General features: G+C 67.3%; 29 protein-coding genes and 2 pseudogenes. 10 read left to right on the top strand and 21 right to left on the bottom strand.

The features are described from left to right. On the bottom strand, positions 1-783 hold a 783-nt coding region (locus tag ACSYGO_RS46410), incomplete at its 3' end, for a hypothetical protein (protein ID WP_460390508.1). Between the two features lie 66 nt (positions 784-849). Here ACSYGO_RS46410 and ACSYGO_RS46405 point away from each other — a divergent pair. After that, positions 850-978: a hypothetical protein gene (locus ACSYGO_RS46405; RefSeq protein WP_460390507.1), complete on the top strand. Its 129-nt coding sequence runs from the start codon at positions 850-852 to the stop codon at positions 976-978. Positions 979-1,321: 343 nt separating this feature from the next. On the opposite strand, the gene ACSYGO_RS46400 is transcribed toward ACSYGO_RS46405, so the two are convergent. Next, positions 1,322-2,629 (bottom strand): ATP-dependent nuclease, encoded by a 1,308-nt coding sequence (locus tag ACSYGO_RS46400; protein ID WP_460390506.1) that lies wholly within the window; start codon positions 2,627-2,629, stop codon positions 1,322-1,324. Then, positions 2,616-3,299 (bottom strand): AAA family ATPase, encoded by a 684-nt coding sequence (locus tag ACSYGO_RS46395; RefSeq protein WP_460390505.1) that lies wholly within the window; start codon positions 3,297-3,299, stop codon positions 2,616-2,618. Before ACSYGO_RS46395 ends, ACSYGO_RS46400 begins: the two co-directional genes overlap by 14 nt. 444 nt (positions 3,300-3,743) lie before the next feature. On the opposite strand from ACSYGO_RS46395, the gene ACSYGO_RS46390 reads away from it, so the two are divergent. Beyond that, a complete protein-coding gene (locus tag ACSYGO_RS46390) occupies positions 3,744-4,100 on the top strand; it encodes a MarR family transcriptional regulator (RefSeq protein WP_460390504.1) in 357 nt (118 codons plus the stop codon). Positions 4,101-4,236: 136 nt separating this feature from the next. Beyond that, complete coding sequence (locus tag ACSYGO_RS46385; protein WP_460390503.1) at positions 4,237-6,855, top strand: DEAD/DEAH box helicase; 2,619 nt, start codon at positions 4,237-4,239, stop codon at positions 6,853-6,855. Positions 6,856-7,518: 663 nt separating this feature from the next. Here ACSYGO_RS46385 and ACSYGO_RS46380 read toward each other — a convergent pair. The 6 genes and pseudogenes from ACSYGO_RS46380 to ACSYGO_RS46355 all read right to left on the bottom strand — a co-directional run bounded on the left by ACSYGO_RS46380 (position 7,519) and on the right by ACSYGO_RS46355 (position 14,582). Continuing rightward, positions 7,519-7,779 carry a DUF742 domain-containing protein gene (locus ACSYGO_RS46380; RefSeq protein WP_460390513.1) on the bottom strand — a complete coding sequence of 87 codons (261 nt, stop codon included), beginning with the start codon at positions 7,777-7,779 and terminating at the stop codon, positions 7,519-7,521. A gap of 45 nt (positions 7,780-7,824) precedes the next feature. After that, positions 7,825-8,868, bottom strand: a pseudogene (locus tag ACSYGO_RS46375) (PP2C family protein-serine/threonine phosphatase); the annotation flags it as partial. A 474-nt stretch (positions 8,869-9,342) separates the two neighbouring features. Then, positions 9,343-10,599, bottom strand: a pseudogene (locus tag ACSYGO_RS46370) (SAV_2336 N-terminal domain-related protein); the annotation flags it as partial. 61 nt (positions 10,600-10,660) lie between these two features. Continuing rightward, complete coding sequence (locus ACSYGO_RS46365) at positions 10,661-11,590, bottom strand: AAA family ATPase (protein WP_460390502.1); 930 nt, start codon at positions 11,588-11,590, stop codon at positions 10,661-10,663. Next, complete coding sequence (locus ACSYGO_RS46360; RefSeq protein WP_460390501.1) at positions 11,587-13,656, bottom strand: vWA-MoxR associated conflict system protein; 2,070 nt, start codon at positions 13,654-13,656, stop codon at positions 11,587-11,589. The genes ACSYGO_RS46365 and ACSYGO_RS46360 overlap by 4 nt, the downstream gene beginning before the upstream one ends. Then, the gene (locus ACSYGO_RS46355) at positions 13,653-14,582 is read right to left on the bottom strand and encodes an alpha/beta hydrolase (RefSeq protein ID WP_460390500.1); all 930 of its coding nucleotides are present in this window, start codon (positions 14,580-14,582) and stop codon (positions 13,653-13,655) included. Before ACSYGO_RS46355 ends, ACSYGO_RS46360 begins: the two co-directional genes overlap by 4 nt. Before the next feature lie 575 nt (positions 14,583-15,157). On the opposite strand from ACSYGO_RS46355, the gene ACSYGO_RS46350 reads away from it, so the two are divergent. Beyond that, positions 15,158-15,367, top strand: a complete 210-nt coding sequence (locus ACSYGO_RS46350; RefSeq protein WP_460390499.1) for a hypothetical protein — start codon at positions 15,158-15,160, stop codon at positions 15,365-15,367. A 46-nt stretch (positions 15,368-15,413) separates the two neighbouring features. Here the strand turns inward: ACSYGO_RS46350 and ACSYGO_RS46345 are convergent, their stop codons facing one another. From ACSYGO_RS46345 to ACSYGO_RS46320, 6 genes are all read right to left on the bottom strand, one after another. After that, positions 15,414-16,571 (bottom strand): caspase family protein, encoded by a 1,158-nt coding sequence (locus tag ACSYGO_RS46345; RefSeq protein ID WP_460390498.1) that lies wholly within the window; start codon positions 16,569-16,571, stop codon positions 15,414-15,416. Beyond that, on the bottom strand, positions 16,568-16,960 hold the full coding sequence (locus ACSYGO_RS46340) for an effector-associated constant component EACC1 (RefSeq protein WP_460390497.1): 393 nt from the start codon (positions 16,958-16,960) through the stop codon (positions 16,568-16,570). The genes ACSYGO_RS46345 and ACSYGO_RS46340 overlap by 4 nt, the downstream gene beginning before the upstream one ends. A 423-nt stretch (positions 16,961-17,383) precedes the next feature. Next, positions 17,384-18,307, bottom strand: a complete 924-nt coding sequence (locus ACSYGO_RS46335; protein ID WP_460390496.1) for a Crp/Fnr family transcriptional regulator — start codon at positions 18,305-18,307, stop codon at positions 17,384-17,386. Then, positions 18,308-18,589 carry a hypothetical protein gene (locus tag ACSYGO_RS46330; RefSeq protein WP_460390495.1) on the bottom strand — a complete coding sequence of 94 codons (282 nt, stop codon included), beginning with the start codon at positions 18,587-18,589 and terminating at the stop codon, positions 18,308-18,310. 620 nt (positions 18,590-19,209) lie between these two features. Beyond that, on the bottom strand, positions 19,210-20,775 hold the full coding sequence (locus tag ACSYGO_RS46325) for a UvrD-helicase domain-containing protein (protein ID WP_460390494.1): 1,566 nt from the start codon (positions 20,773-20,775) through the stop codon (positions 19,210-19,212). Positions 20,776-21,186: 411 nt separating this feature from the next. Continuing rightward, complete coding sequence (locus tag ACSYGO_RS46320) at positions 21,187-21,450, bottom strand: helix-turn-helix transcriptional regulator (protein WP_460390493.1); 264 nt, start codon at positions 21,448-21,450, stop codon at positions 21,187-21,189. Between the two features lie 431 nt (positions 21,451-21,881). Here ACSYGO_RS46320 and ACSYGO_RS46315 point away from each other — a divergent pair, with 431 nt between their 5' ends. Then, positions 21,882-22,670, top strand: coding sequence for a hypothetical protein (locus ACSYGO_RS46315; RefSeq protein WP_460390492.1), 789 nt, complete (start codon positions 21,882-21,884; stop codon positions 22,668-22,670). A gap of 178 nt (positions 22,671-22,848) precedes the next feature. On the opposite strand, the gene ACSYGO_RS46310 is transcribed toward ACSYGO_RS46315, so the two are convergent. Then, the gene (locus tag ACSYGO_RS46310; RefSeq protein ID WP_460390491.1) at positions 22,849-23,796 is read right to left on the bottom strand and encodes a S1 family peptidase; all 948 of its coding nucleotides are present in this window, start codon (positions 23,794-23,796) and stop codon (positions 22,849-22,851) included. Between the two features lie 670 nt (positions 23,797-24,466). On the opposite strand from ACSYGO_RS46310, the gene ACSYGO_RS46305 reads away from it, so the two are divergent. Together ACSYGO_RS46305 and ACSYGO_RS46300 are read left to right on the top strand one after the other, a co-directional pair. After that, positions 24,467-25,336, top strand: a complete 870-nt coding sequence (locus ACSYGO_RS46305; RefSeq protein ID WP_460390490.1) for a hypothetical protein — start codon at positions 24,467-24,469, stop codon at positions 25,334-25,336. Continuing rightward, on the top strand, positions 25,336-29,634 hold the full coding sequence (locus tag ACSYGO_RS46300) for a caspase family protein (RefSeq protein ID WP_460390512.1): 4,299 nt from the start codon (positions 25,336-25,338) through the stop codon (positions 29,632-29,634). Before ACSYGO_RS46305 ends, ACSYGO_RS46300 begins: the two co-directional genes overlap by 1 nt. A gap of 712 nt (positions 29,635-30,346) precedes the next feature. On the opposite strand, the gene ACSYGO_RS46295 is transcribed toward ACSYGO_RS46300, so the two are convergent. The 5 genes from ACSYGO_RS46295 to ACSYGO_RS46275 form a co-directional block, all read right to left on the bottom strand. Next, positions 30,347-30,979: an HNH endonuclease family protein gene (locus ACSYGO_RS46295; RefSeq protein ID WP_460390489.1), complete on the bottom strand. Its 633-nt coding sequence runs from the start codon at positions 30,977-30,979 to the stop codon at positions 30,347-30,349. A gap of 260 nt (positions 30,980-31,239) precedes the next feature. Then, positions 31,240-31,668 (bottom strand): lamin tail domain-containing protein, encoded by a 429-nt coding sequence (locus ACSYGO_RS46290; RefSeq protein WP_460390511.1) that lies wholly within the window; start codon positions 31,666-31,668, stop codon positions 31,240-31,242. Between the two features lie 643 nt (positions 31,669-32,311). Further along, positions 32,312-32,911, bottom strand: coding sequence for a CHAT domain-containing protein (locus ACSYGO_RS46285; protein ID WP_460390488.1), 600 nt, complete (start codon positions 32,909-32,911; stop codon positions 32,312-32,314). A 12-nt stretch (positions 32,912-32,923) separates the two neighbouring features. Continuing rightward, a complete protein-coding gene (locus ACSYGO_RS46280) occupies positions 32,924-33,892 on the bottom strand; it encodes a hypothetical protein (RefSeq protein ID WP_460390487.1) in 969 nt (322 codons plus the stop codon). Positions 33,893-35,467: 1,575 nt separating this feature from the next. Beyond that, on the bottom strand, positions 35,468-36,229 hold the full coding sequence (locus ACSYGO_RS46275) for a cyanobactin maturation protease PatG family protein (protein ID WP_460390486.1): 762 nt from the start codon (positions 36,227-36,229) through the stop codon (positions 35,468-35,470). Between the two features lie 644 nt (positions 36,230-36,873). On the opposite strand from ACSYGO_RS46275, the gene ACSYGO_RS46270 reads away from it, so the two are divergent. Genes ACSYGO_RS46270 through ACSYGO_RS46260 form a run of 3 tightly spaced genes read left to right on the top strand, consistent with a single transcriptional unit; the run spans position 36,874 to position 41,143 of the window. Then, the gene (locus tag ACSYGO_RS46270; RefSeq protein ID WP_460390485.1) at positions 36,874-38,841 is read left to right on the top strand and encodes a VMAP-C domain-containing protein; all 1,968 of its coding nucleotides are present in this window, start codon (positions 36,874-36,876) and stop codon (positions 38,839-38,841) included. Then, positions 38,838-40,163, top strand: coding sequence for a CHAT domain-containing protein (locus ACSYGO_RS46265; protein ID WP_460390484.1), 1,326 nt, complete (start codon positions 38,838-38,840; stop codon positions 40,161-40,163). Before ACSYGO_RS46270 ends, ACSYGO_RS46265 begins: the two co-directional genes overlap by 4 nt. Further along, positions 40,160-41,143, top strand: a complete 984-nt coding sequence (locus tag ACSYGO_RS46260; protein WP_460390483.1) for a hypothetical protein — start codon at positions 40,160-40,162, stop codon at positions 41,141-41,143. Before ACSYGO_RS46265 ends, ACSYGO_RS46260 begins: the two co-directional genes overlap by 4 nt. Positions 41,144-41,570: the final 427 nt, after the last annotated feature.

The following is a 41,570-nucleotide window of genomic DNA, read 5'->3' as shown; positions in this document are numbered from 1 at the left end:
TGAGACACGTCGCACACTGACCAGGCGCCCGAGGTCCTCGCCTTCGGCAGCCAGTTCGTACTCGATGCCTGCCTCGTGGAGCAGCTGGTTGACCTTCCACCGGTACAGGATGCGTGCCGGGCCGTTGTGGAACTCCGAGTGGTGCCATCCGCAGTTGCTGTAGGAGTGGTAGCGCCGCATGCGGGGGCGGCTCACAAGGTCATGGAACACCTCGATCAGTCCGTAGAAGGTGTCCTCGTCCCACGTCTCCGGTGCAAGAGGCCATAGGTCCGGGATGCCCAGGCGTCTGTCGATCACCTCGGAAGCGTCGGGCCGCTCGCTGTAGTCGTCGACGCATTCCTCGCCGAACACCTCAACCAGGTAGCCGCTGTCGGTGAACTCGCCGATGAGCCGGGCGAAGTCACGCCGGATGTCGCGCGGGGTACTGCCGTCGTGAGTAAGTCCGTTTTTTCCGCGGCGCTGTGGCCAGTATGGCCGGGGCGCGGTCGCGTGCCTGAGGTCGGAGGCTCGGTTGATGAGCTCGGTGAACCAGTCCCGCTGGTCCATGACCGCCTGCTTGGTGCCCCAGCCGGTGGCACTGGTCGCCCAGGGATCAGCTGTCGGCGCGGTGTGGCTGGGCAGGTCCTCAAAGTCGGCGACTGCGGTTGTGCCAGCCAGGGCCTCCGTCATGAGCCATATCGCCCGGCCCTGCCAGGGGCCCGTGGACCGGAGGACGCGTTCGCCTTCGGACGCGAACAGCGATGCAGGCCAGAGGAGTTCGTAGTTGTTCAGGTCCAGACTCACCGCAACATCATCACCTATTGGGGACGGCTCCAGGCCCTCAGTGATGCATTCGCGTCTCAGTCCCGGATGAGTTCCTGGAGCTGCGACGGCGAGTCGCGCTACCTGGAGAACCCGGCCGAGCGGGTCGAAGACGTCCGCAGCCCGGTCGACTACCTGATCACCCTGGCTGTCCCGGCTGGGCGTGCAGCCGCTTGAGGCGCCGTCTCCCGCCCCAGCGGCCAAGCGTTCGACGAAAGGGACCCGGGCAAGGCGGAGCAGGCGTTCCAGCGGGGCCTGGCAGCCCTCGCGCAATGGGTGGAATGGGAAGGCGCCCACCGGCCTATACCGCGCGGCCACAGCGAAGAGACCGCGGTCGACGGCGAGACAGAGCCGGTGAACGTGAAACTGCGCGTATAGGTCTCGAACACCAAGACCCGGCGGGACAAGCTCAACGCGAAGCAGCTGGACGCACTGCGGAAGCTGGGCACGGAGTGGGCGTAAGGCCGACAGCGGGACCCCAGAGCCGCGATGGTCCTGGGGCCCCCGCTGCCGGCAGGGGTTAGGCCGTCAGCTTCTTGAAGACCGTCTCGAAGCGGTTAAGGGTTTCGTCGTCGACCTGCGCGAAGAAGGCGTCCTTGTCCTGGGTGAGCTGGTGCGCGGGCCCGACGTGGTCGAAGTCCCGCGGCTTGTGCTGCCGCTCCCGGGCGATCCCGATGCGCTTGAGGATCGGGAGAGGCGTGTCGGGTGTGATCAGGTCCTCCTCGTTGATGGTGACCTCGGTGGCCCTGTTGTGGAGCCAGAGGTAGTCCTTGGTGGAGAACAGGTCCTCGATGTCGGCCGTCTCGGGGAGCCCTTCGAGTTGACCGATGACGGTGATGTGGGTGGCATCGACGTTGGAGGCCTGGGCTGCGCTGAGGACCTTGGTGGTCACCTTGGTGGTCTCGGCGCCGTCGACGAGTGCGCGGACGGACAATCGGCGTCCCATGACGGCGATGAAGGCTGGCATGTTGCCGATGCCGCCGACCGGGATGATGGCCAGCCGGGGGTCGAGGCCGGTGCGGCCCTGACTGATCAAGTAGTCGGACAATCGCATGAGGAAGATGAAGTCGCTGCTGCCTTCCACGGCCAAGAGCGGGCCAGCTCCAAGGAACAGGTGCTGCGCCACGGAGTATCCGAGCGCCGCCTCTACCGGCAGGATCGTCTTGGGGTCCGCGGAGAGGCTCACCGAGGTGATGACCACGCCCAGATTCGAGTCGTCGCGGGTCGCCTGGTCGTGGATGGCACGCATCGTCTCGTACCGCGTGGGGTCGATCATGTGCTGGGAGTGGGTGGTGTAGAGGACCTGCTGCTGAGGTCCGAGCTCCCCGTAGACGTACCGGAGGAAGTCGCCCTGGGCCTCGCCGTGCAGGCTGGTGCCCGGTTCGTCGAGCAGGACGACGACTCGCTCATCGGTGTCGCGGTAGGCGCTGAACGCTGCGAGGAAGGAGAAGAACCACTGGAAGCCGGTGGAGCGGGTGGAGAAGTTGGTCTCCACGCCGCCGTGCCGGTCGTCGCGCAGCTCGATCTTGAGCAGCCGGTGGTGGGGCTGCGGCTGACCGTTGGCATCCGGGGGCATGGGGATCAGGTCGGTGTCGAAGACGACGGTGAGGTCCTGGTTCTGCTTCCAGTACTCGAATACCTGTGCGCTCAGGTCCAGGCTGGCGGCCTGGAGCTCGGCCTTGCGGCTGGCGTAGTCGTCGTCCAGGAAGTCGTCCGGCCCCTCCCCTGCGAGGCGGAGGAGGGACATCATGGTCTCATCGCCGCGCTCCCACTGCTTGGCCTTCGCGCGTTCGGCGAGCGCGTGGAGGTCGCAGTCACCGGAGAGCATCTCGTAGGTGGAGAAGTAAAAAAAATTTCGGGAGCAGCTCGATCAGCTGCTCATGCTGCCCGTCGTCGAGGTTCCCTTCGACGTACTGCTTGCGCTGGTCCAACTCGGTCGGGACCTTCTCGATCGCCTTGACCCGGGCCGTCTTCTTGCCACCGCCCACTTCCTTCGCCCGGGCCTTCGCCGCTGCGCTCACAGCCTCGATGGTCGTGTGGTCCGCGGCGATGGCCTTCTGATCGTCTTCATCGTCGACGCCGGCTTCTTCGAAAACGTCCGCCAGGACGTCCTCTAGGGCGCAGTACACCTCTACTCGGAGACTGCTGTCGTACAGGCGTGACGCCTTGACGTACGCCCCCGCTGGCGGCCGTACACCGACCACTTCTTCGATCGCGTCGAAATCCGCGTCCTCCAGATCGAAGACAGCCGTCACTGGGGCGAACGTGTCGAGATCCTTCGTGCGCCGGTCCCTGGACAGGTTCCGCCGCGGATAGTCGGTGGTGACATGGAAGTCGTCGGCGTTGTTGGCCGGATTCAGCCGATGCAGAGCCTTGAGGACGGTTGTCTTGCCCGACTCGTTTTTGCCGATCAGGCACGTGACCTGGGGGTCGACCGCCATGGTCTGCTTGTTCGTGATGTTGCGAAACGCCTCGATCTCCACTGACGTCACCAGCATGGCACTCCCCTCCAAGGACCCCGTTGTCCTTGTCTGTTTCGTTGCAGCGCGCAACCCGTGCCAGACGGGACAGGTACCGCGTGTTATGGCTTAATCCGCCAGTATGAATCCCGACACTGACAGCGGTGTCCCAAATTCTGTCGACGGACGTGCTGGCAGCTGCGGCGCCTGCCTCGGAAGGGCGGCCGGCCGCGGCGCCCCAAGCGCACCGACCAACCGGCAGCTGCCTGCCCGGCGTCGCACGCGAGCAACACCAGCGGCGCCTGGCCGACGGCCGCGCCACCGCCCAGAAGCACACCGCATTGGCGTTACCGAAGTGATCACTCCGGCCGACGAAGCCGGGCCAGAGCAGGCGGCTGCGCCTGTGTGTCCGCAAGGCTCCTGGCGCCGTCCGGGTCACCGGCTCCCTTGAGCTCTAGGGGCGCAGCGTTCGGGCGGTCTCCAGTGGCCTGCCGACGCTCGGCCGCCGCCCAGGAGGCCTTCCACTCTCGGGCCACCAGCACAACGCCACCGAGCCCTGATGAAGCTGCGCTCCTCGACCTCGCGCAGCTCGTCAAGAAGACCCGCAACGGTGTCTACCAGCTCAACGCCATGCTCGCCGGCTACCTCACACCTGCCGACTGCGCCGCTGCCATCGCCGACATGGACCCGGCCGAACGTCTCAACGCCCCCGATTTCGTTGAGCGGTATCACGAGGCCGTGCAGATGTACCAGGATGAACTGGCGAAGGAGCGCCGCGCACGCGAGGAACAGAAGAGGGCAGTGGCCTCGCGCCGGGGCGCTCTTCACGCTGTCGGGTAGCGGCACCACCCAGCTGTCTGCGATTGGCACCTGGCCCGGGGGCTCCGCGTGAAGGTGCGGTGGCTGTCGCCTTGGGTGTTGCTAGGGGATTTGCGTCGAGTCTGTCGTTTACTCGACGGAGGGAATGGAGTCAATCTTGGCGTTCAAGCGCAGGCCCGCCGACTTTGCCATGTCGGATGACCCGGTGGATCTGTATCGGATTCTGGCCCTGAATAATCGTGGGCCGGAAGCGGTGTGGGGGCACCAGCAGGACGTCCTCAGAGACTGGCATCGAGGGATGTCGGACGAGCCTGATGTGGCAATCGAGCTGCCCACCGGCGCGGGTAAGACACTCGTCGGTGGTCTCATTGCCGAATTTCAACGCCGGAAATCTGGTGAGCGCGTCGCATACGTCTGCCCCACAAGGCAGTTGGCCCGCCAGACTGCAGCAGCGTTCTACGACTACGGAATCCCGAATGTGCTCCTCATCAACAAGGTGGCCACTTGGAATCAGGCGGATCGTAATAGGTACGTAGGTGGTGAGGCAATTGCCGTCACTGTCTACAGCCACGTCTTCAATTCCAACCCCGCCATCGACGACGCGGCGATGCTGATCCTGGACGATGCCCATGCCGCCGAGGGGTACGTGGCCAGCCCATGGAGCCTGAGCATCTCCCGAAAGACCGAACCTGATGCGTACAAGGACGTCCTCTCCGCCGTTCGGACCGCCGTCGACCCGCTGGTCTACACCCGACTGAGCACTCCGGACGCGGACGGCTCCCAGTCCTCGTACGTGTACCTTGCCTCGCCCATCGGTATCGCCGAACAGGCCGCCCTCCTGGAGCAGGTTGTCGCGACCGCCTCCCGCGCGGACAAGCTGAGCACCAGTGCCACGCACGCCTGGAAACTCCTACAAGGACGTCTGGACCGGTGCCAGGTGTACCTCTCCTACGGCGAGATCCTCATCCGTCCGTTGATCCCACCGACAGGACACCACCAGGCCTTCAGCGGTGCCGCGCGCCGTATCTACATGAGCGCCACCCTCGGGGACGGGGGCGAACTGGAGCGCGCCTTCGGCCGCCGCAAGAAGATCGCACGGATCCCTGTCCCCAAGGGCTGGGAGAAGCAGGGAACCGGGCGCCGGTTCTTCCTTTTCCCTGAACTCACCAGCGACATGGCCTCGGCGCCCGGCCAGCTGCCCGACTTCGTCGCCGGCGTCATCGCCGGTACCAGCCGGGCCGTCGCCCTGACCCCAGACACCCGCACTGCCAAGCAGTTCAAAGCGCGCTACACCCCCGTCGGCCGTACCGTCCTCGAAGCCGCGGACGTCGAAGACGATCTCAAGGTCTTTACGGACCGGGACAAGGCCCTCCTGGTCCTGACCAACCGCTACGACGGCATAGACCTACCCGGAGACCACTGTCGCCTCGTCGTCCTCGACGGCCTGCCCGCGAGGGGGGATCTCCAGGAACGCTTCCTGCACGAATCCCTCGGTGCCACCGAAGTACTCCAAGAACGCATCCGAGCCCGCATCGTGCAGGGCGCTGGCCGCGCCACACGGAACAACCGCGACTGGGCCGCTGTCATGGTGCTCGGCCAGGCGCTGACTTCATACCTCTCCGGGCCAGACCACCAGGCCGCCTTGCACCCAGAAGTCCACGCCGAGGTCGAATTCGGCAGGCGGAACAGCCTGGGCACCTCCTCAGCCGAGATGCTCGACAATCTCCGCGTCTTCCAAGAGCACGGCCAAGAGTGGGCCGACGTCGACGGCGACATCGTCACCGCTCGCGAGGAATACACCCGCACCACCGCACCCAGCGCCGCAGAACTGCAGAACGCTGCCAGGCACGAGGTGGACGCCTGGAACGCGATCTGGAACGGCCAGTGGGAGTGGGCCCTGACCGCCGTCCAAAGAGTCCTCGACAAACTCGCCGGCGCACGCACCCCGCAGCGATATGCCGCCTTGTGGAATTACCTCGGCTACAGCCTGGCCGAACGCCTCACGCAAGAAACCGGTGACCAGGCGTACAAGGACACCGCAGCCCGCTACTACCGGGACCTCCAGCGCCGGGGCCAGACATCCAACTTCCTTGCTCACCTCGTCGCCCCCAGCGACCAGGCACACGCACCCACACTCGGAGTGCTCGACCCGGTGGACGAGGCCGCCATGCGCGGCATCGCCTCCCACACCGACCTCCACCGCGCCGACCACTTCGAAGCCGCTCTCAACAAAACCCGCGCCGGACTCGCAGGCACCGAATACCGCGCCTACGAAGCCGGGCTCGTCAGCCTCGGCACCTTCGCTGGCGCCTCAAGGAGCTACGGAAACGACGACGACGCCGAGCCCGCCGCACCGGACACTGTCTGGATCTTCGACGACACCCGATGGATCACCTGGGAAGCAAAGAGTGAAGCCTCCACCACCGGAGAAGTCGGCCCCGACAACGTCCGCCAGGCACAAGCCCACTTGAGGTACACAGAGACAGAACGGCAAGAGTCCGCCCCCAGCGGGTCGATCGCCCTGCTCATGTCACCGAAACCGAAGGTACTGCCTGCAGCCCGCATGCTCGCCGAGGACTACGTCTACCTCGTCCGGCCGTCCACCGTCCTGGAAATCCTCGACCGTCTCGCTCGAGCGTGGCGGACCGCTCGCGGCCGCACCATCAGCACACTGCCGGTCAGCACGCTTGCTGAGATCTTTCAGGCCGAAGAAGCACTCCCATCGCAGTGGCTCCCCTTGCTCCAGGCCAGTCAGCTGAAGCAACAGGCTTCGTAAACGATCTCGTCAGACCGCTTGACCAGGGAAAGCTCATGAGCAACCAGCCCACTGGCGACGATGTTCCGGCGGTAGAGCACGACCCATCACCGCAGGCCGAAGACGTCGCGAATGCGGACAGTCCGGCGGTCGCAACGGCTAAGGCCTTGGCCGTCTCTCGAATTGACGCAGCAAGGATATCCCGACGGGCTGCTCAAAGAAGGGATATGTGGATCGGCACACCCATCCTGTTTGGCACCCTCGCTGGCGGCGAACTACTCGTCTTGCACTTCTTGCGTAGCCCCGAGAACTACAGGCCGAACCCTGCCTACTTGATATGGGGCGGCGTATGCCTGTTCGTAGCCTTGGTGACCATCGCCATCGGCGGAGTTCGAAGGTCCAGTCGAACTGCCGCGTTTGAGGAAGTAATACGCGTTGAAGAATTCAACCTGCGGACGGCGGAGTTGGACTACCAACCGCAGGCGGACGCACCGCTAGCCGCGAACCGCACTCTCCTGCAGGAGTACCACCGACTGTCGACCAACCAAGCACGGTCGGCCTTCAGGCTCGCCCAATGGGTGATGGGGACAGCAGCAGTTCTCGTCCTCGCTGGCGCCATCGCCGTCGCGATCGCACCTACCCCGAACCCCTCGGCCGCGCTGTATGCCGAGCCCGGGCGGCCGCCTACTGCTTACGAAGTCCGCCGAGCACTCGTTCGAGGAGACTTGTGTCGGGTTGGCCGCCGGCGTTCTCGCTTCCTCCCGGTTGATGAATGGCAACGAATCCTGCTTCCGCCAGATCAGACACCAGAATGCGTGCGACCCCCAGGGGGATGGAGAGCAGCGCCGAGATTTCCGCCACCGACTTGATGTCACGGCACAGGTAGCAGATCCGCTGATGCTCCGGCAGCAACCCCATCAACCGCTGATCGTCGACAGTGGTCACCACGAGTGCCTCGATGGCCAGTTGGTATCGCGGCACGGTGCGCCCCTCGCCGGGCGCGATCCCGTCGAAGCGGGCGGCCAGCAGCGCGATGTCATCGTCGCGGTCGCCAGGGCCGAGTATATCCAGCACCTCGTCGCACAGGGCCTCGAGCGGCGGCGGGTGGTCGGGCCCTGTCATCTGCGCCGTGGCGGCCAGCCGCTCCCGCAGCTGCTCTATGCCGGTCCACACGTCCCGCAGCCGCGACTCCACGAGCCCGTCGGTGTAGAGCAGCAGGGTCGCTCCGGCTGGCGCGTCCAACTCCACTGCCTCGAAGTCGACGCCACCCACGCCGATCGGCGCCCCCGGCAGTACCCGCAGCACCTCGGCGCGGCCGCCGAGGTGCAGCAGAACCGGCGGCGGATGGCCGGCGTTGGCGATGGTGATGCGGTGCGATACGGGGTCGTAGACGGCGTAGAGGCAGGTCGCCATGTGGTCGGTTCCGAGGCGCTGCGCTTGTTCGTCGAGGTGGTGCAGGACCTCCTGCGGGGGCAGGTCGAGTCTGGCCAGGGTCTGCGTCGTCGTGCGCAGCTGGCCCATGATCGCGGCGGAGGTCATGGAGTGCCCCATGACGTCGCCGACGACGAGGGCCACGCGGCTGCCCGGCAGCGGGATCGCGTCGTACCAGTCACCGCCCACCCGCGCCGTCTCGGCGGCCGGCAGATAGCGGGAAGCCAGCCGTACACCCTCGAGCCGTGGGAGCGTCTCGGGCAGCATGCTGCGCTGGAGTTCGTCGACGATGTACGCCTCATGGTTGTACTGCGTCGCATTGTCGATAGCGAGTGCGCTGTGTGTAGCAAGCTGTCCAGCGATCAGAAGGTCGTCTGGCTCGAAGAAGGTGCGTTCCGGGCGGCGCAGGAACAGCGCGGCGCCGATCACACTGCGCCGGCCCCGCAGCGGGGCGAAGATGGCGTGTTTCTCTCCGGGCACTGCCCGCGCCAGGCTCTTACCGAGGAGTTCGGGCAGGGCGGCGAGCGCATCCGTGAAGACCGGGCGCACCCCGCGCAGCACCTCCGCGAGCGCGCTGCCCGGCTGAACCTCGCACACCTCGGTGATCACTTGGAGAGCAGACTGCGGAGACACCGATGACGCCAGGAAGCCCTCGATGCCGTAGTTTTCCCGGATGTGGTGGTCATCCCATCGCCGCAGCGTGATGGGTTCGGTGGGCCGCTCGTCGTCGACCAGTATTGGGTCGCGGAGGTAGAGAATGAGGTCGTCAGCAACGAATGGCACCGCGGAATCAAACAGGGCATGGAGGATCTCGTCCACGTTGAGTCCGTCGGCGATCCGGGCCGTAGCTTCGGCCAAGATCGAGGTCATACCGTCTGGTTGCTGTGCGTCATTGCCGACGCCGAGTGCCTGCAGCACACTATGGGCGGCCTGGCCGAAGGGCCGCACTTCGGCAGGCAGGTGCTGCAGCGCGGCGGGATCGTGCAGTACCGCGGGCACGCTCACCGTGCCGTGAACGCGGGCGCTCACATGCTTCTCCAGCATCCCGCACAACTGCCACGCCTCGTGTTGGGGAAGGAGTCGCTTCAGCTCCTCTTCGGCGCCACCGCGGAAGGCCACCACGAACGTGCCGTTCTGCTGCGGATGAAGCGACACGATGTCGCTCGTGATCAGCTCGGCCATGTCGGCGACCGTGGCCTGAGGCACGAGCTCGTGCCGGATCAGCTGAACCACTGGTAGACCGATGCGCCCGACCAGGGCGCATAGGACAGCAAGTTTGACCGCATGTGGCGAAGCCGTCCGGACAAACGCTTGGACCGGGTCAATCTGTGCGGCGCGGGCGGAGTTGGTGCTGCCGCGCTGGACACGCCCGGTGGGGGGAATGAGTATTGCGTCGCAGCCGCTGGGATCGCCTCGCATCTGAGCACGTGCCCAACGGCCGAGCGAATGTGGGCTCAACGACAGGACGGGGACCGGGAGCCAGGGAGACGGGCCGTCCGCCGGTTCATCCAGGAGCAGTGGCATGCCGAAGTGCAGTGTGGTGCTGCCGTTGCCTGGCACAGCCTGGGTGGCGGAGACGCCGGGGAGGTCAAGTGCACTGCGGCGCCAAAGTTTCGGGGGCAGCGGATTGAGTAGTGCCACTGATGTCGACTGGGCCCAGGCGCGCAGTTGCTTCCAGATCTTCTGGTGGTACCAGCCGGGGGCCGAGCAGTCCGAGACGAGCAGGACGAGACGTCTGCCTTGTGGGGAGAGCACGTGATCGGGGCCGGCCACCGCTCCCTGGTGATCATGGAGAAGAGGCCGTGCTTCATCGAACGTCAGTCCCCAGGTGCGCAAGAGCCGGAAGGCTCCCAGGTGGTCTAGCACGCGTTCCAGCTCGGCGATCGTTTCCTTCCACACCTGCATGGACAGAGACCGGTCAACGATCAGCAGAAGATCGAACCATCGCTCCGGAGCGGCTCGGAAGGCGGGGATGAGTTCACCGCTGCGCGCGTAGCCGTCGATCGTCTGCTCTATGTCCAGCTCTGTGTGCAGGCCGGCTGCCCACGGCCGTTTGTAGGCCCGCAGCGCGCGCAAGAGGTCCAAAGTGTTGGGGAGGGCAGGGCCCCGGGTGACGGCAATCGACTCACCCGGCACACTGCCAAGGCTGTCGGGCAGTTGCTCGTGTATCGCGACACCGGGCTGGGGTAAGTCCATCGCTGCCTGGCCGCTTTGCGAGCGATGGCTCGGTCCACCATCAACCCCCGGCGGTAGCGGCCGCGGCTCGTTGGTGCCTGACTGCCGATGGCCGGTCGGTCCACGGAATGTGGCAGCCAGCCAGACCGCTTCGGCCATCGCCGTAGCGTCCAGGTCCGTCCCTACTGCGTGAAGGCCCTGCAGCACCCGTGACAAGCGGTCAGGCACGGGACAGCTCTCGCATGAGCAGTGCGGCAACCTCCCGCCGGCCAGCGCCGTCTGGAGCGGAGCTACCAGACATCACGTAGACGGCATTGAGTAGTTGGTCGATGGCCAGGCTGTCACCGCCTTCCAGTCGGGCTACGAATTCCTCGACGAGGTCGCGCACCGGTCCCCCGCCATCGATGTCGATCTGCAGATGAGCCATGATCATCTGACGGAGCAGGGGAACTGTCGGCGGTGCCATGGTGTAGCGGATGCACCGGCGCAGGAAGGCGGCCGGAAAGTCACGCTCGCCGTTGCTGGTCATCACGATGAAGGGGAATTGCGCGCATCGCACGCGGCCCCGCCTGATGTCGTGATGTTCGTCTCCGCCCCAGTGCCGGACGGAGACGACGTCTTGTTGGTAGCGGGCGAGTTCGGGGATCTCATATTCGCCGCGTTCCAGGACGTCAAGCAGATCACTGGGCAGATCGAGGTCGCTCTTGTCCACCTCGTCGATCAGCAGCGGGCGCGGATGAGGTGACGGCAGCAGGGCCGTGCCGAGCGGTCCCAGTTGCATGAAGGGTGCGATGTCATCGACGCCGTCGGCCTGGCCGAGCCGCTGGGCGTGGATGCGGCCCAGCGCGTCGTAGCGGTACAGCGCTTCGGTCAGGGTGCTGCGGGAGGTGATGTGCCAGCGCAACACGTCTCCGAGTTTCAGCTCGCTGGCCACCTGCTCGATGACGGTGGACTTGCCCGATCCGGCCGGGCCTGTGACCAGGAGCGGTCGCCGCAGATGCAGCGCTGCGTTCACGGACTCCACTAGTCCCTCGGGCGGCTGGAACTCCGTCGCCATCGCCCGGCGGGGGAACGTCCGCCACGGCGGAGGGGGCGCAAGTTCTACGTCGCGTGGGACGCCGTCCCCGGTGAAGTACGGACTCCAGGTCATGAAACGCTCCCGTGTACGGCGACGTGGCTGTCGAACCAGCTGCAGAAGTCGAGCCATTCAAGGTCGTGCCAGACGGATCTGAGGTCGGCGAGCCGGTCGGACGGTGCGGCGCAGTCGCCCTGCCAGCGCCGCCGGTAGGCCTCGGCCAGTTGGGCCGGCAGGTGGTCCCAGAAAAGGTCCAGCAGCGACTGTTCCGTAGGGGAGAAGTGGTGGTTCGGCTCGGGCCACAACACGACCGGCACATATGCCAGCAGCAGTTCCATCAGCTGCTTGAGGTGGGCAGGGCGCTGCGCGAACGCCACCGCGCGTGTGTACCGGCCGGCCCGCAACCGCTCTCCGAGGTCCTGTGGCTGGCTCGCGTCGTGTTCAGCCAGCCAGTCGACGGGTGCCCCGGCCGCACAGGTGTTCATCTTCTCCAGTCCCGCCCGGGCGTGGTCGTTAATCCACCATAGGTGTGCGGGCGGATTCAGGCGCATGCTCCAGCGCACGACCACGTCGTGGTTCACGCCCAGACGCACGCCGAAGTCGGTTTCCTCGGGCTTCCAGCGCAGTACCAGGGCGGTGGGAACGGCGACGTCCACGTGTTTCAGCGGCGCCTGGCGCAGCCTTGCGTGCCTGCGCCCCCAGGCGACGGCCTCTCCTAGCTTCGCCTCAATCGCTGCCTGCGTCGGGGCACAGGCAACTTCCGCTCGCTCGCACACTGCGCGGCCGTCCAGCAGCCACAGGCTCAGCGACTCGGGCCAGTCGTCCGCGACCGTGGCATGCAGGCTGACGACCAGTCGCAGCCGTTGCGCGGCCATGCCGCGGGCCAGGTCTTCCTGGGCGTCGTTCAGCTCGATGCGGGCCCCGCAGGCATGTGCCCATGCCGTGACCTCGGCAGCGGAGAGGTCGAGTCCGGCGTCGGCGCCCAGCGCGGTAACGAATTTGGTGAGTAGCGCCGTGCGGCTGTCGCCGAACCGTGGTGCGCGCAGGACGAGCAGTTCGAGGAGGTCGGTGAGCAGCGCGGTGCCAGTGGTGTCGGGCATCAAGGCGTACACGTCGGCGGGCAGCGCGGGTAGCGCCTGTCGCAGCCGCTGGGTGGTCAGCTTGCTACCCGCCCAGGAGGTGAGGAAGGAGTGAGTGGCAAGGCAGATGCGCAGGCCGTCCACCACATGGACGGCCCGGTGGAGCAGGGCAACGGGGCCGATTCCCGTGCCGGTCTCCTTGATTGTTTGGATGTCGTGTCGTACCCGATCCAGCTCGGTCAGTGACCAGGGCACCGGCCAGGCCACGGTGGGTCCGACCGTTTCCAGCGCTGCCTTGAGGTCTTCGGCGCCGAGCGCACCCGGGCCGGGGCGATCGGTGCCGGCGTGGCAGGGGTTGTGCGCCAGCCACAAGCCTTGCACCGCCAAGTGATCACCGTCGTGTTCCGTACTGACAACGTCCTGGCCGATGACCGTGTGGCGGAGCTTTTCACGCACCGCGGAAACGCTCGCCTGCTTTCCAGCGCCCGGAATGCCTCGTCTCAGCAGTTCGGCGAGCTGCCGACTGAAGACGAGGTCGAACGCCTCCTGTTCGGCACCCGAGGCCATAAGCAGGGATACACGGGTGCGCCCGCCCCGCACTCCGGCCACGAGAGCCTTGACGTCGGGCACCGCCCCCGCGGCGTGGCATGTGTCGATCAGTCCGATGACGCCGTTGACGCCCGGGTGCTCCGCCGCCTGGACGATGAGCTGTCCGACGTTCACCGCGGTGCTCAGCACCTCCGGCTGCGCGTCGGCTCCCATCAGGTAAAGCTCCGGGCGCCCGGGCGGCGCCATCCCGTGACCGAGGAAGACCAGGACCAAGGTGGCGCCAGCTTCCCCGGCCCGCCGGGCGGCGGCCCGCACCGTGGCCTCGATCCGTGCCTGCGTCACGTCCGCGCCGTACAGCAGGGCGATCCCGTCAGCCAGGGCTGGAGAACAGTGGCCCAGTTCGTCGTGCTGCAACACGTCGCCCAGGGCGCGTGCGGCATCCTCCAACGCATCCAGAGGCCCCTTGGCCTCATTCTGAGGGGCCAGGATGAGAAGTAACCGCGAGGCAGTCATGCCGATGCACTCTCCCCAGCCAGGCGGATGGCCTCCACCACCGGGCCAGCCACACTCGCCTGCGCCAGGTACTTGGTGGCCGTGTGCACCCAGATTCCGTCGGAGTCCACCCGGTCACTCACGGGCAGGCAGCCGACGGTGTTGGGCAGCACGTCCCGCTCCAGCCACGGGCGCGGGGCGATGATGTCGTCCCGGTCCCAGTAGTTGAGCCAGCGCCCCACGCAATCCGGGGTGGCCGGCGGATGGGGTCGCAAGCGGGGATGTACCACCGTGCGCATCCCGATTGGAGATCCGACGGTCACGAGCAGCGGTATCGGACCCCGATGCTGGTGCAGAGCTTCCAGGGCGACGACACTGCCCAGGGAATGGGCGATGACGACGGTCGGTCGGTCCTCGTTCAGGAAGCTGAGGACCCGGTCTCGGATGCGCTCGTCGAGCGTGCGCCCGTCGTCGGGTTCTGCTCTGGCCAGATAGCGGGTCACCTGGGCGAGGTGACCCGCCATAACCCGGCCGCTCGCCCACTGACCTCCGCGCCGGATTCCGGGCAGGGCCAGCAGGGTGGTGCAGACGTTCACCAGTCGCCGTACAAGGTCTCCGCTGCCTTGCGACTGCCGGGTAGCTGTCAGCTCCGCGTGCGCGTGCTGCAGTACACGCCGCTCATATTCGCCCGGACAAGCCGGCAGTTGGGTGTCGATCACTTCTTCCAGCAGTTGCCGGAGCGCTTCGTCTTCGCCTCTCACGTCGCCGGGTGATGCCGTGCCGCCTTGGGCGTGTGGACGGATGAACAGGTCCCCGTAGTAGGCGAAGGCCGTGTCGGTGAAGCTGTTTCGCTCCAGTGCAGAGCCCTGAAACGAATGGCCTGCCTTACGTGCTCCGACGGCTAAGGCCTCGAGCCAGGAGCCACACTCCGTCTCGGGATCCCGCATACCGCCGATCCCATGAATGAATACCAAGGCTGGTTTCACGCGCCCTGGTCCCCCTCCCCCGCCTGCATCCCGCCGCTCCGGTGCACGAAGCCAACGGCGCGGCATCCAAAGCCAGTCGACGCAGTCCGCGTACGCAAAGAAGGTCGAGATTAGCAAGCGAAGCCCGTGCACGGGCCATGCCGTGCATGGTCGGCTACCACATCCCCTCTCGCCAATGCTCGACGGAACTGTCCAGACAGCACTAGTGGCCAGACGAGAGGCCAGCGGGTGCCCTCCGGCTTGTCGGTCAGCAGCGGCCGCCTGCCCGAACCCGACACCCCCACTGGCAACAGCAGCTCGCCGCCTACATCCGCGCGACGGCTTGACGCGAGGACCGGGGTGCGGCGTGGCGTCCCACCGGCCTCACTGTGCCCTGCCGACTCGTACGCGTCGGGCTCGTATCCGTAGAGTCACTTTGTGTCACGTCTTGTATCAGCCAAATTCGGTTCATCCTGTATCTCAACTGGCTGACCGCTGCCACACTCTGTGACTGCGGCGGGCGGCCCGCCGTTGAGAATGGACCTCGGGGGTGTTGCGTGGCGGGTCGTTCTGGCCAGTACTACCGGGCGGGTCACTGGGTGAACCGGTCGGAAGGCAAGAGCACACGGGCGAAGAAGTCCGGAACGGGAGTCGTGGTCGTGGGCCTGCTGGTCGTGGGGGCCTGGATGGGGCTCTTCTCCCCCGACTCCGGCAGCGACAAGCCGGCGCCCGAGCCGTCGTCGGTCTCGTCGCCCTCCGGGCGCTGACCCCTTTGGCATCCTGCCCCGCACTGGGGCGGGATGCCTTGGCGCTTTACGTCTCGCGGTGCCGCGGCCGGCGGTTTTGGCGTCCTGCCAGACGGTCCCGCCAGGAGCGCGCCGACGGCGGCGCGGCGGCCTGCACGAGTGGGTCGGGCCGTGCCCGTTCCTTTTCCTGTTCCTGGGTGCGCAGGCGTTGCCAGGCTGCCTGCCATGCGCCGATCTGGTCGCTGGTGAGTCCGCATACGGCGAGGTAGCGGCCGGTGGTCTTCCAGGTCGCGGGCAGCGTAGTGGTGTTGAGGAGCCGGCTGACCGTGGCCGGCGCCAGGGGTGGGTCGGCTCGCTGTGCGAGGGCCGGGATGGTCAGGCCAGTGAGCGCCCTCATCTCTGCGAGTGCATCGAGGAAGGCGAGGGGGGTGTGGCAGTCGTCCGGGTCGGGCCAGGCACTCTCGTCCGCGGCCGCGCGTGCGGGGGCGGACGCGGGGCGGTAGGCCTGGTTGTAGGCCAGGACGAGCCGTCCGGCGGTGTTGCGGTCGCGTTTTTGCGGTGCGGGCCGCCCCTTCGCGGCGAGTTCGCCGCGAAGGTGGTGGTAGACGGCGTTCAGGTCCAACTCGCGCGGCCCGTCGGGGATCCCGTGCTGCAGGACGTCGAGCAGTTCACCGGTGAAAGCGGTGTGGGTCTCCCCCGGCGGGGCCAGGGCCCGCCCGTTCTCGGGGGCGGCGGCCAGCAGGTAGCTGCCGTCGATCTGAGCCTGGTCGGCCAGCAGGTCCTCGCCGCCCATCAGCCCCAGCGCCCGCCCGCTCATGCAGCAGTCGAGGATGATGACGAAGCGCCGGGCCGTGCAGTCCGTGATGATCTCGCGCAACGCCTGGTAGGTGACGCCGGTGTAGCTGCTGCCCTGGACGGAGCGGGGCAGGCCGAAAAAGAGCTCACCGCGGCCGTCGAGGAGGCCGTGGCCCGCGAAGTACACCAGCAGCGTGTCGCTCGTGGTCTCGGCGGCCTCCTTGACCGGATCCAGCATGTCGCGGGCCGTGTCCGGCTCGGCGACCACGGTGCAGTGCCCGGCCGGCAGATGCCACGACGTGGGGCCGGTCAGCGCCCGGGCAAGCGCCGGCAGGTTGTTCGCCACGGCCGGCAACGGCTCCAGCACCGTGTAACGGCTGACCCCGACCAGCACCGCCCGCGACGCGGCCGGGTCAGGCAGTGCTCTCACGGCCGCGACCCCTGCCCGGCATCCGGTCCGTCCGGCTCCCCCTCACCGCCCACGCTCTCCAGCACCGCAAGGACACGGCGCAGTTCGGCGTCCGTGCCGTTGCTGATGCTGATCTCGGTACTGCCGCGCCGGATCGTGACCTGCGGCGCACGCGGCCTGGTCTGACGCCACGCGGCCACCGAGAGCACGAACGAAGCAGCGCTCCATCCGTTGCCGGTCACCAACTGCAGGACATCGAGCACGCCGCCCATCGATCCGGGCTCGGCCGACTTCTCCCGCAGTGTGAGCGCGGCCGTCCTGCGCACCGCGGGTTCCTGGCCCAGCCAGCCCTGCAGCGAACGCAGTTCGCTCTCCGAGCGCTCCCCGTCGATGTACACGTCAACACGCACCGCATCCCCCTCCAACAGCGCCCACGCCCCCGCGAGAGGGCCCGCACTCGGCCATCCTGCCCCGCCCCCGAACCCGTCACCCCTTCCCAACCAGCCACTCCCACGGACCTCCGGCGGCCTGGCATACGCGCACCAAAGCATCGCCCCACGTCGGTCGCCGGACCGGGTCTGGCGAGCCCCTGACGCTCATGAACACCGGGAACGGCGCTGTCGGCGCCTGCGGCTTCGGGGCGGCACGGGCCGAAGGGCGCGGCAGGCTGCGGCAGTTACAGGGGCCTCGGAGCAAAGGGCCGCCGGCGGGACCGGCATGAGCAGGGCCTGGTTGTGATGCCGAGAACCGGCTGAGGCTCGGCGCATCACGGCGGCCGGGCATAACGGTGCGGGCCCGCACCGAAGGATGCGGGCCCGCGCGCTGGGAAGGGGTCAGCCGCCGCGCGCGATCTGCTGCAGCATGTCGCGGTCGGCGATCTCGTAGACCCGGTTCGTGCGTTCTCCCTTGCGGAAGCGGACCAGGGCGCCTTCCCTGCGCAGTTCCGCCACGGCCCGTTCCACGGTCGCGCGGCCGAGATGGAGCGCTTCGGCGATGTCGTGTTGGGTCGGGCCCTCGACGATCGGGTAGCGCATGGGCTTCACGACGAGCTGCCGGTTCTCGTTCTCCACGGTCTTGGGCCGCATCACGGTGTCCTCGCCGGCGAGGTAGTCCAGCAGTGCGGCCACCCGGGATGCGGGCGACTTCCGCGTCGCCATGTACACCCGTTCGATGACGCTGACCCGGTCCATCCCGATCCTGGCGAGCATCAGCGCGGCCATCGGATCGGACACCGCCATGGCGCGCAGCGCGTTCGAGGGGATGAGCAGGCACCTGCTCTCGGTGAGGAAGTTCAGGTACCTCGTCACGCTCGGCTTGCCGGCGGCGCGTGAGGTGGTGCCCTGAACGGCGTGGTGGTCCCCGAAGACGGCTCCCCTTCGCCAGATGCGGATGGTCTGCCCGTTGGCCGTCTCCTCCAGCACGCACCCGTCGATCAGGAAGAACACGTACCCCGACGTCCTGCGCAGGTGCGTGACATGGCCGCGGGCGTAGGCGCGGTAGCGGGCCTGCGCGGCGAGCTCCAGGAGCGTGGGGATCGGCAGGGCGTAGGAGGCGAGGTCGACCATCGCGGACCTGCCGGCCGCGCTGAGCTCTTCCACCTTCGTCTTGAGGTTGTAGGGGCGCTGCGCGCCGCCCGTGACGACGGGGCCGTAGGACTCGCGGCTGCCCTGGCCCGTGATCCCGTCGGTGTACCCGACGATGTGATCGCTCGTCAGGCGTTCGCCTGCGAGGGAGCTGGGCAGTTCGGTGCTGGTCATCTAGCGGACCCCCGGCTCGGACGAGGCCGGTGCGCCGCCACCGGCGGGCGCGGACGGCTCGGCGCCCGGGTGGGCGGGAGCGGTCGGGGCCACCACGGTCGTGGCGCCCGGGTCCTGGACGAGGACCTTGACGACCGGGACGAGGGCAGCCACCAGGGTCGCGAGTGCCACAATGACGGCGGCGATCCTCACGGGCTTGCTCTTGAGCAGCCAGATGGCCAGACATGCGGCGGTCAGTGTGATCCCGTAGATCAGCACCGCCGCCAGGAATTCCTGCGACAACGGCTCTTCTCCCGACAGGAGATGGGGGCCGAGCTTCGATCAAAAGATCGAAGCCCGACCGTCCGGTGGAATGGTCTCTCTCTGGTGTGCAGGCCGGTGCTGCGTGAGTTCTGGCAAGGAACTCACCACCGGTTAAAACGGCATGCTACGGCATGGCATCCGGGTGACCAATTGTCGACTGTTCCTATCTCCGGAACGGCGTGGCGAGTTGAATGACGGTCAGCTTCCTGAGGCCGAATGCTTTGGCCAATGGGTGACCGATGGTCCTGCTTTCCGGAGTGAAACCCTCGCCTCCCGGGCCCTCGCCACGAGGCCGGATACACGAAAGACCTCGCCCGCAGGCGAGGCCTTCGCGATCTGCTGGCGCCCCTGGGGGAGCCACCCCCCGGGGGACGCCTAGTGCTGAGAGACCATTCCAAAGCCGTTCAGCACGCACTAGATAACCCCGTAGCGTACGCCAAATACCCCTCATCCGAGGGAGAGTGAGCGTGACGCCGTCCAAATTCCCTCATGAGATTGATTGCGCCGCGCCACCGGCATGTACGAGAACCGGTTTCGCCCTATGCGATCAACACTCGCGCAGCCGTCGCAAATTTCGAATAAGATCAACTCCCGATCCATTATGCCTCCTTCGGACCGGAAATTTCTGTGCGGCGCCTGGGGCATGTGGTTCGCTGATCGAAAGCCGCGGACGTGGTCTCGGGGCGCCGGTCCAGCGGGGCCACGTGGGGATTTCCGTCGGGGTGGTCGTCGATCCAGTCCAGGCCTCCGAGATCGAGGCGCTGGCGGGTGCGGGTGACGGCCACGTAGGCCAGGCGTGCCTCAGCTTCGTCGACCGGCCCGGGCAGTGCGTTGCCGCTGTCGTCTTTTTGGTCGCTGTCTCGGGGCGGGGTGAAGTCATCGGCGATTCTTACGCAGGCCCATTCGCGCCCTTTGGCCTTGTGGGCGGTCGACACGGTCACATCGGCCCGGTCTTCTGGGCTGAGGCGGGCGAGGGCGGCCAGGACAGCGTCCGCGCCGTGGGTGTCGACCAGGCCGACCAGTGGCTGCAGGTCACGGCCGGCCGGATCGTGGCTGGCGTATTCCTGCAGATCTGCCCAGCAGGCGAAGAGAAGCAGCTCGGGGTGGATGGTGCGGCGTCCGTCCTTCAGGTCTCGGGCCGCTTGGGCCAGCGCGCGCAGGCCCTCTCCCCCGCCGACGAGTCCCACTTGGCGTCCTTGTGCCAACAGATCCATGACCGCAGTCATCGCTCCGACGTTGGTGCGGCACAGCACGGCGTCGGGACAGGGAACGGGTCCGATGTCGGTGGGTACTGCGGGGGTTCCGGTCAGACGGATCGGGGCGTCGGCGATGTGCAACCACCGGTTGGCTTCGTCGGCGAGGCGGGGGCCGAAGCGGAAGGACTGTGACAGGGCGAGCCGGGTGCCTTCGAAGCTTGTCATGACGTCTTTGGCGCCGCGCCACTGGTAGATGGCCTGGGCGGAGTCGCCCACCATGACGAGTTGGGCATGGTCGCGCTGCTTGAGGAAGATCTGTTCGACGACGGGGTTGGTGTCCTGGGCTTCGTCCAGGAGCAGGAAGTCGGCGTCGATCCTGGGCTGCGTGAGGGCCCACATCTTCAGGTAGTGGTCGTGGTCGAAGCGCACGGCCCCGTCGTCGGGGTGCTGTAGGTCCGCCCAGGCTTTGCGGGCGAAGGGCAGGACGTGGGCTGCGAGTTGGGCGTGGAGATTGTTGTCCTCGAGGCCGCGTAGGCGAGGTACATGATGCCCGGTGATAGCTTCATCGGCCGTGTGGCAGAAGCAGGCCACGGTGCGCAGCAGGGTGTGGCAGAGGGCTTTGTGGGAGATCTCGCGCTCTGCGATGCGGATGGTTTTGGTGAGGCCGAGGGCCTGGCCGGTCTGCCATGCCGGGCGGCGGGGCGCGTTCAGGCGGCGGGTGTAGCGGTGGCCGACGGCTGCGTAGGCCAGGGCGTGCGGGGTCTTGCACTGGACTGTGCTGGGGAAGCGGGTTCGTGCGTCTTGGGCGATGGATCGGTTGAAGGCAAGGTAGCGGCCGCGGCGGGTGGTGGTGCGGGCTAGGAGGGCGAGGGTGGTGGTCTTCCCGGTGCCGGCGCCGGCCTGCAGGGCGAGGTGGTCGCCGGCGTGGAAGGCGTCGGCTGCTGCCGTCTGTTCGTCGGTCGGTGTCATCGGTCGGGGCCTTTCCAGGAGCCGGGTCAGCGTGTGTCCGACGACGGAGGTCAGGCAGACGGGGGTGGCACGGGCCGGGAGTTCGCCTGCGGCCCGCATAAGGCGGGTGCGGCAGCGGCCGGGACGGTCGCCGTGCAGCAGTTGGCCGGGGCTGGTGGCGGTCCCCCGTCTCGGGCGGTTGCGTCGGGTGTCTCGCTGACTGCTGTGCCGGTGTCGGTCAGCGGGGGCGGGAATGGGGCACATGGCGGGGACCGTGTCAGGCGGCACGTGATGATCGGCAACGTCGCTGGGGGCATGTCCCCTGACCGGCCCAGCCGGATCGAACGCACGCGACAGCGCACCCATGTGTGTTCGATGGCTGCTCGCCGGTTCGGGTGATTTGCAGGAGGGCGCCCGGGAGAGGGTGCGGGGTCAGGAACTCTGCGTGCCGGGCGGCGTGTGGTTGCTGCAGAGGGTGCTCAGCAGGTGCTCGATGGGCACGTCGAAGGCGTGGGCGAGGGCGTGCCAGGTGGTGACGCTGCCGGTGGTGCGGCCGTGCTCGAGGTCGATGAGGGTGCGCCGCGCCAGGCCGCTGCGGCTGGCGAGTTCGTCGAAGGTCCAGCCGCGCTCGTTCCTCAGCCGCGCCAGCGTCACGCGCAGCGCGGTGAGGTCGGGATCGGGCGGCAAGATCGTCACCCCACCATCCGACGGTGCAGAACCCTGCCCTGTCAGTGCAGATCTCTGCACTATCGGCGCAGGCGGGGGTGACGTTCACGGTGCAGAGATCTGCACTACCGTGCCTCCTCCCTGCCCCGGCGGCCGGGAACCGATCACCGCGGACGGACAGACGGGAGGACGACCTGCTGATGAGACTTGTCGGCGCGCATGCCGCAGTGCGGCGCATCTGGACAGTGGAGCTGCGGCCGCGAACAGGCGGTCCCACGCTTGTCTGCCCTGCCTGCGCCGCCCACACCTCGCAGCTCCAGGCCGCCTCGGCTCGATCCGCCGCCCTGGCGCATCTGGCCTGCCACGCCCGGGCCGACGCGTTGCCGGCCCATCTGCGCAGCTGTCAGTGCCGGGCGCAGGGCTGTCTGTGGCATCCGCGTCACCGCGGGTGCGCAGGCCCGGTGCTGCTGGCCCTCACCCGCGACCGCAGCGGCCGTACCTGGCGGCTGGCCGACGCCTGCGCGGCCTGTGCGGCAGCCACCAGCCATACGGCCGTGGTACCGGACACGCTGCTCAACTCCCCCGGTCCGCTGCCCTCTTCCGCCCTGCCGCCTTCGCCGCCTTCCGGGTTCCGGGCGCAGCGAGACGAGCAGGTGCGGGTACGGGAGATGCTCACCTACCTGGGTGCCGCGCTGCCCCGGTTCACCTCCCCTGCCGCCCGGCTGCTGGGCCTGCAGTGCGCCCTGCGCGCCGACAGCCGCGGGCACGTCCGGCTGCCGGCAGGGCTGCTGCGCGGCATGCGCCTGCGCGGGCATCGGGAGCTGTGGCAGGAGCTGGCGCACACCGGCTGGCTCGAGCCTCCGGATGTCAGGTCGGTGCCCGTGCAAGTGCGGCTGCTCGACGCCGCGGTCTTGGACCAGGTGCCTGGCCGCCGCGCCCGCTGCCGCGCCGCCCACTGGGCGCTGCATCCCGCTCCTCTGGCGCTGCCGGCTGCACCGTCTGCCCTGCGGCTAACCGCTCTGGTGCTGGCCGCACACAGCGATGTCGGCGCTGAGCACTGCACCGACATGGACGTCCTCGCCCGCCTGAGCGGGCACTCGCAGCAGCAAACCGGAGAGCTCCTCGACCGACTCGTGACCACCCGCACCCTGAGGGCCTGGCATCACAACCGCGAGACCGACGAGATGTTCTGGCGGCTTCCCCAGCTCAGCGCATGCCCCCGCAGCGGCGCTCCGAGACCTCGCGGGTAGAGACAGTCCACCTTGGCAGCGCTCCCGCTGTCACCGTCAGCGCAAGGCCTCAGCCCTCACGCTGTATCAGGTTGGGGCAGCGTTGGATCCGTTAGGAACTCGTCAGTTCATGCCTCTCATGGCGGGCCCGCGAGCACCAGTCGGTCGGCGGGATTCGCCGACCATGGCAGATCCTTCGTCAGCTGCCGAAGTGACGCGGCAACTGTGCGGCCGCGTCCAGGAAGGAGGTGATCCAGACGATCCCGCCTGTATGTGAGCGTGCTGCGACGATACCGACGACGACGTTGTCCGGGTTGAGCACGGCAGCGCCGCTGTAGCCCTCGAAGCCGAGTTCGCTGTCCCCGCGCACCTGTACCTGCCACCAGTTGTTATGCGCCTGCCCGACGAGCACACCTTCTCTCCATACTCCCGCGTCGTACCCCTCGGGATAGCCGAACAGCTTTACTGCTTCGCCGCTGTGGGGCTGACCCACGCTCGCTGTATCCGTGGGAACCAAGGGTGTTGAGAAAGACAGCAGAGCGAGATCGACCTCATCGTCCATGGCAACCCCATGGTGGGGTATGCGCCAGACAACACTGGCCTCGTAGGTGCTGTGTGTGCCGTCGGCGGGCACCACCAGGATCGGTTCGTGTGCAGACTCGTCGCGTCGGTTAAGGCTGTCCACCACATGTGCGCGGGTCAGAACATGTCCATTGCCCAGAAGTACGCCGGCACCCACGGTCCCCGAATCGCCACTGATCCTCACGAACGGCCGGGTCGACACGGTCATGGCCGGGCGGGTCTTCACCACAGTGTCACCAGCGGCTTGCTCGTGCAGTTCGTGAAAGCGGGCGGCCTCTTGTTCAGGGTCACGGACGGTGACGGCACGCTCAGCGAACCACCGTACGAGACTGTCGAGTTGATAGGCCGTAGGCCACTGCCGGCCACTGAGAACCTTTGCCACCAAATCCCTGTTCATGGTCGCGCGGAAGTCACCTGCCGCCAGGCCTTCGCTGACCACCCGAACACCCGGAGTATCAGCGGCCCGGTACAGCACATGGAGCGCTTCCAGCAGGCGCCGCCTCGGCCCGTCGGGGTAGTCCCGCTCAGACGGAAGGTCGATTCCCCTGCTCCCCCTGGTCACCATGGTGGCCTCCTGGTCGCCGCGGCCCGCGAAGTGTCAGCATCCGTCAGCAAGTGTCACGGACGCCGGGCCTCTCAGGAAGCTGTTCGCGCAGGTCGTTACGCATGCGCCGAGGGAGGTGTCATTGACAAGTCACCCACTCCCGCGGCCAGTGCCTAATGGAAGGACAGGGCGGGACGCCACGCAACGGCGCCCCGCCCGAGCACCGGCCGGCTGCCGAGACGTTGGAGCGCAAGGCGGCCTGTCCATCCGAGCAGAAAGATGAATCGATGCCTTCCAACCGTACGCCTGACAGGGGACGCCGTGGCGACATGCTCGTATTCCTCGCAATCCTCGGCGTGGGAACCATCCTGGTGCTGGTAGGACACGTGAGCCCACAGGACCTCGCCGGTTACACCTCGTCCTTGGCGGTTCTCTACGCGGCCTGGCGCCCACTGACCCGGGCCAGGATGGAGAAGAAGCGAGATGCGGACAACGACAATCCGTGAGCGTGTCGCTCGTTGCGACGACGAGCAACAAGCTCTCTTAAGGTCAAACCGTGTCAGAAGCCCACGCCAGCCGGATACGGCCCGAGAGGAGTTCGGGGCTCTTCCTCATTCCTGAGGTTCGGCGCCCGGCGTGGCTCTACAGTGCTGAACACGGCAAGCGGGGGCGAGTTCCGGGGGCGCGGGGCATGGCGCGTGTGGTGGGAGTACACGGCATCGGTAAGCAGACGATGGGTGAGGAGTCGCTGCGCCAGCAGTGGTTACCGGCTCTCAACGACGGTCTCACCCGTGCCGGTTCGGCCGAGCGCCTGGCGGTGCCGGATTTGTCGATGGCCTTCTACGGTGATCTGTTTCGCCCCGAGGGGGAGTTCCTCACGGTCGGGGATCCTCCCTACACCTTCGTGGACGTCGGGGAGGGCTTTGAGCAGGAGTTGCTGATGGCCTGGTGGAGGGCGGCCGCCGACATCGACCTGGCCGTGGTGCCGCCGGGTGCGGACACGCTGGTTTCCACGCCCCGCTCGGTGCAGGCTGCACTCAGGGCGCTGTCCGGGTCGCGGTTCTTTGCCGGTGTCGCCTTGCGGGCGATGGTGTTCGACCTGAAGCAGGTGAATCGCTACCTCACCGACCCGGATCTGCGCGCGCAGGCCCTCGCACGTGTGGTCGCCGCGATTCGGGAGGACACGAGGGTGGTCGTCGCGCACTCGCTGGGCTCAGTCGTCGCCTATGAGGCGCTGTGTGCCCGTCCCGGCCATCAGGTGCGGGCACTGGTCACGATCGGGTCGCCGCTGGGCATCGACAACCTGATCCTTCACCGTCTCCAGCCGGCGCCGCTCGCCCTGGGCGGGAAAGCGCAAGGCGTGTGGCCGGGCGGGGCCGGGCTGGTGTGGACGAACCTGGCGGACGACGGGGATGTCGTCGCTCTGGTGAAGGATCTCCGCCCGGTGTTTGGGGAGCGAGTGGGGTGCGCGGTGGTGCACAACGGCGCGCACGCCCATGACGCGTCCGCGTACCTGACGGACAAGCTGTGCGGGCAGGCGATCGATGACGGCCTGTCGTGATGGTCCATGCTCCTGATGGCCCGCAGGACGGTGAGGGCCCGCGCCGGTATCTGATCGCCACGGCCGTCTCCCGCTATCCCAAGTGCGCGCAGTGGGACCGGCCCGGGCTCGTCCAGGCGCGCGAGCAGGTCATCGAGCTGTTCACCGGGAAGTTGGGGTATCGGCATGTCACTGCTCTCGGTCTCGATCCGAGTCGGGTGCAGCTGACCGACCAGCTGAGGGCCTTCTGCACCTCCCCTGAGCGCCGTGAGGACGACCTGGTTGTCGTCTACCTCTCCGGTCACGGAGAGGTCCTCGAGGACGGTGGCGAGCATGTCCTGCTGATGGCCGACGCCGATCCGGCCGACGTCTCCTACACTTCGCTGCCGACCGCGGACCTGGTCCGCGTGCTGCGCGGTACGAGAGTCCGCCGGCTCCTGCTGATCCTGGACACCTGCTACTCCGGCCAGGGTGGCAACGAACTCGCGGCCGCCGCCTTGGAGGCCCTTGGTGCGCAGTGGGGACAGGGTAAGTCGAGCTCGGGTCTGGTCGTCGTGTCTTCCGCTCAGCCGCACCAGCAGGCGAAGGCGGGCCTGTTCCCACACCTGCTGGCCCAAGCGGTGAACAGTCAGGCCACCGCCGGCCACTCACCGGCCCACCTGTCTGTCTCTGCCGTGGTGCAGCAGATGAACGACCATGAGGACAGGCCCGGCTATCAGCGCATTAGTCTGTCCCTGATCGGCCTAAGCGGTGAACCGCCCGACTTCCTCTCCAACCCGCGGCACGACGTACGCCTCACCGACGTCGACCTCGCCCTGCAGGACGCCGCCGAGTTCGACGCCTACGCCCTGCGCCGGGAGACCGAATTCACGACTCGGCTGCTTGTTCGTGCCATGGGCTACCACGGCGACACCGCCCAGGGCTGGTGGTTCTGCGGCCGCCACCAAGCCCTCGCCGACCTCGCAGGTTGGCTCAACCACACCGGCACCGCCTCCGCCGACCAACGCGATGGGCCTGGCGTCGAAACGAGTCAGGCCGTGCGGGTGGTCACCGCGGGGCCGGGGTCGGGCAAGACAGCGGTGCTCGGCCTCATCTCCGCCCTCGCGCTTCCTGAACGCCGGCGAACCGTCCCGGTCGACCACCTCGGCCTCGCTCCCGACTGGATACCTGCTCAGGGCAGTATCGACGTCATCATGTACGCCCAGAACCTCACCAACACCGAGGTTCTGGGCGGTCTGGCCGCCGCAGCTGGCATCCTCAAAACCGCGACCGTCGGCGAGTTCCTCGAGGCCCTGGAGCAGCGAAACCGCGCCAGACAGAAGCCGTTCACGGTGCTCATCGACGCTCTCGACGAGGCCGCCACCCCCGACACCCTGTGCTCCCAAATCATCCGGCCCCTCATCGAGCACGCCCAGAGCCGCATCCGCCTGCTGCTCGGCACCCGTCCCTACCTGCTCGACCGCCTCGGCATCGACACCAGCATCCCCAACTATCAAGGTCAGGTCATTGACCTCGACAGTTCCGCCTACGCCGACCAGGAGGCCCTGCTCGCATACACGATGCGCAACCTCATCCAGAGCCGTCGCACCTCCCCATACCGAACGTGGCAAGGCCGCGACCGCTTGCGGGCCGTCGCCGACGCAGTCGCGCACGCGGCCGGCACGTCCTTCCTCGTCGCCCGCTTCGCCGCCTACACCCTCGCCTCCGCCGACACCGTCGTCACCGATCCCTACGACCCGGCGTGGCGGGCAAGCCTGCCCCGCCACGCCGGACAGGCCATGCGCGACGACCTCACCAGCCGTCTCGGCTCCGACGCCCGGCGCGCCGCGGACCTGCTGCGCCCCCTGGCCTACGCGGAAGGCCAGGGCCTGCCCTGGGAAGACATCTGGGCCCCCCTCGCCTCCGCCATCTCAGGACACGCCTACACCGACGCCGACCTCCTCTGGCTGCGCCACAACGCCGGCTCCTACGTCGTCGAAGCCACCGAGAACGGCCGCTCCGCCTACCGCCTCTACCACCAGGCCCTCACCGAACACCTCCGCGAAAGCACCGACGCGGCTACCGTGCACGCCGCGTTCGTCGACACCCTCACCAACTGCGTCCCCTACCGCGGCGACGCCACCCGCGACTGGTCCCGCGCCCACCCCTACACCCTCAACCACCTTGCCACCCACGCCGCACAAGCCGGCCACATCGACGACATCCTCGCCGACACCGAATACCTCGTCCACGCCATCCCTCGCAGCCTCACCCCCCACCTCCACCGAGCCACCAGCAGAAAGGCACGACTGACCGCAGCGGTCTACAGGACCGCCTTCGACCTGCACGCCACAGCTGCCCCACCAGTACGGCGCAACGCCCTCGCCCTCAATGCAGCACGCGCCAACGCCAAACAACTGGTTGCCCAGTTCAACCAACGCGCGCGGCCCGGCACGTGGATACCGGCCTGGGCAACCAGCAACGACTTCACCCCTGCCCTACGCGACACAATCACCGGCCACGAGGACTCAGTGGGTGCGGTGGCGTGCACAGTCCTCGACGGCAAGCCCGTCGCCGTCACCTGCGGCAGCGACCACACGGTCCGGGTGTGGGACCTGGCCACCGGCCAACAGATTGGCGACCTCACCGGCCACGAGAGCTGGGTGAATGCGGTGGCATGCACAGTCCTCGACGGCAAGCCCGTCGCCGTCACCGGCGGCATCGAGGGCACCGTCCGAGTGTGGGACCTGGCCACCGGCCAACAGACCGCCAACCTCACCGGCCACGAGATCTGGGTGTACGCGGTGGCATGCACAGTCCTCGACAGCAAGCCCGTCGCCGTCACCTGCGGCTATGACGATGTCCGGGTGTGGGATCTGGGCACCGGCGAGCAGATCGGTAACCCCCTCACTGGCCACGAGGGCACGGCGCACGGAGTGGCGTGCACAGTCCTCGACGACAGGCCCGTCGCCGTCACCATCGGCGATGGCGATGTCCGGGTGTGGGACCTGGCCACCGGCCAACAGACCGCCGACCTCACCGGCCCCTTGGACTTGGTGCGTTCAGTGGCATGCACAGTCCTCAACGGAAGACCCGTCGCCGTCACCGGTTGCATCGATAGCACGGTCCGGGTGTGGGACCTGGCCACCGGCCAACAGACCGCCAACCTCACCGGCCCCTTGGACTTGGTGCGTTCAGTGGCATGCACAGTCCTCAACGGAAGACCCGTCGCCGTCACGGGCGGCGATGGCGATGTCCGGGTGTGGGACCTGGCCACCGGCGAGCAGATCGGTAACCCCCTCACTGGCCACAAGGGCGGGGTGAATGCGGTGGCGTGCACAGTCCTCAACGGCGAGCCCGTCGCCGTCACCTGCGCCGACGACCACACAGTCCGTGTATGGAACCTCTCGGTTGATGGCTTGATGCGCTCAGCAGGCAGCCCCCTTACTTCGGGCACCCGTTTGGCGTGCACGGACTTCGATGGCAGACCCATCGCTGTCTCGTGCGACCGCGATCCAAGGCTCCGGGTGTGGGATCTGACCACCCGCCAATGGACCAGCATCCGCACCGGCCACGAGGTCGGGGTGAATGACCTGGCGTGCACAATCCTCGACGGTAGGCCCGTCGCCGTCACCGGCGGCATCGAGGGCACCGTCCGGGTGTGGGACCTGGGCACCGGCCAGCAGATCGGTAACCCGCTTACCGGCCCTTTGTTGGTGAATGCGGTGGCGTGCACAGTCGTCCACGGCAGACCCATTGCCGTCACCAGCGCCAGCGAGGGCACGGTCCGAGTGTGGGACCTGGCCGACGGTCAACAGATCGGCAACCTCTCCGGCCGCGAGGGCCGGGTGAATGCAGTGGCGTGCGCAGTCCTCGACGGCAAGCCTTTCGCCGTCACGGGCGGCGATGGCGATGTCCGGGTGTGGGACCTGGCCACCGGCCAGCAGATCGGTAACCCCCTCACTGGCCACAAGGGCGGGGTGAATGCGGTGGCGTGCACGGTCCTCGACGGTAGGCCCGTCGCTGTCACCTGCGGCGTGGATAACACGGTTCGGGTGTGGGACCTGGCCACCGGTCAACAGATTGGCGACCTCGCCGACCACGAAGGCCTTGTGAATGCGGTGGCCTGCACAGTCCTCGACGGTAGGCCCGTCGCCGTCACCGGCGGCGCCGCCAACTTGGTGCAGGTTTGGGATCTACGACTGGGAAAGTGTCTACAGGACATAGTGGCGCCTACATTTCAGGATCTGGCGGTCACGCCCGATTGCAGGATCGTCATGGTTCTCGGTGGTGACATCGCAGTCCTTGAACGTGCACAACGTCAGGGCTTGAAGCATTGACTGAAGCGTTTCGTTACCTGAGCTCGGCGGAGTAGGAGCTTCCGCCGAACGTCGGCCCGTCGGTGCCTTCACCGATGTCCTCCACGATGACGCCGTCGACGAAGTGGTCCTCGAAGACGTCGTCGGTGAGCTCGTCTGCGGCCTAGAGACCTTCGATCGCGGCCCAGTTGCCCATGCCACCGTCGATGCGGAGGGGCGCAGCGTCGCGTGTCCCGCACTCGAAGTGGTCGCGGCCGGTGGTGACCAACCCAGCCGCTGATCTCGAGATCGCCGTTCCTTCGTGCAGGAAAGCTCCTGCAGCGGTTCGTAGCCCCCGCATGTCCCTCGGTGGCCAGTTGGTCGTCGTCCTGCGCCGTGACATCGCGGTCTTTGAACGCTCATGAAGTTCAGCTCACCCCGCATTCACTAGCCACGTGTCGGCGGCCCCGACGGCGTACGAGGCACCGTTGAAGTCCCGCCCCGCCGCCTTCTGCGACATTCGCCGTTATGACGCCGTCGGTGACGTGACGCGAAGTCACCGGTGAGCCGCTGGTCAGCCAGAGTTCCCGACCGCGTCCCGGTCGCTCCCGCCCCGTCCATGCCCTCCAGACGAGGCAGAGCCCAGCCAGTGTGCCCGCGCATATCGAGTGCGGGTGGGCATCATGCGGGACCAGGAAGAAGCAGCACTCAGCGTATTAGCCGAAGACAGAGGTGGGGCCAAAGAGTTTCTGGGTCAGTTGGTGCAGGTGTCGAGCATGGAGGTCAGGGCGGTCTTCTCGTCGTCGGTGGTGGTCAGTTTCCAGAGGGATTTGATGTGGGTGTAGTCCTTGGCGTAGGTGCACCAGAACGCGTGGTTGGTGGGTTTCCAGTCGGCGGGGCCGCTGTCGGACTTGGCTGAGTTGGATGACTGCGAGGCGATGAGGAGCTGGGGGTCTTTGAGGTCGTTGCCGAAGGCTTTGCGCTCATCGGCGGTCCAGTCATCGGCGCCGGAACGCCATGCCTCGGCGAGGGGGACCATGTGGTCGATGGTGGCCTGGGCGACGGTCGTGACGGTGGTGTCGTCGTAGGCGGAGTACCAGGAGCCGCTCGAGGGCTGACAGCCGTCGGCCTGGTCCTCGATGTTCTTGCCGTCGCGGGCCAGGACGTCCTGGCGGGTGGTGCAGCCGTCGGGCTGGGTGGACCAGATGTCGAACTTGTCGCGGGCGTAGCCGTCCATCGAGTGCGGGGTGGCGACGGTGAGGGCGGCAAGCTCGCTGCGGGCGGTCGCACTCGACGGCGGCGGAGGCGGGTCGGCGAGCGCGGGTGCGCCGGCGAGCGTGAGCAGGAGCAGAGACGCTGCGGGCAGGCCGTAGGCAGTGCGGTGCATGAACTCTCCAAAAAGTGTGGGGGGTTGGAGATGCGTTCATGAGGAAACCGGATTCCCGGCCGGGTTCGCTACGCGCGTTGAGCGGGCGTGACAACCCCTCCACGCCGCCTTCACCGCACGGTCACCGCCCTGGACGGGCGGGAGCGCGCGCGACGGCGGGGGCGGGCCGGGAGTTCCCTGCCCGCCCCCGCCACGATCTGCTCCCCTACCGCGGCAACGACGTCGGCCCGCCGGCTACCACGATTGCGGAGCGGGCTGGTTCAGCGGCGGTGGTGACGGTGCTGCCCCCAGGAGGTGTCGTCGACGAAACGGTCGCGGTCGTTGCGCAGGGTCGCGGTGTCGGAGCGGTTGTCCCACACGTAGTGGCGGCGGTCCTGGTAGAGGTCGGTGCGAGAGTCGCGGCCGATGCCGGTGTGAACGCGGACGGTCGCCCTACCGTCCAGGCGGTAGTGGTCGAAGGTGTAGGTGTGGCCGTCCTCGTCCGACAGCGTCCAGCCGTCCAGATTCACCGCCCGGCGGGTGTTGTTGGTGATCTCCACCCACTCCTTGTTCAGGGAGCGGTTCGAGCGGTCGTCGCGTCCCGGGGAGTCGTACTGCACCCGGCTGATCTCCACGTTCGGCCGGTGCGGACGGTGGTCGGCGGCGGACGCCGGTACCGCGAGCGCCGCGGTGACGGCCGCGCAGGTCAGCGCAGCGGCGGTCAGGCGGGCGGCGGTCTTCGATACGGTCACAGGTTCCCCCTGCTTCGTGCGGGCCCAACCCGACGTACCAGATGACAGGTTGGGTTGGGCGGTGTGCGGGTGGCGGCCGGACGGCCGCGCATTCACACCCTGCCCACGGATGCGCCCAGATGTGAACGAGACGTGAACCGTGTTACGGATCGTCCATATTGCCGTGACCCTTGGATGCATCATCCATGTATGCGGTGAATGCACCAGGTTGACGACCCCTCACCCCGACACGTGGCCTCACCACTGGCCCCTACACCAATCCCGCCAGCCCACGCCACCCCACCCAGCAATCGGCCGTCACCCGAAAGTGAGTAACAGCCCTCCCAGCCAGGCTCGCATCCGACATGAAAAGAGCCCCGCCCCGCGCAACGCGGGACAGGGCTTTTCACCGAGCGCCGGGCAGGCCTTGCACCTGCATCTCCCCGCAGGAAGCGGGACGTCTTTCCTTGGACCACCAACGCACCACCGGCCAGCGTCACTTCCACCGACCAGTTCAAGATCAACACTAGCAGACACGGAGGGCGTCCAGCCTTTCGCCCTCAGGCGGCCTCGCCCTTGAATGTCACCCCCATCCCTGCGTGAGGAGCTGCCGCGGCCGCGCTCATCCGCTGTGTCGGGCAGCCGGGTTGCCGTATACCGCGTAGGCCAGGCAGGTCCGGTCTCCGCCATCCTCCCGGATCTCTCGACGAGCATGGAGGGAGGCGTCGCCGAGTGTCTGGCCGCCGACGGTGAGCTGCCGGTAGAAGGCGAAGGCCATGGCCGAGTCTGGGCGGACGGGCCAGAGGGTTCCGATGAACGCCCCGGCACCTGCACGCAAGAAAGTTGGCGCCCATCCGAGAGAGCTGCCGAACCAGTCGATCTCCCCGGCACTGCGACAGGCATTGAAGAAGACCAGCGGGCGTCCCTCGCGCCGCGAGCGGGACTCGGCAGCCGTTCTCATGTCGATCGGATCGAAGGCGGCGTCCGACATCGTGACGCTGGACCCGCCGGCTGTGAAGGTGTTATGGCAGGCGAAGTGAATCACCCCACCCTCTCCGAGATCGATCAGGTCGGCGAGTTCTTGCTGAGTGGTCAGCGGGCCACTGTCGTCCGGAGCTGCGTCCAAACAGGCGCGAATCCGGTCGACTTCCCCGGCTGCCTCAGGCGGAGATCCCAGGGGGACCACGAACGCCCCTTGCATCGAGCCGTGAACCGGTCCCATGTCGGGGTCCTGCTACGGGGCGTGCCAGGTGACGGAGAGTGTCAGTTCAGCTGGGGGAAGTATGGATCCGCGGTACTGGGCGCGCCACAGTCCTTCCACCTCCAGCCCGGCGAACGGCACGGTGTACTCCTGGTGGGCGTTGAGCAGTACGTACTGGGTCTGGTGCAGCACACGGTCGCGGTGGGCCAGGAACAGTCGGTGGCCGCTCGTGTTCAGCACGCTCTGTACCAGCGCATGGCGCGGCATGGGGTAAGCAGGCGTCACAGAAGGGTCCGGGGAGTCGGCGTCGTAAGTCACGTCGGCAGGATCGGGCCGCGTAAGGACGATAGTCGCCTCGCCACCGCTCGGTGGTGGCGGTGGGTCGACGACGACGGTGCGGGCCCAGGTGGGGCCGAACCAGCGAACGCCTTCCTGGAGCAGGCGCCAGTGAAAGAGGTACTCGCCAGGAGCCGACGGCGCCCGCGCGTTGATCGTGAACCAGGGCGCGTCGCCGGCCTGGGAGATCTCCACACGGTTAAGTCCCCAGGTGGTGTTGTCAGGCGGCGCTTGAGAGCCGAGCTTGATGCGAGCGTCGCGTGTCCAGATGGGCCCCTCAGGGTGGAGGTAGCGCACACGGGCCTGGAACTGCTGGTTCGGCTGGGCATGGTATCGGCCCCCGCGCTGGGGCAGATTGATCTGGGCGTCCACGAGCCAGGCGAAGGGGTAGGGATCTTCGTCCTGTGCCCATTGGAAGGTCACCCTGGTTCCGCCCGCCAGGCGCTCCAGGTTGCCAAGCGCATACATCCCGGTGTGCACTCCGAAGAGCTTGGCCTTGCGGAACTCGAGATCCTGACCGTTTGCCACCTGGTGTGCCCACAACGCGACCGAATCGGAGGTCCGGTCGTTCTGCGTCCAGATCTCCCAGGCGCTGCCCAGGCCGTCCGGTACGTAGAGCCCCTTCCACCACCGGATGCCTTCGCCGGCGACCAGACGGAAATCCACTACCTCAGCGGAGACCGCTCCGGGTTCAATGATCACGTTGATCAGGTCGTAGTCCGGTAGCTGACTGACGAACCGCTCCCAGCGGATCCTGTAGGCGATGACGTCACCTCCGTGATTCCCTGTCCGCTGGACTACACGCAGTACCGACGGCCATTGACTATGGTCGTGCTACCGGGCGAGCAGCAGGTGTTCTGTCCGGTGTAGCGGCTTGGTGCCCCGATCTCACCCGCTCCACAGCACAGATGGTTCGCACCGCCGTTCGTCAAGAGACCGGTGCACACGGGCCACTGGGGTGGACAGCATTGGCGTGCACCGCCGCACTTGCTCCAGGAATCCGGACACCGGCACTGGCCTTCGATGCAGTTCATGGGGTACTCACCGGGTGCTGGCGGGTAGGTACCTGCCCACCAGGTCGTTCCGCAGTTGTTTCCGCATTCGCCACAGTTGCGGCGATCGGAGGCGAGGTCAACGCATTCCCCATTGCACCAGGTCAGCCCCAGTGGGCAGCAGTGCCCGTTCGAGCACACTTCTTTGCCGCCCTGGCAACAGTCCAAGCCGCAGGGAAACTCCCCAAAGGGGCACTGGCAGCTGCCGTTTACACAGCGGTAGGGGCTGCGGCAGGCCACACCACAGCTGCCGCAGTGAGACGAGTCCGTCGCAGTGTCCACGCATTTTCCGTCACAGCACGCGTTCGAACCAGATGGGCAGCAGTCGCCTCCGCAGCACAGCCTGTCCTTGGGGCAGCAGTCGTTGGAACAAGGCGGATTCTTGCAACAGTTCCGCTTGCCGGGTGGACATTGGCAGGTGCCGTCGATGCAGTGTCGGTCGGCATGGCAGATGTCCCCGCAGTCCCCGCAGTTCGTGTCGGTGCCGAGCATCGTGGGGGTGCAGTTTGGGCGGCAACACTTCTCGCCGGGCTCAAGTCCTCGTCCGCACTTCCCGCAGTTGGTGTCGCTGCAGATGTTCGTGCACTTGCCTGAACAGCACAGCTCCTCGAAGGGATCGCATGGCGCGGCATCGCACGACCCGCAGAAAAGCGGGTCGCTACGGAGGTCAGTGCAGTAGCCCTGGCAGTCCGTGAGAGTGGTGGGGCACCGGCACTGACAACCGTCTTCCGCCCGGGCCATACGGTAATCCGGACACGGAACGCTGCGATCGCACCTGCACAAGCACAGTTGGTCGTCCCAGGTCAGCCCGTCCACGCAGACAGGAGGGCCAGGGTTCACACTCGGGCACTGGCAGACATCGCAGTTGACACGGTCCAGCCGCTTCGGAGCGGGGCAGCGGTCGTGACATCTTCCGCCGCACCCGACCTGCCCTGGCGGACAGCAGACCCCGTCGCCGTATCCGCCTGAGTGGTTGTACTGGATGTCGGGCGTGCACGTGGTCCCCTTGGAGCACTGACTCGCTCCACCAAGCAGGGTGTTGCAAGCATTCACCTTCTTCGCCACAGCGGCGGATACGGCAATAGCAGCGCTGTTAAGTTCGGCACGCACCCGAAAGATCCGGTCCCTGTCGTCCAGGGCGTGAACCGCGGTGAGGGCCGGCAGAGTGAGCATGACGGGGGCCGCCGGATCAGTCGTACACGCTGGTCAGTGCGCTGGCGAGGAAGGGGAAGCGGTCGGTGACATCGACGACGCACTGATACTGCTCGACGACATCGGTCCGCCGGTCCCTGAAACCCAGCCTGACGGCCACGAGCTGACGAGTGCCCGGGCTCGACATCTCTCTTGAGTCCAGGCCGAGGAACACCTTGCTCTCGCAGCGTGCGCGGTAGACCAGGTGATACATCTGCAAATAGCGCAGGGCCAGATAGTTGCGGGCCCGGTCGGCCGGCGAGAATCCCCAGTTCGTCGAGTGACGGGTGAGCCGGGTGTAGAGGTCTTTGGCGCTGTCGCGTGCTGTGGCCTGCTCCTTCTCCTCGACGTCTGCCACGAGCGCGTCAATGAACTCGGTGAGAGGAAAGGTCAGCAGGTGGTCGACGGACACCGAGGGGAGTCCGGCGGCCGCGCAGGGTTCGTCGAGGTGGGCCGGTCCGGCGTGCCCGATGATCGCTTGCACGGTGGTGTCAGTGTCCCGGGCGGCGGGCAGGGCCTCGACCAGTGAAGCCGCTTCGGCGGCGTCGCGGATCCGGATGGTGAACGCATCCATGTCTGCGGAGGTGAAGGTCCAGCAGATCAGCGTAGTCAGGTAGGCGTTTTCTCGTCGCACAAGGACTGCGCGTAGCTGGTCGGTACCGATTGTCTCGTCGGGCGCGACTCCACCGGCCGCTTGTGCGAATTCTTTCTCCAGGCCGAGGTCCGGAAAGCGGGGCACGATCCGGCCGATGGTGTACACCCAGGACCGTGGCTCCGGCATTTGTGTGCGCGTTGTGTTGGCGGGCGGCCCGAAGGGTGCGGACGGGAGTGGGGCCATCTCTGGGGACAGAGTGTCGTCTGGTTCGGAGGCCGCGGTCATGGGCGTGACCGAAATTGCACGCTCTGGTTGAGTCGTTCAGCGCGCTTCGTGCAGCCCCCGCAGGGGCGTACCCCCACTGCTGTGGTGAGACGTTTGACGACGTCACCGAGTCCGACGGGTTCGGGGAGCAGGAAGCGCGGGAGTCGGACGGTTGTGGGAGCGGAGTTCTCATCAGTTTGAGCGGGCCTGTCCGGCATGGCCAACCTCCCCTGGTCAGGAGGACAGCATGGCATCGGCCACTCAGGAGAGGTACGGGCAATTCAGACAGAAACCAAGACATCGCCTGATCTACCCCTTTAGCCGTTCAAGCTTCATGGGCACCCGCGCTGGCCCTCGTAGGGGCAGCCCGTTGCAACTGTCCAGCTGGAAGTGCCGGAGGGGGTAGCGGAAGGCGGAGCGAGCCCGCGCGCGGCCTCAGGAGCCAGGTTCAACGGCAGATGTGGCTATCGCTCACTCGTGGCCTGCAGGCGGCATTACGCTGGTTGGCGCCGTCAGAGGCAGTGATGGCGTCTGGAGGTTACGGGGTGGAGCAGCACAGTCCGGCGCGCGTACGCAATGATCTCATCGTCGGCATTGTGGACGTGCTCCAGGGCTCGGCCACGGTACAGGAGGCCGTCTCCCGGGAGATCTGGTCTGTCATGCTCGCGGACGAACTCGGAATATCTGTCGAGCCGTTGGGGCAGGAGCCGGTGCGCTCCTGGCTGCTGCATACCGTGCGGGCCTGCACCAACTCGGGGGACGGGCTCGCGTGCCTGGCGCGGACGCTGGAATATGTGGAGCAGCAGTCGAAGGCGGTCGCGGCGTTGTGGCCGCTGGTGGACGAGTGGGATGCCGTCGACTTCTTCGCCGGTGCCGACCTGAGAGTGCTGCGGCCCGCGCTGTCATCTGAGCGGTCCTGGGGCCTGGCAGCCATGGCGAGGCGGGCAAGCCGGTCGCGTGTTCAGGAACTGCCTACGTGGTGCCGGACGCCTTGGCAGGTCTTTCTGCGACTGGCAGGCGAGAACTCCCCCGCTGATGAACTGCCGCCCAGCATGGCGTTCCTCACCCTGTGCGCCGAGCAGATGATGGAGGACGGTCGGCCAGCAGAAGCCGAAGTACTGCGCCGCTTCAACCGCCACCATGCCAGGGAACTGAGCGTGAACGACCTGCTGGGGGACTGGCGGCCGGACTTCACGCAGCCGGCGCCCTCCCTCGTACCCGCATATCTGGTCATCCAGTTCGAGCCGGACCGCGTAGTGGCGGACCGTTACTACGTCTCACACTGGCGTCAATCCGACTCCGACGGCTGGCACCCTGTGCCTGGCGAGACCGCCCTGTATAGCCGGGAGGAGTTGCCGGGCGCCGTGGAGCGGCTGGTGGAAGAGGCTGAAGACAAGTGGGCGGATCTGCGTCAGCCAGTGATCGTCGAGTTCATCCTGCCCGAGAAACTGCTCAACGAGCCGGTCGAGTGGTGGTCCATCAAGTCCGACTCCGCCTTGCCGGTTCCCCTGGTCATGGACTATCCCGTGGTAGTGCGCAGCCTGGAACGCCTGCAGCGGACCGGCTGGCACCGGGCCTGGCACACCAAGTGGCGTCATCTGCAGGAACGTCCGGCGGACGTGCACCCTTACTGGGGCAGGCCCGGCGGCGACTCGCACCCCTTCCACCTTGAGCGCGAACTGAAGGAGGACGCCCAGGCGGTGTGCCTGGTCCTCAGCGAGCCGCCGTCGAATCCGTCCGGCATGGGCCGCCGCGAGTTGTTGGCCGGGCTGCGGGCGGGTGTGCCGGCAATGATCTGGCATCGCAGCGACTGCTCGGACCCGCAGTTCCGAAACGCTGTTGCCGAGATCACACAACAAGGCAACCTGAGCGGCCTGGCCGAGCGCGTCGGGACCTGGCGAAGGGAGGCTCTGGCCCTTGGCCCGGAGGGCTGGGATCAGCACGTCGGCCGCCATATGACCGTCCTGTTCGACGATCCGGACCGCAAACCCAGTCCGCTCGGCGCACAGGAAGTCTTGCAGCTGACGCGACCCCCAACACAGCCTGAAGGGTTGCGCCGGTCACGCGGCACCGCGGCGGGAAGAGACGGACGCGTCTCGCGGGACGCCGATGCCGACATCTGCCACGTCCGCGTCACTGTGGTCGACGGGTTGCCCGTCACCTCCGCCGAGAGCCGGCTCCTGCTACGCGTAGCCCCGGGCTCTGCTCATCCCTGGTCGGATTCCGAGACCGCCCGACGTCCGTGGCTGGCCGTCACTGCAACGCCGCTCACCTCGGCGACCGTCGAGCCCGCTACAGCCCTACTGCGCCCGTGCGAACGGGAAGAAGACGGCGCCGAGTTCACGTTCGTTGCCCGCAGCCCCGGCCGCCACGTCATTCGCTTCACCGTCTCCCTGGAGCGCACCGGCACGGTCTTGCAGGAGGTGGAGGCGGAGTTCGATGTCCGTGACAAAGACCACCCGGGCGCGGCCGCAATCCACACGGTGTCGCAGCAGGGCGGTAGCGGGCGATGAGCACAGAAGTCGCAGTCCGGGTGGTGCAGGACCCCAGCCGGGGCTTCACCACGCTGCCTGACGAAGTCGCCCAGAGCCCGGACCTCATCGTCTGTTTCGACATCCTGTCCGGCGACCGTATCCGGGCGCGCATGTACGGGCCGGCCGTAGCGTCCCTGTTCGGCACCGAACATCGCGCTGACCTCACCGCACGCCCCGTCGACGTGCACGCAGCATCCATGCGCCTGTGCCGCCTGTGGAAGGACATCTTCGTCGGGTTCCGGTCACCGGATCACGACGCCCGCCCGACTCAGGGGATCCCGGAGTACCCGTACACCGCTCTGGTGGACCTGCGGTCCCAGCCGCCGGACGAGCTGCACGAGATTTCGGACGAACTGGCGTTGGCCGGACAGCAGTTACTCTTCGACACCCTGCTGGGCGGCCAAGATCCACACGTCGCGCTCTTTCGCAAACACCTGGCGGGAACCCTCTCTGCACGCGAGAGGTTGAGGGTGCGATTCGACTCCGAGCTGTATATCCCCTGGCCGATGCTATGCCTGCGGCCCGAGGATCTGCCACAGTCAGCTGCCGCCGCGGTCGCTTCAGCCGTCTACCAGCGCTTCCTCGGCCACCGCCATCAGATCGAGCAGACCGGCGGAGCGTACCCGTGGCTGAGCAGCCGCGCGGGGGCGCCGGAACTGCCCACGGTGAGCCTCAACCATGACGAGCAGGTCGACGGCCATGGCCGCACCCGGGCGGCCGACGTGGCCGCGCTACTCGCCCGGGACACCAACTTCGTTCGGCGCAGCAGGCGTTCGGAACTCCGGCTCGCTCTCGCGGACCGCAGCCTGTGCGAGCACCTGATGTACTTCTGGTGCCACGGCCATTTCGTGCCGAACGGCGCCCACCCGCCCTCCCTGGCCCTGAGACTCACGGACGGCATCCCCATCGACGCGCAGACGGTGCGCGAATGCCGGCACGGCGCGGGTGACGACCACCCGTTCCAGCCTTTCGTGATGCTCAACGCCTGCCATGCGGGTGTGCCCGCGGAGGGCTGCGACCCGGCCTTCCTCGGCGGAGCACTCATCCGCTCGGGCGCCAGGGGCGTCCTCGCCCCGCAGATCGAGATGCCGCAGATCTTCGCGGCCGAGTACGCGCTGGAGTTCCTCACCCGCTACCTGGCCGGCCAGCACACGGCCGGCGAGGCGGCGCACATCGTCGCCCGGCACTTCGCCGACGAATTCCACAACCCGCTTGGCTTCGCCTACGCCCTGCACTGCGGCATGGACGCACGACTGGAACGAGCCGCCCCACCGGCCGACAAGCGAGAGGACACCGCATGAGCCCGGCCGACGTTCATCCGGTCGACCTCGACCTTCACGGCCGGCTCCTGGCGACCACTGTCCAAGGCCCGCGCCCCGTCCCCAGCAACCGGCTGCTCGACCACTTCGCCGACGAGCTGACACCGCCGGGCTGGGCCAGCGACCTCCTGGTGTATGTCCACGGCTGGCAGACCTCCCCGGACTCGGCACTCACCGCGGTCCACCGCCTCCTGGACCTCGCAGCACACCAGTACGACCGTCGTCCGCAGATGTATCCGGCATTGCAGCCCTGGCGGCCGTGGATCGTTCTGATCCGCTGGCCCTCCCGTTCCCTGGCCTCTCTCGGCGGCTATCGCCGCATCCGCGATCGCGCACACGCCATGAGCACACAAGGCCACGCCTCCCATGTCATCGGCCAGTTGCTCGGCTACCTCGACGCACACCGCCCAGACCCGGGCGCACCCGCTGTCCTGGCCAACCGAGACGGCCAGTACCTCCACGCCATCGGCCACTCCTTCGGCTGCCGCCTTCTGTGCGAGGCCGTCCAGTGGGCAGCCGACGAGCCACCCACCCTCGGCTGGAGCACTCCGCAGCCACCCGGCCGCCCCTTCACTGCTGACTCGATGCTGCTGCTCCAGATGGCAGCGCCCCGCGATGCCTTCTCGGCCACATTCACCTCACTGGGGAAAGCGCCGCTACGCGGCCCGGTGGCCGCCACCTACTCACAGCACGACCGCGCCAACGGCTTCTGGCACCTGCGGGCGGAGAAACGAGCCGGCATCGGCTACGCAGGCATCGGGACCGCACCCGCCCCCGTGTCCGGCATCCGCATGCACAACACCGACGACATCTACCCCATCACCGACCTCGATCACCGCTTCGTCAGCATCGACGCAAGCGACGTCTTCACACACGGAAGCGGACCCGCCGGAGCTCATTCGGACCATCTACGGCCCGAAACCGCACACCTCCTCCTCTCCCTCGCCGACTACGCCCGCTGAAAGCTTCACTGTTGCGACCGTGGCCACGACCGTGTGTTCGTGCAGTTGCAGCAGCAGCGGGTGCCAGCCCGGTCCGACTGACCGCAGTCGTTCGGGCAGTTGCCGCGCGGGGAGCCTGTGCCGGTCGTGGGGATCGTTCATGCACTCATACTTCCGCTTGTGCGAGGTGCCTCCGGGCAGCACTGGCGCTGGCCGTGTGGGTAGCCAGAAACGGGAGCGGGGGGCTGGGATGGGGCTTCGAGGCCGGTCAGCAAGGCTTTGAACCAGGTCAGGTACCCCGGTTCGTGCACCGCGCCAGCTCAGCCGGGCACGTCCCCCGCTTCCGGGGACGACGATCTCGACCTTCGCGTCGGCGCCGGCTCTTCCAGGCGGCCGGTCATCTGCCGCTATGCCGCGTCGAGTCCGCGGGCCGGCGCCGCGGTGCTGG

It is taken from the genome of Streptomyces krungchingensis (genome assembly GCF_054729265.1).
Note: the sequence above shows the minus strand (reverse complement) of the source record. Positions and strands in the feature narration are given on the sequence as shown.

Coding starts and splice junctions, on each gene's coding strand:
- ACSYGO_RS46405 (WP_460390507.1), top strand. CDS start 850: ATGAGTTCCTGGAGCTGCGACGGCGAGTCGCGCTACCTGGAGAACCCG.
- ACSYGO_RS46400 (WP_460390506.1), bottom strand. CDS start 2,629: ATGCTCTCCGGTGACTGCGACCTCCACGCGCTCGCCGAACGCGCGAAG.
- ACSYGO_RS46395 (WP_460390505.1), bottom strand. CDS start 3,299: ATGCTGGTGACGTCAGTGGAGATCGAGGCGTTTCGCAACATCACGAAC.
- ACSYGO_RS46365 (WP_460390502.1), bottom strand. CDS start 11,590: ATGACCTGGAGTCCGTACTTCACCGGGGACGGCGTCCCACGCGACGTA.
- ACSYGO_RS46360 (WP_460390501.1), bottom strand. CDS start 13,656: ATGACTGCCTCGCGGTTACTTCTCATCCTGGCCCCTCAGAATGAGGCC.
- ACSYGO_RS46355 (WP_460390500.1), bottom strand. CDS start 14,582: ATGCGGGATCCCGAGACGGAGTGTGGCTCCTGGCTCGAGGCCTTAGCC.
- ACSYGO_RS46335 (WP_460390496.1), bottom strand. CDS start 18,307: ATGACCAGCACCGAACTGCCCAGCTCCCTCGCAGGCGAACGCCTGACG.
- ACSYGO_RS46325 (WP_460390494.1), bottom strand. CDS start 20,775: ATGACACCGACCGACGAACAGACGGCAGCAGCCGACGCCTTCCACGCC.
- ACSYGO_RS46310 (WP_460390491.1), bottom strand. CDS start 23,796: ATGGTGACCAGGGGGAGCAGGGGAATCGACCTTCCGTCTGAGCGGGAC.
- ACSYGO_RS46305 (WP_460390490.1), top strand. CDS start 24,467: ATGGCGCGTGTGGTGGGAGTACACGGCATCGGTAAGCAGACGATGGGT.
- ACSYGO_RS46300 (WP_460390512.1), top strand. CDS start 25,336: ATGGTCCATGCTCCTGATGGCCCGCAGGACGGTGAGGGCCCGCGCCGG.
- ACSYGO_RS46295 (WP_460390489.1), bottom strand. CDS start 30,979: ATGCACCGCACTGCCTACGGCCTGCCCGCAGCGTCTCTGCTCCTGCTC.
- ACSYGO_RS46285 (WP_460390488.1), bottom strand. CDS start 32,911: ATGGGACCGGTTCACGGCTCGATGCAAGGGGCGTTCGTGGTCCCCCTG.
- ACSYGO_RS46265 (WP_460390484.1), top strand. CDS start 38,838: ATGAGCACAGAAGTCGCAGTCCGGGTGGTGCAGGACCCCAGCCGGGGC.
- ACSYGO_RS46260 (WP_460390483.1), top strand. CDS start 40,160: ATGAGCCCGGCCGACGTTCATCCGGTCGACCTCGACCTTCACGGCCGG.